57 protein-coding genes (2 of these 57 running past the window's edge) are annotated in these 55,326 nt (G+C 72.4%); 23 read left to right on the top strand and 34 right to left on the bottom strand.

Going from position 1 to position 55,326, the window contains the following annotated elements; all coding sequences use genetic code 11:
- On the bottom strand, positions 1–20 hold the beginning of the coding sequence (locus ACYVO2_RS20720; protein ID WP_461009398.1) for a hypothetical protein. 775 nt of this gene lie to the left of the window's left edge; the window shows 20 of its 795 coding nt (coding positions 1–20); its start codon is at positions 18–20; the stop codon falls past the left edge of the window.
- A 46-nt stretch (positions 21–66) separates the two neighbouring features.
- Positions 67–834, bottom strand: coding sequence for a hypothetical protein (locus tag ACYVO2_RS20725; RefSeq protein WP_461009399.1), 768 nt, complete (start codon positions 832–834; stop codon positions 67–69).
- 370 nt (positions 835–1,204) lie between these two features.
- Here ACYVO2_RS20725 and ACYVO2_RS20730 point away from each other — a divergent pair, with 370 nt between their 5' ends.
- From ACYVO2_RS20730 to ACYVO2_RS20745, 4 genes are read left to right on the top strand one after another with little or no spacing between them, the layout of a single operon-like run.
- Positions 1,205–2,008 (top strand): SDR family NAD(P)-dependent oxidoreductase, encoded by an 804-nt coding sequence (locus ACYVO2_RS20730; RefSeq protein WP_461009463.1) that lies wholly within the window; start codon positions 1,205–1,207, stop codon positions 2,006–2,008.
- 53 nt (positions 2,009–2,061) lie between these two features.
- Entirely contained in the window at positions 2,062–3,207 is a 1,146-nt protein-coding gene (gene dgoD / locus ACYVO2_RS20735; protein WP_461009400.1) for a galactonate dehydratase, read from the top strand.
- A 57-nt stretch (positions 3,208–3,264) separates the two neighbouring features.
- On the top strand, positions 3,265–3,909 hold the full coding sequence (locus ACYVO2_RS20740) for a bifunctional 4-hydroxy-2-oxoglutarate aldolase/2-dehydro-3-deoxy-phosphogluconate aldolase (protein ID WP_461009401.1): 645 nt from the start codon (positions 3,265–3,267) through the stop codon (positions 3,907–3,909).
- A complete protein-coding gene (locus ACYVO2_RS20745) occupies positions 3,906–4,901 on the top strand; it encodes a sugar kinase (RefSeq protein WP_461009402.1) in 996 nt (331 codons plus the stop codon). Before ACYVO2_RS20740 ends, ACYVO2_RS20745 begins: the two co-directional genes overlap by 4 nt.
- Before the next feature lie 64 nt (positions 4,902–4,965).
- On the opposite strand, the gene ACYVO2_RS20750 is transcribed toward ACYVO2_RS20745, so the two are convergent.
- The 5 genes from ACYVO2_RS20750 to ACYVO2_RS20770 all read right to left on the bottom strand — a co-directional run bounded on the left by ACYVO2_RS20750 (position 4,966) and on the right by ACYVO2_RS20770 (position 11,875).
- Positions 4,966–6,228, bottom strand: a complete 1,263-nt coding sequence (locus tag ACYVO2_RS20750; RefSeq protein WP_461009403.1) for a cellulase-like family protein — start codon at positions 6,226–6,228, stop codon at positions 4,966–4,968.
- Between the two features lie 65 nt (positions 6,229–6,293).
- Positions 6,294–7,175, bottom strand: coding sequence for a carbohydrate ABC transporter permease (locus tag ACYVO2_RS20755; RefSeq protein ID WP_461009404.1), 882 nt, complete (start codon positions 7,173–7,175; stop codon positions 6,294–6,296).
- Positions 7,172–8,140, bottom strand: a complete 969-nt coding sequence (locus ACYVO2_RS20760; protein WP_461009405.1) for a carbohydrate ABC transporter permease — start codon at positions 8,138–8,140, stop codon at positions 7,172–7,174. The genes ACYVO2_RS20755 and ACYVO2_RS20760 overlap by 4 nt, the downstream gene beginning before the upstream one ends.
- The gene (locus ACYVO2_RS20765; protein ID WP_461009406.1) at positions 8,137–9,465 is read right to left on the bottom strand and encodes an ABC transporter substrate-binding protein; all 1,329 of its coding nucleotides are present in this window, start codon (positions 9,463–9,465) and stop codon (positions 8,137–8,139) included. Before ACYVO2_RS20765 ends, ACYVO2_RS20760 begins: the two co-directional genes overlap by 4 nt.
- Entirely contained in the window at positions 9,458–11,875 is a 2,418-nt protein-coding gene (locus ACYVO2_RS20770) for a beta-galactosidase (protein ID WP_461009407.1), read from the bottom strand. The genes ACYVO2_RS20765 and ACYVO2_RS20770 overlap by 8 nt, the downstream gene beginning before the upstream one ends.
- A 189-nt stretch (positions 11,876–12,064) precedes the next feature.
- Here ACYVO2_RS20770 and ACYVO2_RS20775 point away from each other — a divergent pair, with 189 nt between their 5' ends.
- Positions 12,065–12,784 (top strand): FadR/GntR family transcriptional regulator, encoded by a 720-nt coding sequence (locus ACYVO2_RS20775; protein WP_461009408.1) that lies wholly within the window; start codon positions 12,065–12,067, stop codon positions 12,782–12,784.
- A 511-nt stretch (positions 12,785–13,295) separates the two neighbouring features.
- On the opposite strand, the gene ACYVO2_RS20780 is transcribed toward ACYVO2_RS20775, so the two are convergent.
- A complete protein-coding gene (locus ACYVO2_RS20780) occupies positions 13,296–14,246 on the bottom strand; it encodes an Lrp/AsnC family transcriptional regulator (RefSeq protein ID WP_461009409.1) in 951 nt (316 codons plus the stop codon).
- Between the two features lie 85 nt (positions 14,247–14,331).
- Here ACYVO2_RS20780 and ACYVO2_RS20785 point away from each other — a divergent pair, with 85 nt between their 5' ends.
- A complete protein-coding gene (locus ACYVO2_RS20785) occupies positions 14,332–15,207 on the top strand; it encodes a VOC family protein (protein WP_461009410.1) in 876 nt (291 codons plus the stop codon).
- A 26-nt stretch (positions 15,208–15,233) separates the two neighbouring features.
- A complete protein-coding gene (locus ACYVO2_RS20790) occupies positions 15,234–15,809 on the top strand; it encodes a DoxX family protein (protein ID WP_461009411.1) in 576 nt (191 codons plus the stop codon).
- 327 nt (positions 15,810–16,136) lie between these two features.
- On the opposite strand, the gene ACYVO2_RS20795 is transcribed toward ACYVO2_RS20790, so the two are convergent.
- From ACYVO2_RS20795 to ACYVO2_RS20820, 6 genes are all read right to left on the bottom strand, one after another.
- Positions 16,137–16,934, bottom strand: coding sequence for a nucleotidyltransferase domain-containing protein (locus ACYVO2_RS20795; protein ID WP_461009412.1), 798 nt, complete (start codon positions 16,932–16,934; stop codon positions 16,137–16,139).
- Positions 16,935–17,520: 586 nt separating this feature from the next.
- Positions 17,521–17,892: a RidA family protein gene (locus tag ACYVO2_RS20800; RefSeq protein WP_461009413.1), complete on the bottom strand. Its 372-nt coding sequence runs from the start codon at positions 17,890–17,892 to the stop codon at positions 17,521–17,523.
- A gap of 96 nt (positions 17,893–17,988) precedes the next feature.
- A complete protein-coding gene (locus ACYVO2_RS20805; protein ID WP_461009414.1) occupies positions 17,989–18,165 on the bottom strand; it encodes a hypothetical protein in 177 nt (58 codons plus the stop codon).
- Positions 18,166–18,468: 303 nt separating this feature from the next.
- Complete coding sequence (locus tag ACYVO2_RS20810; protein ID WP_461009415.1) at positions 18,469–19,284, bottom strand: PIN domain-containing protein; 816 nt, start codon at positions 19,282–19,284, stop codon at positions 18,469–18,471.
- A gap of 390 nt (positions 19,285–19,674) precedes the next feature.
- Complete coding sequence (locus tag ACYVO2_RS20815; protein ID WP_461009416.1) at positions 19,675–20,949, bottom strand: endonuclease/exonuclease/phosphatase family protein; 1,275 nt, start codon at positions 20,947–20,949, stop codon at positions 19,675–19,677.
- A gap of 834 nt (positions 20,950–21,783) precedes the next feature.
- Positions 21,784–22,530 carry an SDR family NAD(P)-dependent oxidoreductase gene (locus ACYVO2_RS20820; protein ID WP_461009417.1) on the bottom strand — a complete coding sequence of 249 codons (747 nt, stop codon included), beginning with the start codon at positions 22,528–22,530 and terminating at the stop codon, positions 21,784–21,786.
- Positions 22,531–22,634: 104 nt separating this feature from the next.
- Between ACYVO2_RS20820 and ACYVO2_RS20825 the strand changes: the two genes are divergently transcribed.
- From ACYVO2_RS20825 to ACYVO2_RS20835, 3 genes are all read left to right on the top strand, one after another.
- Positions 22,635–23,234, top strand: a complete 600-nt coding sequence (locus ACYVO2_RS20825; RefSeq protein WP_461009418.1) for a TetR/AcrR family transcriptional regulator — start codon at positions 22,635–22,637, stop codon at positions 23,232–23,234.
- Between the two features lie 519 nt (positions 23,235–23,753).
- Entirely contained in the window at positions 23,754–23,912 is a 159-nt protein-coding gene (locus ACYVO2_RS20830; protein ID WP_461009419.1) for a hypothetical protein, read from the top strand.
- A 45-nt stretch (positions 23,913–23,957) separates the two neighbouring features.
- Positions 23,958–24,206 (top strand): hypothetical protein, encoded by a 249-nt coding sequence (locus ACYVO2_RS20835; protein WP_461009420.1) that lies wholly within the window; start codon positions 23,958–23,960, stop codon positions 24,204–24,206.
- Between the two features lie 471 nt (positions 24,207–24,677).
- On the opposite strand, the gene ACYVO2_RS20840 is transcribed toward ACYVO2_RS20835, so the two are convergent.
- Entirely contained in the window at positions 24,678–25,304 is a 627-nt protein-coding gene (locus ACYVO2_RS20840; RefSeq protein ID WP_461009421.1) for a TetR/AcrR family transcriptional regulator, read from the bottom strand.
- A gap of 126 nt (positions 25,305–25,430) precedes the next feature.
- On the opposite strand from ACYVO2_RS20840, the gene ACYVO2_RS20845 reads away from it, so the two are divergent.
- Together ACYVO2_RS20845 and ACYVO2_RS20850 are read left to right on the top strand one after the other, a co-directional pair.
- Entirely contained in the window at positions 25,431–26,882 is a 1,452-nt protein-coding gene (locus ACYVO2_RS20845; protein WP_461009422.1) for an amidase, read from the top strand.
- A gap of 249 nt (positions 26,883–27,131) precedes the next feature.
- Positions 27,132–27,932 (top strand): GNAT family N-acetyltransferase, encoded by an 801-nt coding sequence (locus tag ACYVO2_RS20850; RefSeq protein WP_461009423.1) that lies wholly within the window; start codon positions 27,132–27,134, stop codon positions 27,930–27,932.
- Positions 27,933–28,221: 289 nt separating this feature from the next.
- On the opposite strand, the gene ACYVO2_RS20855 is transcribed toward ACYVO2_RS20850, so the two are convergent.
- From ACYVO2_RS20855 to ACYVO2_RS20880, 6 genes are all read right to left on the bottom strand, one after another.
- Positions 28,222–28,386 (bottom strand): ATP-binding cassette domain-containing protein, encoded by a 165-nt coding sequence (locus tag ACYVO2_RS20855; protein ID WP_461009424.1) that lies wholly within the window; start codon positions 28,384–28,386, stop codon positions 28,222–28,224.
- Between the two features lie 601 nt (positions 28,387–28,987).
- Positions 28,988–29,659: a phosphotransferase family protein gene (locus ACYVO2_RS20860; RefSeq protein ID WP_461009425.1), complete on the bottom strand. Its 672-nt coding sequence runs from the start codon at positions 29,657–29,659 to the stop codon at positions 28,988–28,990.
- A 220-nt stretch (positions 29,660–29,879) separates the two neighbouring features.
- Positions 29,880–30,260: a PIN domain-containing protein gene (locus tag ACYVO2_RS20865; RefSeq protein WP_461009426.1), complete on the bottom strand. Its 381-nt coding sequence runs from the start codon at positions 30,258–30,260 to the stop codon at positions 29,880–29,882.
- Positions 30,257–30,514: a hypothetical protein gene (locus ACYVO2_RS20870; protein WP_461009427.1), complete on the bottom strand. Its 258-nt coding sequence runs from the start codon at positions 30,512–30,514 to the stop codon at positions 30,257–30,259. The genes ACYVO2_RS20865 and ACYVO2_RS20870 overlap by 4 nt, the downstream gene beginning before the upstream one ends.
- A 1,076-nt stretch (positions 30,515–31,590) precedes the next feature.
- A complete protein-coding gene (locus ACYVO2_RS20875) occupies positions 31,591–32,238 on the bottom strand; it encodes a response regulator (RefSeq protein WP_461009428.1) in 648 nt (215 codons plus the stop codon).
- Positions 32,229–33,449, bottom strand: coding sequence for a sensor histidine kinase (locus tag ACYVO2_RS20880; RefSeq protein ID WP_461009429.1), 1,221 nt, complete (start codon positions 33,447–33,449; stop codon positions 32,229–32,231). The genes ACYVO2_RS20875 and ACYVO2_RS20880 overlap by 10 nt, the downstream gene beginning before the upstream one ends.
- A gap of 278 nt (positions 33,450–33,727) precedes the next feature.
- On the opposite strand from ACYVO2_RS20880, the gene ACYVO2_RS20885 reads away from it, so the two are divergent.
- Positions 33,728–35,230, top strand: a complete 1,503-nt coding sequence (locus tag ACYVO2_RS20885) for a serine hydrolase domain-containing protein (protein ID WP_461009430.1) — start codon at positions 33,728–33,730, stop codon at positions 35,228–35,230.
- A gap of 223 nt (positions 35,231–35,453) precedes the next feature.
- Entirely contained in the window at positions 35,454–36,092 is a 639-nt protein-coding gene (locus ACYVO2_RS20890) for a flavin reductase family protein (RefSeq protein ID WP_461009431.1), read from the top strand.
- 240 nt (positions 36,093–36,332) lie between these two features.
- On the opposite strand, the gene ACYVO2_RS20895 is transcribed toward ACYVO2_RS20890, so the two are convergent.
- Genes ACYVO2_RS20895 through ACYVO2_RS20925 form a run of 7 tightly spaced genes read right to left on the bottom strand, consistent with a single transcriptional unit; the run spans position 36,333 to position 43,156 of the window.
- Complete coding sequence (locus tag ACYVO2_RS20895; protein ID WP_461009432.1) at positions 36,333–37,358, bottom strand: 2-hydroxyacid dehydrogenase; 1,026 nt, start codon at positions 37,356–37,358, stop codon at positions 36,333–36,335.
- Positions 37,355–37,978 carry a histidine phosphatase family protein gene (locus ACYVO2_RS20900; protein ID WP_461009433.1) on the bottom strand — a complete coding sequence of 208 codons (624 nt, stop codon included), beginning with the start codon at positions 37,976–37,978 and terminating at the stop codon, positions 37,355–37,357. The genes ACYVO2_RS20895 and ACYVO2_RS20900 overlap by 4 nt, the downstream gene beginning before the upstream one ends.
- Positions 37,975–39,462: an FGGY-family carbohydrate kinase gene (locus tag ACYVO2_RS20905; RefSeq protein ID WP_461009434.1), complete on the bottom strand. Its 1,488-nt coding sequence runs from the start codon at positions 39,460–39,462 to the stop codon at positions 37,975–37,977. Before ACYVO2_RS20905 ends, ACYVO2_RS20900 begins: the two co-directional genes overlap by 4 nt.
- On the bottom strand, positions 39,459–39,986 hold the full coding sequence (locus tag ACYVO2_RS20910; RefSeq protein WP_461009435.1) for an FGGY family carbohydrate kinase: 528 nt from the start codon (positions 39,984–39,986) through the stop codon (positions 39,459–39,461). Before ACYVO2_RS20910 ends, ACYVO2_RS20905 begins: the two co-directional genes overlap by 4 nt.
- A 5-nt stretch (positions 39,987–39,991) precedes the next feature.
- Positions 39,992–41,242: a sugar ABC transporter permease gene (locus ACYVO2_RS20915; protein WP_461009436.1), complete on the bottom strand. Its 1,251-nt coding sequence runs from the start codon at positions 41,240–41,242 to the stop codon at positions 39,992–39,994.
- Complete coding sequence (locus ACYVO2_RS20920; RefSeq protein ID WP_461009437.1) at positions 41,239–42,060, bottom strand: ATP-binding cassette domain-containing protein; 822 nt, start codon at positions 42,058–42,060, stop codon at positions 41,239–41,241. The genes ACYVO2_RS20915 and ACYVO2_RS20920 overlap by 4 nt, the downstream gene beginning before the upstream one ends.
- A gap of 28 nt (positions 42,061–42,088) precedes the next feature.
- Positions 42,089–43,156: an ABC transporter substrate-binding protein gene (locus ACYVO2_RS20925; protein WP_461009438.1), complete on the bottom strand. Its 1,068-nt coding sequence runs from the start codon at positions 43,154–43,156 to the stop codon at positions 42,089–42,091.
- 374 nt (positions 43,157–43,530) lie between these two features.
- Between ACYVO2_RS20925 and ACYVO2_RS20930 the strand changes: the two genes are divergently transcribed.
- Positions 43,531–44,271 (top strand): DeoR/GlpR family DNA-binding transcription regulator, encoded by a 741-nt coding sequence (locus tag ACYVO2_RS20930; RefSeq protein ID WP_461009464.1) that lies wholly within the window; start codon positions 43,531–43,533, stop codon positions 44,269–44,271.
- A 288-nt stretch (positions 44,272–44,559) separates the two neighbouring features.
- Positions 44,560–45,144 (top strand): TIGR03086 family metal-binding protein, encoded by a 585-nt coding sequence (locus tag ACYVO2_RS20935; RefSeq protein ID WP_461009439.1) that lies wholly within the window; start codon positions 44,560–44,562, stop codon positions 45,142–45,144.
- Positions 45,145–45,343: 199 nt separating this feature from the next.
- On the opposite strand, the gene ACYVO2_RS20940 is transcribed toward ACYVO2_RS20935, so the two are convergent.
- From ACYVO2_RS20940 to ACYVO2_RS20955, 4 genes are all read right to left on the bottom strand, one after another.
- Positions 45,344–45,778: a cupin domain-containing protein gene (locus ACYVO2_RS20940; protein ID WP_461009440.1), complete on the bottom strand. Its 435-nt coding sequence runs from the start codon at positions 45,776–45,778 to the stop codon at positions 45,344–45,346.
- Positions 45,779–45,791: 13 nt separating this feature from the next.
- On the bottom strand, positions 45,792–46,094 hold the full coding sequence (locus tag ACYVO2_RS20945) for a putative quinol monooxygenase (protein ID WP_461009441.1): 303 nt from the start codon (positions 46,092–46,094) through the stop codon (positions 45,792–45,794).
- Positions 46,091–47,158 carry an Ldh family oxidoreductase gene (locus ACYVO2_RS20950; RefSeq protein WP_461009442.1) on the bottom strand — a complete coding sequence of 356 codons (1,068 nt, stop codon included), beginning with the start codon at positions 47,156–47,158 and terminating at the stop codon, positions 46,091–46,093. The genes ACYVO2_RS20945 and ACYVO2_RS20950 overlap by 4 nt, the downstream gene beginning before the upstream one ends.
- Positions 47,159–47,297: 139 nt before the next feature.
- Positions 47,298–48,023 (bottom strand): GntR family transcriptional regulator, encoded by a 726-nt coding sequence (locus ACYVO2_RS20955; RefSeq protein ID WP_461009443.1) that lies wholly within the window; start codon positions 48,021–48,023, stop codon positions 47,298–47,300.
- 271 nt (positions 48,024–48,294) lie between these two features.
- Between ACYVO2_RS20955 and ACYVO2_RS20960 the strand changes: the two genes are divergently transcribed.
- The 5 genes from ACYVO2_RS20960 (at position 48,295) to ACYVO2_RS20980 (ending at position 50,071) form a co-directional block, all read left to right on the top strand.
- Positions 48,295–48,621 (top strand): PadR family transcriptional regulator, encoded by a 327-nt coding sequence (locus ACYVO2_RS20960; protein WP_461009444.1) that lies wholly within the window; start codon positions 48,295–48,297, stop codon positions 48,619–48,621.
- Positions 48,618–48,974: a DUF1048 domain-containing protein gene (locus tag ACYVO2_RS20965; protein WP_461009445.1), complete on the top strand. Its 357-nt coding sequence runs from the start codon at positions 48,618–48,620 to the stop codon at positions 48,972–48,974. The genes ACYVO2_RS20960 and ACYVO2_RS20965 overlap by 4 nt, the downstream gene beginning before the upstream one ends.
- 1 nt (position 48,975) lies before the next feature.
- Positions 48,976–49,359, top strand: coding sequence for a DUF1048 domain-containing protein (locus ACYVO2_RS20970; protein WP_461009446.1), 384 nt, complete (start codon positions 48,976–48,978; stop codon positions 49,357–49,359).
- A gap of 299 nt (positions 49,360–49,658) precedes the next feature.
- Positions 49,659–49,892, top strand: a complete 234-nt coding sequence (locus ACYVO2_RS20975; protein ID WP_461009447.1) for a hypothetical protein — start codon at positions 49,659–49,661, stop codon at positions 49,890–49,892.
- Between the two features lie 14 nt (positions 49,893–49,906).
- Positions 49,907–50,071: a hypothetical protein gene (locus ACYVO2_RS20980; protein WP_461009448.1), complete on the top strand. Its 165-nt coding sequence runs from the start codon at positions 49,907–49,909 to the stop codon at positions 50,069–50,071.
- 53 nt (positions 50,072–50,124) lie between these two features.
- Here ACYVO2_RS20980 and ACYVO2_RS20985 read toward each other — a convergent pair whose 3' ends face one another.
- Both ACYVO2_RS20985 and ACYVO2_RS20990 read right to left on the bottom strand, forming a co-directional pair.
- Positions 50,125–50,715 carry an isochorismatase family protein gene (locus ACYVO2_RS20985; RefSeq protein WP_461009449.1) on the bottom strand — a complete coding sequence of 197 codons (591 nt, stop codon included), beginning with the start codon at positions 50,713–50,715 and terminating at the stop codon, positions 50,125–50,127.
- Positions 50,716–51,226: 511 nt separating this feature from the next.
- Positions 51,227–52,624 carry a pyridoxal phosphate-dependent decarboxylase family protein gene (locus ACYVO2_RS20990; RefSeq protein WP_461009450.1) on the bottom strand — a complete coding sequence of 466 codons (1,398 nt, stop codon included), beginning with the start codon at positions 52,622–52,624 and terminating at the stop codon, positions 51,227–51,229.
- Between the two features lie 61 nt (positions 52,625–52,685).
- On the opposite strand from ACYVO2_RS20990, the gene ACYVO2_RS20995 reads away from it, so the two are divergent.
- Together ACYVO2_RS20995 and ACYVO2_RS21000 are read left to right on the top strand one after the other, a co-directional pair.
- Complete coding sequence (locus tag ACYVO2_RS20995; protein ID WP_461009451.1) at positions 52,686–54,086, top strand: aminotransferase-like domain-containing protein; 1,401 nt, start codon at positions 52,686–52,688, stop codon at positions 54,084–54,086.
- Positions 54,087–54,531: 445 nt separating this feature from the next.
- A protein-coding gene (locus tag ACYVO2_RS21000; protein WP_461009452.1) for an SDR family oxidoreductase crosses the window boundary here: on the top strand, positions 54,532–55,326 show its 5' portion. 36 nt of this gene lie beyond the right edge of the window; the window shows 795 of its 831 coding nt (coding positions 1–795); the start codon lies at positions 54,532–54,534; the stop codon falls past the right edge of the window.

Consider the following 55,326-nt stretch of genomic DNA (forward strand, 5'->3'; position numbering starts at 1 on the left):
GCCGGTACCTCCGTCGCCATGACTCATCAGCTCCATTCACTGTCGATGGATACGCGGGGACCCTGGTCAGGAGCCCGGCATGCCCGTCGACACCCCCCGGTGCGCGGCACGCCCGTAGCGGTTCGATCCGCAGGGCAGCTCATCGTGCGATGTGGTGCGATGTGGTGCGATGTAGCGCGGATCACCAACCGTACGGACGCGTGTCGGCTTGGAGGAGACATCCGGCCGGGAATGGCCGAAGGTGGCCCTTTGGCGGAAACGGCCCGGCGCACACTGACCGCCACACGCCGGAGGCGGAGCGCGGGCGCGACCCGGGGCGCTTCTGGTGCCGGTTCGTCGGGCGGGGCGGATGCCCCGCGCCCCTGATCCGATCGGTCCTCTCCGGTATGGCAATCGGTGAACGCCTCTGGCACCGACGCCTGCGGCGTAGGCGCGGGGGTGTCGGCGGGTGAAGCACCCGCGCATCACGTAGACGGTCGCGGCCACGTCCAACGCCGCCAAGACCACGTCCACGGCCGGGCGGACGCCGGCCCAGACGGCGGCGGCCGCGGCCGGGGCGCGGCCCGGCAGCCCGTCCACGAGCGCAACGCCGACGGTGAGGTCCTGCTCGGCGGTGACGAGAGTGGCGATCGCGTCCATGCCCGCGGCGATCCGCGCGGCTCCGGCTCCCACGCCCGTGCCCAGCTCCGGCAGCCTGCCGCCGGGCTTGGACGCGGTGAGGGTGGCCAGCAGGGACCCGGTGCGCTTCTCGCACGAGAGCGTGAAGTGGAGTCGGCGGGCGTTGGTGAGGATTGCTTCCGGGGCGGCCGGGCGGAACAGCGGCGTGTCATCCATGGGGCGGCCACCGGGTGGGCGGCGGGTGCCCGGCCGCGAAGGTGAGGAGGTGGTTGGCGCCGGCCCGTTTCGGCATGCCCAGGTACTCCACGATCCCCTCACCGCCCAGGGCCCGGAGGACCACCCACTCGCCGGAGGTCGGGCAGGCGACCAGCGGAACCTCCTGATCACCGCGCAGCCGGGCCAGGACACCGGACAGCGGTCATCACCGGCTGAAGGGTGACATGGTCGGCCCTTGGGGCAGGATCACCCTCACCGGCTGCCGCTCGGCTGCCCCTGGGCGGATCGCACCGGCTTCACCCTCTTGGCAGCCCTTATTAATTCATATTTAATTGTGCGGGCCTCTTCGCGGGCCTCCGTATCGATCCTCCTGTTGAACGATGCCGCTCGGGAGCCGCAGGTGAACCCGTACCGCCCAGTCAACGATCGTTTCTCCGGCCGCTGTGTCGTCGTCACCGGGGCGGCTTCGGGTATCGGCGCCGCCACCGCGCACCGGCTGGCCGCCGAGGGAGCCGGCGTCGTGCTGGTCGACGTCGCGGACCGCTCGGGCGAGGAGACGGCCCAAGCCATTCGGGCCGCCGGCGGCAGGGCCGTCTACCAGCACGGAGACGTCTCCACCGACGCCGCCTGGGGTGGTGTCGTCGGGGCTGCCCACGAGCACTTCGGCCCCGTCGCGGGGCTCATCAGCAACGCGTACACGGTGCGCATGGGCGCCGCCCACACGATCGACCGGGCGGAGTGGGACCGTCAACTCTCCGTGAACCTCACGGGCGCCTTCCTGGGATTCCGGGCCTGCCTGGAGGACCTCCGCGCAACCGGGGGCAGTGCCGTCCTCGTCTCCTCCGTGCACGCCCTCGTGGGCATGCCGGGCCGTCCCGCCTACGCGGCGGCCAAGGCGGCCCTGACCGGACTGGCGCGGCAGTTGGCGGTCGAGTACGGAGCCGATGTGCGCGTGAACGCGGTGCTTCCGGGACCGGTCCTCACCCGCGCGTGGGACGGCATCCCCGAGGCGGACCGGCAGGCCAGCGCGGAGCAGACGGCGATGGGCAGGCTCGGGCGCCCCGAGGAGGTGGCCGGCGCCATCGCCTTTCTGCTGAGCGAGGACGCGTCCTTCGTCACCGGCGCCTCCCTCGTCGTCGACGGGGGGTGGAGCGTGCTGAAGACCTCCTCATAGGCCGTCGTGCGCAGGCCGGGCCCTTCCCCCCACTCACCGCAGGAGCATCCCCCTTGAAGATCACCCGCATCGAGACCTTCGCCGTTCCGCCCCGATGGCTGCTGTGCCGCGTCGAGACCGACGAGGGCATCGTCGGCTGGGGGGAACCGGTCGTCGAAGGCCGGGCCGCGACCGTGCGCACCGCCGTCCACGAACTGGCCGAGCTTCTCGTCGGGCGGGACCCGCTGCGCATCGAGGACCACTGGCAGGTGATGACCAAGGGGTCCTTCTACCGGGGCGGCCCTGTGCTGTCCAGCGCGGTCGCGGGACTCGACCAAGCCCTGTGGGACATCGCGGGCAAGACGTTCAACGCCCCCGTCCACGTGCTGCTCGGCGGCCCGGTTCGCGACCGTGTGCGCGCCTACACCTGGGTGGGCGGAGACGAGCCCACCGAGGTCGCCGACGCGATCGCGGCCCAGGTGGAGGCCGGCTTCACGGCTGTCAAGATGAACGCCTGCGGTCGGATGAACCGCCTGGCCACGGCGCGCGACATCGACGACGTCGTCGGCCGGTCCGCCGCGGCGCGCGAGGTACTCGGCCCGGACCGGGACTTCGCCGTCGACTTCCACGGGCGCTTCACGGTGGCCAACGCACGCAGGGTGCTGCCTCACCTGGCCCCCTTCAACCCCCTGTTCGCCGAGGAGGTCGTGCTGCCGGAGTACACCCACCTGCTGAAGGAACTGGTGGCCGGCACGCCGGTGCCCCTCGCCACCGGCGAGCGCCTGTACTCGCGCACCGACGTCCTGCCGGCCCTGCAAGCCGGTGTGGCCGTCCTCCAGCCGGACCTCTCCCATGCGGGGGGCATCTCCGAGGTCCGCCGCATCGCGGCGCTCGCCGAGACCTTCGACGTGCCCGTCGCACCCCACTGCCCGCTCGGCCCGGTCTCTCTCGCCGCGAGCCTCCAGATCGCCTTCAGCACCCCCAATTTCCTCATCCAGGAGCAGAGCATCGGCATCCACTACAACCAGGGGGCCGAAGTCCTCGACTACGTCGTCGACCACGAGGTGTTCCGCTTCCACGACGGGTGCTTCCTGCGCCCCACCGCACCCGGATTGGGCATAGACGTCGACGAGAAGGCCGTGCGCGCGGCCGCCGACCGCAGCCCCGACTGGCGGGGGCCGATCTGGCGGCACCCCGACGGCTCGTTCGCCGAGTGGTGACACCGGCGCCGCCGCCCCCGCCGAACGCCCCCGCCGCGACATCACCGGAGCCGACCCGTGGAACCCACCGACTTCACCAGCCGCCTGCGCCGTGACGGGCTCGCCGCGATCGTGCGCGGACGCTCGGCGGACGCCGCCCTGCGCACCGTGGTCGCGCTCGTCGAGGAAGGAGTCGGCCTCATCGAGATCTCCCTCAACACCGTCGACGCCTGCGACGTGATCGCCAAGGCCGTCCGCGAAGTGGGCGAGGACGCCTTCATCGGCGCCGGCACCGTCGTCACCCGAGGCGACCTGCTGCGCGCCCGGGACGCCGGCGCCGCGTGGATCGTCACCCCCACCACGGGGGACGCCGTCACCGCAGCGGTACAGCAGCGGCTGCCCGTGCTGGCCGGAGCACTGACCCCCACCGAGGCCGCGGCCGCCATGGCGGCGGGCGCCACCGCCGTGAAACTCTTCCCCGCGTCCCTGGGCGGCCACGCCTACCTCCGCGCCTTGAAAGACCCCTTCCCCACCATGCCCGTGGTGCCCGTCGGCGGCGTGGACGCCGACCTCGTACCCGGCTACTTCGCGGCCGGCGCCCTCGCCGTCGGAGTCGGCTCGCCGCTGGTCGGCGACGCCGCCCACGGCGGCGACCTGGAGTCGCTGCGCCACCGGGCCCGCCTCTTCCGATCGGTGTGCCGGCGGCCGGAGGCGGACGCGTGACCTCCCGAGCCGGCAGCGCCGCGCCTTCCCGGCGCCCGTCGGGCGCGGACGTCCTGACCTTCGGCGAGACGATGCTGTCCCTCCAGACCGACGGGCCGCTCGCCACCGGCGCTCCGGCCCGCACCGCGGTGGCCGGCGCGGAGTCGAACGTCGCCGTCGGGCTGGCCCGGCTGGGTCACCGCGTCTCCTGGGCCGGCCGCCTGGGCGCGGACGAACCGGCCCGGCTGATCCTGCGGACCCTGCGCGGCGAGGGCGTCGACGTGCGGCACGCCACCACCGACCCGGAGGCACCCACCGGGGCCCTGCTGCGCGAGCGCCTCGTGGCCGACGTCACCCGGGTGCATTACTGGCGCACGGGCTCCGCCGCCTCCCGCCAGCGACCCGAGCACCTCACCGCGGCGCTGACCGCGGGCGCCCGCGTCCTGCACGTCACCGGCATCACCTGCGCTCTCGGCCCCGGTCCGCTGGCCGCCGTGACCGCGGCGATCGAGCACGCGCGCGCACACGGCTGGACGGTGGTCCTGGACGTCAATCACCGGACGCGCCTGTGGAGCAAGGAGGACGCGGCACCCGTCCTGCGCCGGCTCCGCGGCGGCATCGACGTCCTGGTCGCCTCGGACGACGAACTTCCCCTGATCGCCGGGGACGACCGCACCGGCGAGGACGCCCGGGTGGCGCATCTGCTGGCCGCGGGGGTGGGTGAGGTGGTGGTCAAACGCGGAGCCGGGGGAGCCGATCTGTACCGCGCCGACGGCCATCACCTGCACCAGCCCGCCCACAGCGTCCCGGTCGTGGACACGGTCGGCGCCGGGGACGCGTTCTGCGCCGGATACCTCTCGGGGACGCTGGACGGTCTGGCGCCGGCCGACCGGCTGCGGCGGGCGAGCGCCACCGCCGCGTTCGCGGTCGCCTCCCGCGGCGACTGGGAGGGCCTGCCGCACCGCGACGAACTCGCCCTGCTGGACGGCCCGCCAGGCAGCGCCCTCCGTTGAGCCCGCCCACTCGGCGGATCCGGGGAGCCGGGGTGGGGCGCGCGGCTCCCGCCGGGGCGGACGGTCACGGGGTGAGCAGGGCGTTGCACTCCTGCTGGAGGGCGATGTCGTTCCACATCGGGTGGTGCGGGGCGGCGTTGGAGCACACCACCGCGCCCCAGGCTCCGGCTCGCGCGGACTCGGTCGCGGCGAGGCGGCAGAAGGCCGCGCCCACGGGGCCTTCCTCGAACGTGCCGTGCAGCGGGGTGTAGCCGATCCATCCCTCGCCGAAGACCAGGGGGACGCCCGCCCCGGCGGCCCAGTCCGCCGCGGCGGCGATCCAGGTGGTCAGTTTCTGCCGCATCGCCGAGCGGTGGACGGCGTGGCGGTCGTAGAGCCAGGCGTCCCAGCGTCCGGGGTGGCACCAGTCGTGGACGTAGACCTCGCGGCGGCCCACCACGGTGGCGTCCAGGCGCCAGTGGTTCTCGGCCGGCGGAGCCCAGTCCTCCAGGCGGGGCGCGCCCGGCCGCAGCAGCTCCCGCTCGGCTCGCTGCTGGGGAAAGGGCCGGGCAGGCGCGCGCAGGGCGAAGGCGTCCATCAGCTCGTCCAGCACGCCGTGGACGTAGGGGTGGAAGACGGCCACGTCGATGCCGCGGGGCACGCCGCGCAGGGACCCGACGGGGACCTGGGCGTAGTTGACGGTGACCATGTGCTCGGGGTGCCGCTCCCGGAACCGGGCGAGGCCCCGCTCCAGCCGGGGGCGCAGCGCGACGACGGTGTCTCCCCCGAGGCCCTCGGTGAGGAAGCCCGCCTGGACCTCGTTGTGCAGTTCGGTGAAGGCGACGCGGTCGTCCAGGCCGCCGTGGGCGGCGAGGAAGTCGATGAGGTCGGCCAGGGCGTCGGCCAGGGCCCACGGTCGCCACTCGGGGTCCACGGCCATCAGGGCGTCGAACCAGGCGCGGTCCTGGGCGAACGAGGAGGACTGCTGGTACTCCCAACTGGAGAGGATGACGAAGCAGTCGTGGCGGCGGGCGGCCTCGAACAGCTCCAGCAGGCGGGCGCGCGCGTCGATCTCGGTGGCGGCGCGCACGTCGTACCAGCGCACACGCTGCCCGTAGCCGCCGCCGAGCGGGCCCAGGCGCAGGCGGCTGGTGTCCAGGCCGGAGCCGAAGAGCAGGTAGGGCATCGCGCATACGCGGACGGTGTTGTACCCGCGTTCCACGGCCTCGGCGAAGGCCCGGTCCAGATCGGCGAAGGGTTCACCGGGGCCGGTACGGGTGTACCAGGAGAAGTCCCACAAGGTGATCTTCAGGGTGTCGGGGAGGTGGGCGGGCCGTGCGACGGGCATGGCGGGGAACCTCTCGTGACGGGGAGCGGCGCATACGGGTGGGGCGGTGGAGGGAGGTACGCGGCTCAGCTCTTGACGGCGCCGGCGGTGAGTCCCTCGAGGAGCTGCTTGCGCAGCAGGAAGAAGACCAGCAGGCTCGGGATCACGGCGAGGACGGCGCCGGCCAGGACCAGGTCGTACTGGCGGCCGGTGGCACCGAACAGCGCCTGGAGACCCAGCGGGAGGGTGTAGTCCCCCGGCTCGCTGACCACGATCAGCGGCCAGATCAGGCTGTTGTAGCTGGTCAGGAAGGACCAGACGCCCAGCGCGCCGAGTGCGGGGCGCAGCAGGGGCAGCACCACGCGCCGGAACAGGCCGAACTCGGTGCAGCCGTCGACCCGTGCGGCGTCGAGGAGGGCGTCGGGAACGGACTGCTCGACGAACTGGCGCATCATGAAGATGCCGAACGCGGGGGCCACCCAGGGCACGACCAGGGCGAAGTACGGCGTGGTCAGGTGGGCCTTGGCAACCATGATGAACAGCGGGACGACGATGACGGCGAACGGCACGGCCATCGAGCTGAACATGATGTTGAACAGGACGGTCTGCCCGCGGAAGCGGTACTTGGCGAAGGCGAAGCCTGCCAGCGAGCACAGCCCCACCGACGCGGCGGTCGAGATCAGCGCGACGGCGGTGCTGATCAGCATCCAGCTCCAGAACGGGTGGCCGTCGAGCAGTCCCCGGTAGTTCTCCAGCGTCGCGGGCACCGGCAGGGGCTGCGGCGGGTAGGAGAAGATCTCGCTGCGGGGCTTGAACGACGCCGACACAGCCCACAGCAGCGGCAGGGAGAAGACCGCCAGCAGGGCGATGAGGAACGCGTACAGCAGGGCGCGGCCCGCCAGTCGGCGGCGCGCCGGCCGCGGCGGCCGGGGCGGTGCCGCGGCGGTCGTGGCGGTGGCCGAGGTCATCGGCTGCTCCTCCCCACACCCAGGGCCCGTATGGCGAGCTGTCCCAGGACGAACACGGCGACGAAGAGCAGCACGCCGGCGGCCGCCGCGTAGCCCAGTTGCTGGCGCTGGAAGCCGGCGCGGAAGATGAACATGGTGACCGACAGGGTCGACTCGCCGGGTCCGCCCTGGGTCAGCAGGAAGGGCTCGTCGAAGATCTGCGCGGTGTTGACCAGGACGGTGACCGCGACGAAGGCGGTGACCGGCCGCAGGGCGGGGAGGGTGACGTCCAGGAAGCGGCGGACGGGCCCGGCGCCGTCGATGGCGGCCGCCTCGTACAGTTCCCTCGGTACGTTCTGTAGTCCCGCGAGGAAGAAGATCGTGAGGTAGCCGGTCCAGCGCCACAGCACCAGGATGACCACCGTCACCCGCGCCCAGGCCGGCTCGCCGAGCCAGTCGATGCCGCCGAAGCCGAACACTGCGCGCAGGGTGGCGTTGATCAGCCCGAATTCCCGATCGAAGATCAACCCGAAGACGAGGGTGATGACGATCGGGGAGATCACCACCGGCATGAAGTACGCCATGCGGAACAGGTCCCGGCCGCGCAGTCCGCGGGCGTTGAGGGCCTGCGCGATCAGCAGGGCGGCGGGGACGACGACGCACAGGGTGAACACCACGTACACGGCGGTGTTGCCGACGGAGGTCCAGAAGCTGTGGTCGGTGAGCAGGTCGCGGTAGTTGCGCAGCCCGACCCACCGGGGAGTGCCGAGCCCCGCCCACTCCGTGCAGCTCAGGTACAGGCCGATCAGGATCGGCACGAGCAGGAACAGTCCGTACAGCACGTAGAAGGGGGAGATGAACACGTACGGGGCGAGCTTCCGCTGATGGCGGCTCCACCAGGAGGGCTCGGCGGGACGGGTGCTCCTGCCGGTGCTCCGGCGGGGGCGGGCGGTGGTCCGCACGCGGGTGGACGCCGAATCGGTCATCGCTTCACCTGCTGTCGGTAGGCCCGGATGCCGGCCTTGATCGCCTCGGCGGCGGAGGTCTTCCCCTGGAGGGCCCGCAGTACCGGGCCGCCCAGGACGTCGGTCAGCACCTGCATGCCCGGCGCCTGGTAGAAGAGCGGCAGGTCGTCGGCGGCTGCGCCGTACACGTCGAAGACGCGTTGGCCGCCGAGGTAGTCGTCGGTGGTGCCGAGCAGTTCGGCATCCTCGTAGAGTTCCTTGAGGGTGGGCAGGAAGCCGCCCGAGCGGTAGCGCAGCATCTGGCCCTCACGGGTGAGGTAGACGCGGCGCAGCAGTTCGAGTGAGGCTTGTGTGTGCGGCTTGTCCTTGAGGACGCAGAACGCGGTGCCTCCGAGGGTGGAGGCCAGGTGGCCGCCACCGGGGAACCGCGGCAGCGTCCTGATACGCCATCTGCCCTTCTGGTCGGGCACGTTGGCCTGTAGACCGTAGACGTTGTACCAGTTGGGCATGACGGTGGCGGCCAGCCGCCCCGTCTTCAGCGCCGCGGCGCAGGCGCTGCCGTAGGGGTCGGGCAGCGACATCAGGAAGCCCGTGCGGACGCCGCGCACCATGAACTCCAGCACCTCGACGGCCTCGGGCGAGTCCAGGGTGAGGTTGCCGGCGCCGTCGAAGGCACCGCCGCCGCGCTGGAGGAGGAACTGTAGGAAGCCGTTCACGATGGAGCCGTTGTCGCCGGTGGCGACCATGCCCAGGCTGACGCGGTGCTTGTCGTGCAGGCGCTCACCGATGCGCGCCAGCTCCTGCCACGTCTCGACGTCCTCCGGGATCCCGTGCTCGGCGAAGACGTCCTGGCGGTAGTACAGGACGCTGATGGAGTTGTCCGAGTCCAGCCCGTAGGGGATCTTGTCGACCGAGTACGGGGCGAGTTTGAGCATCTGGTCGCCGAAGGGCTCGACGGTCTCGCTCAGGTCGACGAACAGGTTCTCGGCGATCCGGGAACCCATGACGCGGGGGAACTGGTCGATGATGATGCCCACGAGGTCGGGTGTGTTCCCGTCGGCGACCGCCTGCGCCATCATGCGGGTGACGAGGTCGCCTCCGGCCGCGTTGGTGAACCGCATGCGGTAGTCGAACCGGGAGCCGCGCATCAGCGTCCTGTCGCCGACGGCGCTCCGGAAGGTCTTGATGTAGCCGGGGTCGTGGGTCCACATCGAGATCCGCACGGGCCCTTCGGTGACCGGCCGGGAGGAGCCGGAGCCGCATGCGGCCAGTGCCGGCGCGGCGAGCAGGCCCAGCCCCGCGCCCGCCGCGCTCCGCAGGGCCGACCGGCGGCTCGGATCACTCATCGCCTGCTCCCGCGGTGACCGTCAGGCGGATCCGTCGCACCGGGACGAGTTCCGCGCCGTCCAGCGAGGCACGCTCGCGGGCGGCCGTGTGTCCCGCGCGCACCGACGGGTCGACGTACACCTTGCTGTCCGGGGGGAGCGGCAGGACCCGGATCTCGACGCCGTGCTCGGCCACCGCGTCGGCGAACCGGCGCAGCCCGATCTCCCAGTCGGGCCCGTACCAGAAGTGGTCCGCCACCAGCTCACCGTTGATGTAGGCCCGCGCCACGTCACCCGTGTAGGACAGTCGCAGCAGCACTTCCCCGTCGGCGTGGAACGCCTCCGGCGGAATGGTGATCCGGTAGATCGCCGCTCCGTCGAAGTCTGCGTCCCGTGGCGCGGAGGCCCGGTCGTGGGAGCCGCCGGTACGCGCCGGCGGCACGACGGCCTCGGCCCGGACGCACTCGACCGCGCAGCCCGGCGGGCCGGCGGCCGGGGCGGCGACGGGGCCGGGGGTGAGCGTCCACCGGGTGAAGCGCCCTTCGGCGCGCGGAGGGGACAGGCCCGGCCCGGCGAGCAGGCCGGCGCCGCCCGCGTCGCCGGGAGGCAGCAGCACCGACAGGTCCACCTGGTCCCGGGCGGTGTGGATCCGCAGCTCACCGCCGTCGACCAGCACTGGTTCCTCGCACAGCACGAGCCGGTCGGTGCCGCCGATGCTCACCCGCTGGGCCCGCAACGCCTGCTCCTCGGACAGCACCAGCACGTGCACCGGCCCCTGTGGGCCGGTCACCGCCACCATGGCGTGGGAGCCGGGCTCGGGCACGCTCACCACGACCGGGCCCGCGTCCTGCTCCGCCGCCGTGTGCACCGATCCGGGCACCTCGCAGCCGACCGGCAGAGCGAACTGCGGGGCGATGCCGGCGGTCGCCGCGAACACCGCGACCGGCGTCCCGTCGAGGTCCAGCCGGGTCACCGGCTGCGCGCTCGCCCACTCGAGCCGCACCCCGCGGCCGACGTCGTAGCCGAGCGGCCAGGCGAAGTGCGCTCCGGCGGGGACGGTCACCTCCCGGGTCGGCAAGGTGACCGTCCGCCCGTCCAGGTGCACCCGGAAGCGCACACCGTCGTGGTCGGGCAGCCTCTCGTGCGGCTGGTGGTTGTTGACGAACAGGAACCCCTGGCCGCGGTTCGCGCGTATCGACCAGCGCAGCGACGTGCGGTCGTCGAGTCCCGCCGGACCGTTGTCGGGCAGGTGCGGCGGCATGTCCGCCAGCTCCGCACCGCTGTCCCGGATCAGCAGGTGCTGTAGTCGCAGGGCGTGGAAGGAGGGCCTTACCTGCCCGTACTCGCCCAACGGCGCCTGGAAGTCGTAGGTGACGACCGGGAGGTCGTTGGGGTAGCCGGTGTCGTGCGACTCCTGGTTGGCCACGCCGTCACCGAGGCGCTGGGAGCAGCCGTGGTACAGGTAGTAGCCCTGCCACACCGAGCCGCTGCCGAGCTTGGTCAGGGCGAGCGACGAGACATCGGCGGCGGGCACGAGGGGGCGCCGGTGGTAGGCGATCGCCATGCCGCCGCCCAGCTCGCAGGTCGCGTACGGGTAGCGGCGGTCGTCCGGTCCTGTGCCGGCCGGGGCAGAGGGCCGCAGGTCCGCGCCGATCGCGTGATCGTCGCGGATCGGGGTGAAGAAGTAGTGGCGCCGCATCTCGCGGGCCCAGCCCTCGTGGGCGTCCTCCCAGAACGCCTCCGGGTAGCCGCCGTACAGCGGCAGCAGCACGTCGGCGGGGAGGTCGGCCGCGCCCCAGCCCGTCGCCGTCCACAGCGGTGCCCGGATCCCGACCCGCTCGGCCACGGCACGCAGGGTGCGCAGGTGGTCCGGCTGGTCGTAGAGCTCGTTCTCCACCTGGACGGCCACGATCGGCCCGCCGTCGTCGTGGCCCAGCCCGCGCAGTTCGCGGGAGATGCGCGTGTAGTACGGCTCGACGAGCGCCAGATAGGCCGGGTCGTCGGTGCGCGGGGTGCAGTCGGTCCGCATCAGCCAGTCCGGGAAGCCGCCGTTGCGGCATTCGCCGTGCGACCACGGGCCGATCCTGACCGCCACGCACAGCCCGAGCTCACCGCACAGCTCGACGAAGCGCCTGATGTCCAGATCGCCGTCGAAACGCAGTGTGCCGCGTTCCGCCTCGTGCTGGTTCCAGAACAGGTAGGTGGCCAGGAGGTCGATCCCGCCGGCGCGGATCTTCAGCAGCTCCTCGCGCCATTCAGCCGCCGGGTAGCGGCTGAAGTGGAACTCCCCCATGACCGGCAGCCAGGGCTCGGTGCCCCGCTGGAGCCTGCGGCTGTCGACCTCCAAGGCGTCGGGGGTACCCGCACGGCTGCCCATCGGCAGGTGCCCCTTGAGGGGAGCGGGGAGGTCTTGGGTGTGCAGCGTCAGCATGACAGGCGGCTCCTGCGTGACCGGCTCGCAAAGTGGGTTCATCGTCCGGGCGCCCCCACCCCCTGTCAAGATGAATTCATAAATAATGATGAGCGCTGGACTGTCCGGTCGTGGCACGAGAAGCTGGGTGACGCTCGGCCCTCGGCCAGGTCAGCGCCCCCGCCAGCCCTTCACATCGAGGAGAACCACATGGCGCCCTACTCCGACCGCGGTGTGCACGGACAGGTCGTGCACAAACTGGGTGCGCGCATCGTGGGAAGAGGGATCGCCGAGGGGGAAATCCTGGACATCGGCGCCCTCGGGGCCGAACTGGACGTGAGTCTGACCGTCATGCGCGAGGCGCTCAAGGTACTGGCCGGCAAGGGGCTGATCGACGCCCGCCAGAAGCGGGGCACCTTCGTCCGGGAACGCGCCCACTGGAATCTGCTCGACGCCGACGTGATCCGCTGGCGCATGGAGACGGGCGACGCCCCCCAGGTGCTGCGCGACCTCGCCGACGTACGCTCCATCGTCGAACCCGCCGCGGCGCGCCGGGCCGCGTTGCACCGTACCGACGCCGATCTGTCCGCGCTCGAGGCCGCGCTCGAGGACATGGGGCAGGCGAAGGCGGACTCCGCGGCCGCCGCCGAGGCCGACGCGGCGTTCCACCGCGCGCTCCTCGCCGCCACCGGCAACGAGATGCTCCAGAGGATGGACCTGCTGCTGGAGCCCAGCCTGCGGGAACGCGACCGCATGGTCCACGCCCACGGCGACGCCGACGACCCCGTCCCCAGCCACCGCGCGGTACTCGACGCCGTCCGCGACCAAGACCCCGTCCGCGCCGAGCAGGCCATGGTGAACCTGCTGGCGAAGGCTGCCGCAGACCTCGACCACCTCGCACGCGCATCGGATGCCGCACCGCGCCCTTGAGACACGGGCGTCGGCGCCGACAGGGCGTACCGCACGCGGATCGCGGTGGCCGAGCAGTGGTTTGGCGCTGCGCTGGTCGTGGTGGGGCGGGTCGAGGCCGGGGGTGGGCGGCCGAGCCGGAGTCGCCGTCCGGCCCGCGTCGGGGTCGCACGCGGCCCCGGCCCGGGGGTCGTGCGGTCCGCCGGGGCCCGGCGCCACGGCCCTCGGGCCCCGTTCGCTGTGCCGGCCGAGCCGGGCACGCATCCCGGTCGCCACATCCTCGTCATGGAGATGGCCACCCGCGGCCGTGGGGGCGCCAGGGCCGCACCGCCGGGGGCGGGCGGTGGTGAGGCCGCGGCCGTGGCCCGGCCGCCACGACGAGCAGCGGGACGGCCGGCCCCTGCCTACCCGGCCGGGTCCGAAGGTGGTCAGCAGGTGGTCCCGGCGGTCTTCCACGTCGCGGTGGGTCCGCGCAGGCGGGGGGGCGGCGGCCTCAGGGCGCCCGCCCGCGGCTGCCGTCCCGGGGGGCTCCTCACCCCACAGGTGCCGCGCGTTTGGCGTAGCCGGCGACCGGGGCCGTCTCCAGCCGTTCCACCCCTTCCAGTGCGCCCAGGCGTTCGGTGAGGAACTCGTAGAAGGTGTCCGTGTTCCGGCAGATCGCGATGGCCAGCAGGTTGCGTTCGCCGGTCGTCGCCCCGACGTACGCCGTCTCCGGCTGCGCGGCCAGGTCCCGTGCCGTGGACGCGAGCCGCGCCGGGCTGACGTACAGCCACAGCAGGCACTGCACGTGGTAGCCGAGCAGCCCCGGATCCACCTCGACGTCGAACCGCAGCAGCCCGTGGTGGCGCAGTTCCGCCAGGCGGCGGCGCACGGCCGACTCCGACCAGCCGACCTCCCTGGCGATGACCGGGTACGCGGTGCGCCCGTCGGCGGCGAGCACGGGCAGCAGGCGGCCGTCGAGGTCGCTCATCCGCAGCGGGTCCGGCCGCGGGTCCCGCGGGGGGCGCAGCGCCGCGGCCTCGTCCGGGGCGAGCGCGGAGGTCCTGCCGACCCATCGGCGGCCCATCAGGTGGCGCAGTACCCGTTGCGCGTCCACTTCGATGACCCCCGGGTGGCGGCCCAGCCCGTCCAGCGGCACCGGCCCGCCGTCCGCGACACGGAACAGGCACACGACCGCGGCGCCGCTCGACAGCACCGTCACCCACGCGGTGTCGGAGCGCCTGGCCAGCGCCCCGGCGACTGCGGCGGCCGCGCCCGGCCGGACGCGCACTCGCACCAGCCACTCGGCGTGTCCCGTGCGGCGAACGTCGGTGACGGCGGTGACCCGGACCGCGCCCGCGGCGCGCAGCCGCCCGAAGCGGCGGGCCACGGTGCGGTCGGAGACGCCGAGAACCTCGGCGATCGTGCTGAACGGGGCGCGCCCGTCGAGGTGCAGGGCGTGCAGCAGTCGCAGGTCGAGTGTGTCCAGGCTGACCGATTCCACCAGGGCAGCGTAGAGGGATGTCGGATAGCGGCGTTCGCGGGCCGGTTGTGGGACCGCGGCTGGGCGGTCGGCGCACACTCCCGCCATGACAGGCGACATTCACGGCTTCCACCACACCGGACTGCTGACCCGTGACCTCGACACCCTCGAACGGGTCTACACCGCGCTCGGTTTCACCCTGAGTCCTCGCTCACGGCATCTGCTCGGCGAGCGGCCCGGCCGGGCGCCGGTGGCCGGCTGCACCGCCAACCGGTGCGCGGTTTTCGGCGGGTCCTACATCGAACTGCTCGGCATCGTGGACGAGGCGGCGCCCGACCCGTGGCACACCAGGGCGATGGCCGACGAGTACGGGGGGTTCCGGCTGCTCAACCTCGACACCGACGACGCGGGCGCCGCCGACCTGCGGCTGACCCGGGCGGGGCTGCGCACCTCCGGCGTCCTCGACCTGGCGCGCGACGTCGCCACCGACGAGGGGACCCGCACGGTGCGGGCCCGTGCCGTGCACCTGGATCCGCGCTCCACCCCCGAGGGGTACGTGGGGATCGCCCAGCACCTCACCCGCGGCCACGTCCACCAACCGCGCTACCTGCACCACCCGAACGGTGCCCGCGGTCTCGGGGGTGTGCTGATCGTGGCGGAGGACTCCCGATTCGCCGCGGTCACCGACCGTTACGCCCTGCTGCTCCGCACAGCGCCGCGAGAGCGCGGCCCGCTCACCGTGCTGGAGTTCGCGGCAGGGCAGGTCGAGGTCGTCCGCGCCTCGGACGCCGACGAGGTGCTGCCCGGCGAACCCGCACCCGCCGCCTCGTACCTGGCCGCCATGACGATCCTGGTCGGCGACGTCGGCGCCGCTCGCAGGGTCGTCGACAGCGGCGGCACCGCCACCCGGACAGTGGGGGGTGGCTTCTTCGTCTCCGCCCGTGACGCCCACGGCGCCGGCCTGTTCTTCACCACCCCCTGACCGCCCCGCCCCTCCACAGGACAGCCATGTTCGGAACACTTCTGCTGCTGATCTGCCCCTCGCTGGGCTTCCGCCTGCTGGGCGCGCTGGGCGTGCGGCGGTTCGCCGACCGGCGCGCCGCCGCGGCCCACGGCCTGGCGTTCATGCTGGTGGCCACCGCCACCGCGCACTTCGTCCCCGACACTGTCACGGTGATGCCCAGTCACGACGACCTGGTGGCCATGGTCCCGCCGTTCGTACCGTTCCCCAGGCTGATGGTCTACGCGACCGGTGTGCTGGAGCTGGCCGGAGCCGCCGGACTCGTCGCGTCGGCGACGCGCCCGGCGGCCGGGGTCGGCCTCGCGGTGCTGTTCGTGCTGCTGCTCCCCGCCAACGTCCATGCCGCCGTCGAGGACGTACCGCTGAACGGCGACCCGGCGACGCCACTGTGGTTCAGAGTCCCGGAACAGGCCCTCTTCGTCGCGCTCGCGCTGTGGACGGCCCGAGGTGCAGGTGCCACCGCCTGCGGCGGTGACGGTGCCGGCCTCGCAGGGCCGGCGGAACGGCGTGATGCCGAGGTCGCCGGAGGCTCCGGCGAGCAGAGGCGTCGAAGGTCCCGGTGAAGAGCGCGGTCCCACTGGTGAAGCCGGACATGACGGTTCCTTGTGCAGTGGCCGGTGCGGTCCGTGTGCCCGGTCGCTTCGGGTGGCTGCGGCTTGCTGTCCCGGCCCGTCGGCTGCTCGCCGTCCGGTTCCCCCGCTGAGCGGGGATCGTCTCCCACGCGGCCTGGCCGGCCTGCTGCACCTGGTCGGTGTACTCCACCCGAGCTCCCCGGCCGCCCCGATCGCTCGCTGCCGCCGCTCGGCTTCGGTCAGCTCCCGGGCGGCGGTGTTCACCGCCTGGGGGAGGTGGGCCGAGCCGACTCGGGTGGCGAGGTACTTCAGCCCGCTTCAGTCAACAGCTTGATCGATGACGTCGTGGAGGTACTGCATGGCGAGCTTCTCGGCGTGGTGGCGTCGTTCAACGATCCCTTCGCCGGCGTCGGTCCATCGGCGGTAGAGATCGACGGTGGCGAGGAGCGCCCGTCCGGCTGCGTGGCGGTCGTAGCCGCACAGCGTTGCCTGGAGGTCGCGCGCCTCTTCGGGCGCGATGGTCTCCAGGTGGCGTACACCGCGGGGGATCGCGCCCACCCGGCGGGCGGCCAGGGGGCCGAGCACGGTCTCGCGCAGGTAGGTGAGGAAGCTGATGGTTTCGAACAGTTCCCCTCGGCCGAGCTTCGTGGCGCCGTAGTGCACCCAGATCCAGAACCGGTCCTCGATCCACTGGAGGTCGAGCGCCGCATCGACCGGCGGCCGCTGGGCGAGGGCCCCGGCCAGGAGACCGTCGCGGTCCCACAGGATCTGCGGGTCCTCGGTCCGCTCGGCGAAGTCGCGGGTCCGGACGAACTTGAAGTCGACGTGCAGGAGAGGCGGCCCGACGAGCGTGATGATCAGGCGCGGCTCGCCGACATGCTCTCCGGTGAATCCGGCCACCAGGGACGTCCAGGAGCCGATCAGCCCCAGCCGCTCCCGCATGACTTCGTCGTACGCCTGGTCGTCGATGACCAGGATCAGGTCGACGTCGGAGTAGACATCGGGGCGGCCATCCGCGATCGAGCCGGTGATCGCCACGCCGGCCACGCGCGCATCCTGCCGGATCCGAGGAAGCGCCTCGCTGAGGAACCGGCTGTGCAAGGAGGGGGCGTCCATCTGCTTTCCTTCCGGTCGGAGCAAAGCAGATCAACGTAGCACCCGGCCGGGCGGGAATCGCAACCCGAATTCCTCACACACGATCATTCGCGCGAGCAGATCGACGACCGGCCGCCGAACCCCGCCTGGCCCCCGATGGTCGTGCAATGAGGAGGCGCCGTCGCGGTTGGTGTAGTGCCGGAACACGCGGCGACCGTCAGATCGCCGAGGACGGCGGCGCGGTGGCGGCCGTTGCGGCCCCAGGGGGGAAGGCGGGCGGAAGACGAGGTCCAGGGCGAGCAGGGGGCGGTGTATCTCGCCGGGCGGCCGCCCCAGCACCGTCGCCCACCACCGCACCCGCAGACAGCCCGAGCGCGGGCAGACCGAGGCCCACCCACACCCCCGGCGGCACGCCCGCCTCCGCCTGCGCCACCCCCAGCGGGGCGCCCACCAGGCGGTGGCCGCCGCCGACCATCACCCCCTGGAAGCAGTCTGGAACAGTCCCGGGCCGCGGCTACCCGGTGTGACAAACGCGGCTACGTCTTCCTCGGCACCGTCACCGTCGCGGCCGTCGTCGTCCGGCTCCGCTCGTGACCAGCCAGGGCCTCTACCGTGCGGCGACAGCCTCGATCTCCAGCAGCCACGCCTCGTCGTAGATGCCTGTGATGATGACTGTCAGAGCCGGAGCGTGATCTCCGAGCACCTCACGCCGGATGGCGGAGTTTTCCTCCCGGTACGCCCTGTCCGACAGGAAGGTAGTCACCTTGACCAGGTCGGACAGCCCCATCCCGTGATGGGCCAGGGCTGCGGCCAGGTTGGCCCACGCCTGACGGCACTGGGCGGCGAATCCCTCTGGGAGGGTGCCGTCCGAAGCCACCGGAATCTGCCCGGAGACGTGGACCAGGCGTGCAGGAGGGGCGATCTCGTACGAGTGACGGTAACCGCCGCCATCGGGGACTATCGGGCCAGGAGTGGTCATCCACGGATCGTTACAGCGCCGCCGATCCACAGCAACCGAGATACCACCTGGCATCCGCGCCACATCAGCCGACCCTCTTGATCGCCCGGACAGGCTCTAACCGTTGAAGATGATGTTCTGGTTGATGTTGATATTGAAGATGATGGGGCGGCCCTCCGGGACGAGTGTCACCCCGGCGTCCGCCGAGACGAGGTCCGGGCCCGGCGCTGCCAGGGCTGCTGATGTGGGCAGAAGCGTCGCAGCCGCGGCAGCAAGGCTCACGGTCAGCAGCACAAAGGCACGTCGCATACGGGAAGCCCTTCTCGTCGTGTCAAGTTCAGGCCGAGGCTCCGGCTTCCCTGAATGGTGATGTCGCTATCGCTGCGCGGACAGGGAGTGAAAAGCAGCGCGTGAAGTGCGCCGTCCGCTCATCAGGCGGCGTTCACGACCGCCAGGTGACCTGGAGACCATCCGCCAGGTCACGTGCCGGTCATGGCTTCAGGGCATCGTGCTCATCAGCCGCGCCCGCTGGACGTCCCGGCCCCGGCCGCGGCACCGGAGCCGACCACCGGGTCGGCGGCCGCACCACCACTCCGGTCACCTACCCGTCAGCCTCCCGGCCCGACCCCACCGGCACCACCGAAACAGTGAACGCCACCGCCCGCCGCGCCTCTTCGCGCCCCCACCAGGCCGCGCCCGGCTTCTTCCCGGCCGGGCCGCCCCGGCCCCGCGCGGGGCCACCCAGTCGGCCAGCGCAGCGATCAGCCGTGCGTGGCAGCGTCGGCGGGCGGGCAGACACGACAACCGCCGACACCTGACCTGCGGCACCCCCGGGGGGTGCCGGGCGGGCCGCCGTGCGAGGGGCCGCAGGGGCGGCCGGTCACCCGGTGGCAGGGGTTCCAGAACGTCCTGCGTTGGCGTGTCGGCGATGGCCGTTCCCTTCTTGCGGTGCTTCTCGGGCAGACGCAGCGTCTTCAGGTGCATCTGCCGGGCACGCAGGCACGTGCCGATGTCGTCGGGGAGCACTCGGGCGCCGGTGTCGGGGTGGAGATTGTCCAGGTCGGCGGCGCAGCGCAGGATGGCGAGGTCGGTGTCGTCGCTGCGGTCGTCGGTGTCGATCCACGCTTCCGGGGTAACGCCTTGGCGCATCTGGACCTGCTGGGCGGGGGTGATGTCCTTCAGGGTTCGATCGAGGTAGCGGATGGCGGTGGTGGCTCGCTTGGCGAGTTCGCCTTGGCCGTGCTTTTGGCGGTCCAGTTCGTCCAGCACGCGCAGACTGCTGGCCACGGGCGAGGCCGTGGAGCTGTGCCGCTCCCACGTCGCCGCGAAGCCGTCGGTGCTTCCCCGGCTGCGCGCCGTGCTGACCGTGCGGGCGAACATCCCGACGATCCGGGCCGTGAGCAGCAGGCGCAAGAGATCCGCCGCTGGCTCATGACGAATGCCGCTCAGTCGGAGGCGTAATTCGGGCTCGCCCGGGCCGCGACCGGTCCCCCTGCCCCCGCGAGCCGGTCTCGCCGAGTGCCACGACGTTCCTCCGTCCACCGCGCTCTCCTGGTGGACACCCCGCGGCGGGTGCCGGTCCCGGAGCGGGCACGGCCGGCGAGAAGGAGCTGGCAGGCCCATTCGCGGACTGGGTCTGCCAGCTTCGCCGACGCCCCCCCGTTCGACGACTTCATGCGGGAGCTCAGGCGACTCCACGATGAGACGACCGGCAGCCACGTGTGCTGTTCGGGGGACGAGGCCCCCGGCCACAGCGGTCCCGGCCCGTCCGGGCCCACTCGCCCGGACGGGCGGGCCGGGTGTTCAGCGGGAGACCTCGATCCAGACCAAGCGGTGGTCGGAGCTGGGGAAGGGGTAGGCGCCGGTGAGGCGGGAGAGCGGGTCGGTGGAGACCGGCCAGAAGACACCGCCGCCGCGTGCGCGCAGGGTACGGGACGGCAGGACGTAGTCCACCCGCAGGTTCCCCGGCGCCGGAGTGTCCGCGAAGTCCGCCGTGTCCTGCGCCGGGTCGCCCCGGTGCGCGGCGTTGGCGCCGCCCTGCGCGGCCGCCGCCTCCGCGGCCCCGGGGCTCGTCGGGACGGTCCGCGCGTTGATCCACCGGTGGTCGAGGAGCTGCTTGGCCGCGCCCGCCACGCTGTCCCCGTCGTTCGGGTCGGCGTTGAGGTCGCCTGCGATGACGAACGAGGAGCCGGGGCGCAGCCCGCCGCGCCGGCCGGCGTCGTCGTGGATGTACCAGCCGCTCCCCGGGCGCACGTAGTCCGCCCAGAACCGGATCTCGTCGTGGTTGCGCCGCCCGTTGCGGTCCTCGGCGCCGTCGAAGGTGGGCGGGGTGGGGTGGCTGACCAGGAAGTGGACAGTGCGCCGCCCAATCCGGACGGGCAGGTCCCAGTGGCTCTTGGAGGACAGGCGGAACGCGGCCAGCTCCTCCTTCGAGTACCAGTCGGCGGGCGCGGGCGTGGCCGGGTCGTCGGGGAGCAGCGCGCCCGGCATGTCCTTCCACAGGAACCGCTGGAAGGTGCGGACGCCGTCGGTGTCGATGGGGAAGCGGGAGTAGACGACCATGCCGTACTGCCCGGGGAAGGCGCCGAAGCCGAGCGCGTCCTCCCCGTAGCCGGCCTCGCCCGGGGTGGTGACGACCCGTCCGTTGTTGTCCAGGTCCAGGCCGGAGGCGACCCCGGTGTTGCTGGGCGCGATGTACCGGTACGGGTACCGCACCGGCCTCGCGCCGTTCTGGCCGACGGACAGGTAGTTCTCCTGGAACAGCCGCGCCGCCTCCGGGTCGTGGTCGAACTCGTTGACGAGCAGCACATCGGGACTGGCCCGCTGGATGATCTCGGCGACGGTCCGCGCCTGCGCGTTGTCGCGCGTGGACAGGTCGGCGCGCAGCGCCCCGGCCGTGCCGCGGTTGAGCGAGGCGTTGAACGTGGCGAACCGCACGGTCCCGTGGTCGGCCGTGGTCGCGGAGGGCGGCGCTGGGGCGGCCGAGACGGGCGCCGCGGCGAGCGAGGCGAGCGCCGCCACGGTGAGGGCCGCCGCGCCGGTGGCAGCCGCGCGTCTGCGAAGACGTTGCCGGTTCATCGTCGTCTCCTTAACCCGCCCGGCCCTGCCGGACAAGTGATCGATCCTGGCGGAGCAGCATAGGGGCGAGGGGGGTCGCGGCGGGCAACCGGCAGGTGAACTTCAGCGGGATCCGGTGCCGCGTCCCGGTGGGGGTCGCGCGGCTCGGGGACCGGGGTGAACGACGGTGAGCCGGCTCGGGCGCCAGGTGCCGTTCCTGCCCGGGGTGACGAAACCGGTGAGGCGGACGGTGCGGCCCTCCAGGGGCCGGTCAGTGTCCCACACCGCGGCGCCTGGTCCGCGGGCCGCCCCGCGGTGTACGAGCCCAGGGGGGCGGCGTGGGCGGCTCGGTTGGTGTGCACCGGTGCGGTAGTGGGGCGGGAGAGCTCACCGCGGTTTGTCGCGGCCCGGGGTGGGGATGGGCGTGGGTTGGCGGCTGCGGACGATGACGACGACGATGCATGGCAGCCGCCAGCACGGCGCCCTGGTATCGGGTGCCGGACCAGGGCAGCAGGCGGGCCACGGCGGCGTCGACGTCCTGGCCGGGGCGGGTGCAGGGTGGTGAGGTCCGCAGTACACCGGCCGGTCCCGCGTTCGGTGGACGCAGTGCTTGGTGACCGCCTGGTCGACGATGCGTGCGTCCAGGCCCGGCTCGGTGGGTCGGCCCCGGCGGCCGGGCGAGGTGGCGGCTGGCCTCGGCGAGCAGGTGGCTGCGGGTGAAGCCCTCGCGCACCGCAAAGGCGGTCGCGGCCATGTGACCTGTGGGCGAGCGGGCCTGCTTTCTTGCGTCTCGAAAGGCCCGTACTCCGGCGCTACCGCCGTCCTCGGCCGGCCGCCGTCGGCTGCGCGGTCGCGCTATGCGCCGTATCCGCCGTCGATCCTCAACACTGCGCCGGTGACGTAGGAGGCCTGCGGGCTGGCGAGGAAGACAACGCCTGCGGCGATCTCCTCCGGCCTGCCGTACCGCCCGATCGCCGTTGTCGGAAGGAACATGGCTGCGGCCGGGCCGTCGGCGGGGTTTCCTTCGGTGTCGACGAACCCGGGTTGGATGACGTTGACCGTGATGCCCCGGTGTGCCAGATCGCGGGCTGCGCCCCGGCTGAAGCCCTCGAGGGCCGACTTCGTTCCCGTGTAATACGCCATCCCGGGGAAACCCGCCCGCGTTCCCACACCCGAGCTGATATTGATGATCCGCCCGCCCTCAGGCAGCAGCGGGAACGCCGCCCGGATCCCGGCCACCACACTGGTGTAGTTCACGGCGAGCTGCCGCTCGAGGGCGGCCTCGTCGACGAGCTCGCTGTCGACGAGGCCGCCACCACCCGCGGCCGCGTTGTTGACCAGAATGTCCAGCTTCCCGAACTGCTCGACCACGCGGTGGATCAGGCCCACCGCCTGCGTCGCATCCGCCTGGTCGGCCCGGAAGGCCGCCGCGCGCACCCCCTTTGCCTCCAGCTCGGCGACCACGGCCTTGGCCCGATCCGCCGAGGACGAGTAGCTGATCGCGACGTCGGCTCCCTCGTCGGCCAGCGCCAGCGCCGACGCCGCCCCTATCCCCCGCGATCCGCCGGTCACGATCGCCACCTTGTTGTCCAGCTTTCCCATGTGCTTCCCACTTCCCTCAGTGCGACGTGCGACGGAGTTCTTGACCGCACGGTCCACCATAAAGATGGTGGACCGTGCGGTCAAGAATCCGTATCCTGGTTCGCATGGCACGTCCGCGAGCGTTCGACGAGAAGCAGGTGCTGGACGCCGTCCGGGAGCAGTTCTGGGACGCCGGTTACGCCGCGACCTCACTGGAAGACCTGATGCGGGTCAGCAGGCTGGGCAAAGGCAGCCTCTATGCAGCGTTCGGCGACAAGCGTCAGCTCTTCCTCCGGGCACTGCACAGCTACACCGACGACATGCAGGGCTATCTTCGGAAAGCCCTCGCCGAGGCTCCACGGGCTGTGGACGCACTGCGCATGCTCCTCGAGGCACCGATCGACGACCCGACCGGCGCCGGCACGCGGCGCGGCTGCCTGCTGGCCAACAGCACCTGCGAACTCGGTAACGCCGATCCAGAAGTCCTCGCCCACGCCCACCGCACCTACGAAACGTCCACCGCGCTGATCGGTGACTGCGTCGCCCGCGCCCAACGCGAGGGCGACCTGCCGGCCGAAGCGGATCCGATCGCCCTGGCGCGGGCCCTCCTGGCCGCGCAACAAGGGATCGTGTACATGAGCCGGACCGGGCTGGACACGGCCACACTCACTGCCACGGCACGATCACTCGCGGCTCAACTCCTACCGGACCCCTCCGGCGACTGAACCGAAAGGCGCGAACCGACCGTTCGCACCAAGGCTTGCCAATCTGAGTGAACCTGCTGGTCAGGACCGTGCGGCGTGTCGTGCCCTCGAATGGGACCTGCTCGCGGCGAAGGCGCCCACCCTGAACAGGCGATCGAGGTCGCTCGCCGCAAGGCGTTCGTGATCCTCGACAGGACCCTGCTGCGCATCGACCGGGTCGGGTGGTCATCCTGGGTGGGCCGGGCCACGCTGGTCGTGGGCGGTGGTGTACGCCGGCTTCGGCCTGGCATGAGCACTCAGTGGGACGCCGCTGTTCCACCTGGGCGGCGACCACCCGGGGCCCTCGGCGCTGGGCTGAGGGGTCGTGGTGGTGGGGTCGCTCGCGGCGGTGGCATGTGGTGCGGTGGCGCGGTTGGGGCTGCGGCCGACTCCGCGGGGGCTGCTGTGGGTGGCCTGCGTGCTGGCCGGGATCGCCGCGTTCGGCCTGCTGATGGACATCGTCACGCTGGTATTCGGTCAGGGGGTGTCACCGGCGAGGAGATGCTCGCGATCTCCAAGCGCAACGGTGCGTCGGAAATCTGGCTCACCCCTGAGTCCTGGGGCCTGGACGCCACCGTGCTGCTGGCCGCGCTCGGCGTCTTCCTGCTGTGGGGCCTGGTCCGCCCGTGGGGCCAGACCTTCCCGCGCTGGACGCTGTAGCTGCGCGGTCGGCGCGTCCCTCGCTGGCTCCTCCTGGCCCCGGCCTTGATCGGCGCCGCCACCCTGGCTCCGTACGGGGTCTTCGGGGTCGGCCACGCAGCTCTGGCCACGGCCGACGTGGTCACGATGCGGCGCGGCGACTTCCACTCCCCGAGCGATGCGCTGCTGGTCGGCTGGATCGGCATGGCCGCGTTCGCCGTCCACGGGGTCGCGCTGATTGTCGCTACCCGCTCGTACTGGCTCCTGACCCGTTCCGGCCCGGGTCGGGTCGGGTCGAGGCCCGCAGCGCCCTGAAGCACGCCACCGACACGACGACCGCCGACACCTGACCTCCGGCATACCCCCGGGGCTGCGGGGGCGGCCGGTCATCCGGTGGCGGGGTGTAGCCGGCCCGGCCAGCGGCACGGCCGCCGGGCCGGCGGCGACTGCGGGGCCGGAGGAGGGCCGGACGGATTTCTGCGGCCTGCACGTCGATTATCCGCAAGGTGGGATCTCCGAGGCAGTGTGATGGCTGCCGCGCTCAGCGCGCAGACCGCTGCGGTAGCCAGTCAGGGCTACCGCAGGTGGAGTGGCGGCGTGCGGGCCGCCGCCCTCCAACTCGCCTCTTCACCTCTCTGTCGACCTGGTGGCTGCCTGCGCCGAATCCGCTACTGACGCGCCTCTGTAGGGCTTCGGTCTGAGAGGCGTGTTCTTGAGCGAGCGGGGGGTCGGGCTTGCGGCGCTTGCGGACAGGCGTTCCGGTGGTGGGGACGCGGGTGCGGGCGGTCAGCCGGTGGTCGTGCGGGATGCGCCGAGGGAGGAGCGGTGCCGATCCAGGATCCCCTCGACGGTCCTCATCAGCCGTTTCTCCGCCTGTTCAATGCTTCCGTTCTGCGTGCTGACCTGCGCGCCTTCGAGTACGAAGGTGATCTCGGCCGCGGCCTGCTCGGGATCGGACAGGCCCGCCTCGGCGCACATGCCGACCAGTCTGCGGGTCTGGTGGGCCTTGTGCTTCTCGATCACTTGCCGTGCGGGATGGGCGCGGTCGGGCAGCTCGGCGATGGAGTTGATGAACGGGCAGCCCCGGTGTGAGATCGCCGGCAATCCCTCGGCGATGAAGCGGGCCAGGCCAAGGATCTGCTCCCTGGGCCGGCCGGGGTGTTCGGCCTCGGCCCGGTCGAAGGCCGCCTGGTAGTCGGCGGCGACGATCCGCAGCCACTCCGCGACCAGCGCCTCCTTGGATTCGAAGTGCCGGTAGATCGCCATTTTCGTGGTCTCGGCCCTCTCGGCGATCGCCTGGACGCTGACCCGCCGGATCCCCTCGCTCTGGAAGAGCTCTTCCGCTGCGTCGAGGATGCGCTCACGGGGCGGCAGTTTCGCCACCCTGCTCGGTCTTCTGGCGATCGATGCCATGAGTTCTCCGTGACGTCCGGTCCAGTGCGGGCCTCCACCCAGCGCCACGGTACCAGCCCGTTCCATACGATACCGTGTGGTCTCATTAGAGACCCGTCGGTATCATTTTGTCTGCTGGGAGTGACTGTGAGGGTTTCCGAGTACGTGAGCTTCGACGCGGTCGGGCTCGCGGAGCTGATGGCCAAAGGCGAGGTGACCCCCGCCGAAGTGGAAGCAGCCGCACGCGAGGCCGCGCAGGCGGTCAATCCGCAGATCAACGCGATCGTGGAGACCTGGCCGGCCGACGACGCGCCGACCTCCGGCAGCACACCGCTGGCCGGGGTCCCTTTCCTGATCAAGGACATCGCAGTCTCCATGGCCGGGAGGCGAATGGAGCTGGGCAGCCGTCTCGCCCTCGGCAACGTCGCCGGCGCCGACTCCTCCCTGATGCTGCGCTTCCGCCGCGCCGGTCTGGTGACGTTCGGGCGGACCACGACACCGGAGATGGCCTACAGCATCACGACGGAACCGCTGCTGTACGGCGCGACCCGCAACCCGTGGGACCTGAAGCGGAGCGCGGGCGGATCCAGCGGGGGCGCGGGCGCGGCTGTCGCCGCCGGGGTGGTCCCGATCGCACACGCCACCGACGCCGCCGGCTCGCTGCGCATCCCCGCCGCCGCCAACGGCCTCTTCGGGCTGAAGCCCACCCGTGGCCGGGTCTCCATGGGCCCCGGGGTCGACGAGGTCTTCAACGGCTTGGCCGTGCACGGCAGCGTCAGCCGCACGGTACGCGACAGTGCGGCACTGCTCGACCAGATCCGCGGCCCGGAACCGGGCGACCCCTACTTCGCCCAGCAGCCGTCCCGGCCGTACGCGCAGGAAGTGACCCGCCCCCCGGGCCCGCTGCGGATCGGTGTCCTCACCCGGGCGTGGGGCGGACGCCGCACCACCCCACCCGTGGCCGACGCTCTGTCTCGTACCGTGCGGCTGCTCGAATCCCTCGGCCACCAGGTGGAGGAGGCCAAGGTCGGCCTCGGGGCCGACTGGGAGGAGTTCATCCTGGCCAACGCCCGCCTGATGACGGCGAATCTGGCGGCCCAGATCGACGAACTGGCTGCGGCCTTCGACCGGCCCGTCGACTTCTCGACCCTCGAGCCGCCCACCCTCGCCGGCTACCACTACGGACAGCGCGTCAGCGGCGCCCAGCTCGTCACCGCTCTCACGGTCCGGAACCGGGTCGCTCGAAGCCTGGCACGGTACTTCGACGCCCACGACGTGCTGCTCACCCCGACCCTGCCGGAACTGCCCGTCCCCCTGGGCACCTTTGCCGAGGGCGCGGAGGCGCTGGACGGCCTCGGCTGGATCGACCGCCTCAACGACCACTCACCGTTCACCATGGCATTCAACGTGGCGGGCACGCCCGCCATGTCCGTACCCGTGACGGCCGACCCCGAGACGGGGCTCCCCATCGGTATGCAGTTCGCCGCCGGGTACGGACTCGAAGGCCGCCTCTTCCGCCTCGCCGGACAACTCGAACAGGCAAGCCCCTGGTCGGGCCGAACCCCCACAGTGTGGGCAGGCAGTCCCACCGGCGCCTGAGGAGCGCTCCTGAAGAGCCGGGAGCCCCACGGGCGAGGACCACGCGCCGAGCGACTGGGAGAACCACGTCGTGCATGTCGTCCGGGCTTACATCGCACTGTGGCGCGTGGTGCGTCGCCTGCGAGGATGGGGTGCGCGCGCCGAGGAAGCTGTGCACGGAGCCACCCGGCCCCCGTCCGGGCGGCTGCGGCAGCCGTCCGACGCCGTCGCCAGAACCCTGATCATCCCCCGGTGATTCACGGAGACGACATGAAGGATCTCGCGGACTCGGTCGAGTCGATGGAACAGCTCGCCTCGGTGTGGCGTGCCATGGTGCTCGACCGCGACCCGGCGGCGGACGTCCGCGACCTCCCCGGCATCGCCGTTCGGTGGGCCGACTGCCGGTTCCCCTTCTGGAACGCCCTCACCCTGACCGACGTGGGCGCGGACGCCGGACTCCTGCGGCGGCGTCTGGTCGAGGCGGCGGACATCATGCGCGCGAAGAAGCAGCCGGGCTTCCTGTGGCTCTTCGAGGACCTCCTCGACGACGAGGCGCGCTCCACGCTGGAGACGGCGGTCGAGCGGGCCGGCCTGCGGCACGCCTTCCCCGGCACCGGCATGGCCGGCGACCTGCTTCCCGTGCCCGACCCCGTCCACCCGGACCTGACGTTCGTACGCGTGACCACCAACGAGCAGCTCCGGGCCTACGCCGACATCAACTCACGGGCCTACGGCTTCCCCTTGGAGGACGGGCGCGACGGCCTCGCCGGCTCCGCGCTCTGGAAAAGCAAGGTGCACGCCTACCTGGCCATGCGAGGCGACCTCCCCGTGGCGTGCGCCGGCACGGTCGCCGCGGAGGGCCGCCTGTTCGTCGTGCTCGTCGCCACGGACCCCGAATGGCAACGCAGGGGCTACGGCGAGGCGGTCACCCGCAAGGCGCTGCACGAGGGCGCCCGCGCCACCGGGCTGACCCGCGCCACACTGCACGCGACGGTCGCCGGAGCGCCCGTGTACCCGCGCATCGGCTTCAAGCCGAACTCGCCGATCCACTTCTACAGCCTGGCAGGTTGACCCGACGACGCGAGCCCTCTCGCGCAGCCGCTCGGCGGGAGAACACGTGCCGGTCGCAGCCGGAGGGCCGCACAGACCGCCGAGGGTGTCGGGACGGCTGCGCAACGCAGGTGGGCCGGGCCTCTGGGGCGAGCCGGGCCGACTCCAGCCGACCGCCCCAGGCCCGCGGTGCGGGAGCGGCTGGCGCGGTACGCACGTCGGCGCCGGCCGCTTGGGCGGCGGCGTATACGGCGGTGTCGCCGTCGGGGCGGGATTGGCCGAGGGTGATGTTCTCCCGGGCGGCCAGCGGTCAGCGGGTGTAGTCCTGCGGTACGAGCGCCACCTTCGACAGCACCCCGGCCGGGTCGACGTCCGGAAGGTTCACGCCGTCCCAGCGCACCGAGCCCGCGGTCGGCAGGAACAGGCCGGTGAGGACCCTGGCGAGGGTGCTCTTGCCGGCGCCGTTCTCGCCCACCAGAGGTGAACACCACCGCCCGCCGCGCGTCTTCGTGCCCCCACATGCCGCACCCGGCCTCTACTCCACCACCCTTCCAGGGGCAGCGAGAGGCGTACAGCGGATGTCAGCGCCCCGGGGGCGCTCACCACAGGGCCTGACCAGCAACAACGACGACCGTCACGCTGAGTGCCGCAAGTAATGATGCAAGCGATGGTGCCACGGAGCCGCGGCCAGGCCGGGAGCTGCCGTCACCGTCCGTGACCCAGCCACCCGGAGACCACCAGGGTAGACGCCCCTCCCGGCCCCGGGGCACGCGCCGCGCCGGGCGTGCCCCGGGGCCGGGGCGGGTCGTTGGGCACGATGTGACCCGCTGCACCGTCTACGCCCGAGCGCTGCGCCGTGACGCCGCCGCGCTGCTGGAGGAGACTGTGTGGCCGCGCCCCGCGCCCGCGCGGCGGTGCGCCGCCCGCACCGAGTGCGGTGCAGGCGGTTGCCGGGAAGGTGGGTGGCTTTGCTCGCGTGTTCCGACAGCAGACGTTCATGACTTCGGGAGGCGCTCAAAGCACGGTGTTCGATGTTCATGAGGACTGGCAGCGCTTCGGCTCCGTCGGATACCGGGCTACTCCTGCCAGTCGGCTGTGGCTGCGGCGCGCGCCTGCCACAACCTCACGCCCGGACCGTTCGGCTCCCACCGGTCGCAGAACTGTCGCAGCTCCTCGCACCGGGTCAGCATGGCCGCCCTGCGGACGGGCCAGGGTGGCGCTTTCCCGCCGTAGGCCCGGAAGAAGTGGCTGAGTGCGATGCGGTGCTCGGGGTGGTGCGTGCGCACGATCCACTCGCACCAGGCCAGATCCGCGACCGGGTCCCCGAGGTGGGCGAACTCCCAGTCGACCACTGCGGTGACCTCGAAGGTGTCGGGATCGAGCAGCACGTTGTTGGGCCCGAAGTCACCGTGCACAAGCACCTTCTCCGCGCTGAGCGTCTCTCCCGGCAGCACGCTCGGCGTGATTTCGTGGATGCGGCGCAGCACCTCACCGCAGCTCGCCAGGACAGCTTCTGGTTGACCGGCGGCCAGCAGTTCCTGGCCGGGGGCACCGGCCACGAAGCCAAGGGTGAGCGTGGCCGCCGTCGTAGCCTGCACCGGGGGCACGGGCAGTCGGCCCCGTAGTCGGGTCAGCAGTGCGTGCTCACGGCGGAGCCTGAGTTCGGCTTCGGGGCCCTCATAGGTTTTCTCCACGACAGTGCCATCGCCGACGGTGCGGTTGGTGTAGCCGTGCTTCAGAGGACGCATCCGCTGATCATCAGGCACAGGGGCTCTCCGGTCACCCCACTCGCGCTTCGCCCGCGCGGTCCGGTGGCCGCCCTTCAGCACGGCGGCCGCCAGCAGGGCGCGCAGCTCGTGCAGCGGCTCGGGGTGGCCTTGACGGGGGCGGGTGCTCGGCGTCGCGTTACGCGCGGCGGTCAGTGGCTCTCCGTGCCGGGTCCGGCGGTCTGCACCTCGTTCTCTGCTGTCAGGGGGTGAGGTCCAGTACGCGGACCGGTTCTCCTGCCCAGCGGTCCGGTGCCGTGGTGGCGATGATCGCTCCGTCCGGGCGGTCGGCGGTCGGTTGCGCCGCGTACTGGCTGTGCGCCGCTGCCCAGGTCCGGTACCGCGCAACGGCCAGGGCGGCAGCAAGGTCCAGGTCCAAGACGGTGATGCCGGGCAGCGCGGCGAGGTGTTCGGCCGTGCCGGGCCGAGCCCGATCGGCTTCCACCAGCGCGCACGCCGGGGCGTACAGGAACCAGCCCGCCTCGGCGTGGGCGCGGTGGACCAAGCGCGAGGCGAGGATGTTGCCCCGGCCGACCGCGGCCATCGCGGTGTCATCCAGGACGATGTGCACAGCGTCGCTCACCGGGCCGTCGCCCGGGCCAGGCGCCGGTCCAGCTCCCTGTCGAGGTTCTGCTCCGCCGCGGCGGTCGGCGCGTAGCCGGTCCACTCCCTCAAGGCAGCTTTGGCTTTCTCGGCGCGCTCGGCGCGCTCGGCCGGCGTCAGGAGCGTCTCGGCCAGACGTGCCAGGTAGGCGCGCAGCGACAGCCCTTCAGCGGCCGCGATCGCGGCAAGGCGGTCCTTGGCCTCCTCGGGGATGCGGATATTGGCATCCGGCATCGGCGACTCCCATCGCGCGGGTACGTGTACGTACCCGTATCCTACCTGGAGGAAGTGCGCACCGCTGTCCTGCGTATCAACGCTCGGGTCCGCGGGATGGGGCCGTGCGGGCGGTACCGACGCCATGCGGCAGGGCATGGAGGCGCTGCGGTGGCGAAGACCGGGACGGGCACGTACGCGTCCCGCGCGGGCATGTAGAGGCCTGGACAGCCGACGGGGACGGTGACGGGCAGAAGGTCCGGGGGCGGCTCGGGGTCTGTGGCAGCGACGTGCGCACCCGACGCGAACACCTCACCCCCGGCAGCTCCGCCTCCTGGACCGACTCGGACTCTTCGACCGACCCGGGCGAGCGTGCGGGCGGCCGGGCCGGGGCCAGCCGCGGGGGGGCATCCCTCTTCCCCAGGAAGAGGGCTTGCCGCCACGGTGGCTGGGGCGGCTGTGCCCTTCGTCGGGTCACTTCGTCGGGTCCCGGTTGCTGCGCGTTGCACGAGGCCAGGTGGCCGGCGGTGAGGGGCCGTGTCCGGCGCGCGGCCCGGGGCGTTGTGCCGGGTGGGGGCATGGACGAGGTGCCGGGCGCCGCTCGCGGCCGAATCGAGCAGCGGGGCCGGGTCTTGGCCGAGATCGATCGGCTGTGGACGCGGCTGCTTGCCCGCGGGCGTGCGGACGCCCGAGCACGAGCCCGCCGCCGCTGTGCCGCGCCGACGCCGCGCGGCGGTGGCGGACAGGGGATCGCCGCGCAGGAGCCGTCCGCATCGGCGGGCACCGACCCGCCCCCGGCCGGAGAGGCTGCGGGCCCGGCCCGGCAGACCACACGGGCGCTACGGCCCCACAGGCGTCCCCGCGCACGCCGACGGATGAGACGGGAGATACCGGCGCCAGCACGAGGCGGGCGGATCGGCGCGGCATACCTGCATCCGCGCGGCTGACCATGACGGAGCCCAACCGGCCCGGGCGACGGGACCTCGCCCGGGCCGGCGCCGTGCGGGGATGTTGTCGAGGAGGACTCGAAGTCGTCCGCCGCTCACCGCGGCACGGGAGGCAGACGTGCCCCAGCCGTCCCTGGCTTGGGATTCCCCTCAGGCGCGCAGGTAGGCGAGGACGGCGAGGACGCGGCGGTGTCCGTGGCCGTCGACGTGGAGCTCGAGTTTTTGCAGGATGCTGCTGACGTGCTTGTTGACCGCGGCCTCGGTGACGTACAGGTCGCGGGCGATCTCGGTGTTGGAGCGTCCTTCGGCCATGAGGGAGAGGACTTCGCGCTCCCGGGGGGTGAGCCGCTGCAACGGGTCCTGCCGCCGGTGCAGGAGCTGGCGTACCACCTCGGGATCCATGACCGTTCCGCCGGCGGCCACCTGTTCGACCGCCTCCACGAACTGCGTGACGGCGCCCACGCGGTCCTTGAGCAGGTAGCCGACGCCGCCGTCGCCGCCCAGGTCGAGCACGTGCGCGGTGTAGGACGGCTCGATGTACTGGCTGAGCACCAGGACGGGCAGCCCGGCGTGCTGCCGGCGCAGCGCGACCGCGGCGCGCAGGCCGTCGTCGGCGTTGTCCGGTGGCATGCGCACGTCGGTGATGACGAGGTCAGGGGTGTGCTCCCGGACGGCGGCGGCCAGCGCGTCGGCGTCGCCGACGGCCGCCGCCACCTGGTGGCCGAAGCGGGTCAGCACCCCGACCAGGCCGTCCCGCAGCAGCGGCGAGTCCTCGGCGAGCACGACGGTCAGCGGCACGGCAGCTCCACGTGCAGCAGTGTAGGACCTCCTTCGGGGCTGGATATGCGCAGCCTGCCGTCGGCCGCGGCGACGCGGTCGGCCAGGCCGACCAGGCCGGTGCCTGTGGTCGGATCCGCCCCGCCGACGCCGTTGTCGCGGATCGCCAGGGTCAGGACGTCCTCCTGCAGCCGCGCGTGGACCTCCACCCGGGTGGCCTGGCTGTGCTTGGTGGCGTTGGCCAGGGCCTCGGCGACGATGAAGTACGCCGTGCTCTCCACGGACGCGGGCAGACGGTACGGCAGCCGGACGTCGGCGGTGACCGGCAGCGGGGAGCGGGCGGTGAGGTTGTCCACCGCCGCGGCGAGTCCGTGGTCGGTGAGGGCCCTGGGGTGGACACCCCGGCTGAGTTCGCGCAGTTCGTCGACCGCGAGGGTGATCTCGCTCTGGGCCGCGGCGAGTTGCCGGGCGACCGGCGAGGCGGGCTCGGCGTCCAGCAGGGCCATGCCGAGCATGACGTTGACGGAGACCAGCCGCTGCTGGGCACCGTCGTGCAGATCCCGCTCGATCCGGCGCCGTTCCGCGTCGAAGCCGTCCACCAGGCGCGCCCGGGAGGCCCTGACCTCGGTCAGCTCCCCGCCCAGTTCACCGTCGCGCGGCGCGAGGAGCATGCGGGTGAGCGCGGCTCGGGCCCCGGCCCAGGCGGTGACGGTGTACGGCGCGGCCGGCAGCAGGCACAGGCCGACGATCAGCCACGGCCAGGCGCCCGGGTCGTCCACCGGGGAGGTCATGAGCAGCACCGGCAGCGCCAGGGCGAAGCCGAGGACGAGCAGGTCCATCCACCACAGGGCGGTCACCGACACGGCGGTGAAGCCCAGCTCCCGCCAGGTCGCGGCCTCCCGCAGCCGGGTCTCCAGCCATCCCCGCAGCCCGGGACGCTCGGCAGGACCATGGGGGTCCGGGGCCGGATCCAGATCCACCAGCCGCAGCCGACGGCGTTCGACCCGGGCGACGACGATGCCGGACAGTGCCACGGCGAGAAGCAGCACCGCTCCCACGGCCACCACCAGGGACACCAGCCCGGCCACGGCCAGGGTCAGCACCACGACCATCGCGACCGCGCCGAAGAGCACCCCCGACAGCAGGTAGGCCAGTGCCCGCCATGGCCAGGCCGAAGCCAGGAACCTCAGCGGATGCTGCGCAAGGGCCTGCCAGGCCGTCCGGGAACGCACGCGCAGAAGCTACCCGACCGGCGGCTCCGCGCACGGTAGTGCGCGCACTACCTCTGGTCTCGCATCCACGCCAATGCCCCGCCCGGCCGGGTCCCGGTGGGATGGCGGACATGCAGATCAGTACGACGTACAGCGAGACCCCCGGCGAGCCAGTGGCCCGGGGGCCGGTCCGACGCGAGTTCCCCCCGCGTGACGGGAACAGGCGCAGCGAGGCTCCGGCGGGTGGGCGGAGCGGCGGGGTCCGGCGCGCGGGCCGGCTGGTGGCGGCAGCTCTCGCGGTGGCCTCGACGATCTTGTGGTGCCCGTCGGCGGCGGCGGCTCCCTCCGCTCCCGCGCTGGACGCCGCATCGATCGACCGCTACGTGCACGCCTACATGGGAAAGACCGACCTGCCCGGCGCCGTGGTGGCCGTCACCGAGGGCGAGAAGGTCGTCCGCGCCGCCGGATACGGGCACACTGCTTCGGGCGACGCCATGACCGGGCACACGCCGGTGCCCGTGGCCTCCCTGTCCAAGTCCATGACCGCCATGGCCGTGATGCGGCTGGTCGAGGAGGGCAAGGTCGACTTGGACCAGCCCGCACACCGCTATTTGCCCGAGTTCACCATGGCCGACCGGCGCGCGGAGCGGATCACCGTCCGGCATCTGCTGAACCAGACCTCCGGCATGGCCGACTCGGCCCACCCCGACCTGACCCGCGCCCAGGCGCACACGCTCGCCGAAGCGGTCGCGGACATGCGCGGCGCCGGGCTCGTCGCGGAGCCGGGAGCCGAGTGGAACTACCACAACCCCAACTACTTCGTCGCCGCGCGGCTGGTCGAGGTCGTCAGCGGACGGCCCTTCGCCGACTACATGACCGCCGAGGTCTTCCGGCCCCTGGGCATGGCCCGCACCACCTCGGCCGCCGGCACCGACGACATGCCCGACCACGCGCGGGGGTACGTGCGCGCCTACGGGATGCTGTTCGAGCGCTCCCATCCCCGCTGGTTCGCCGCCGGCGGCCACGGCGTGGTCACCACCGGCGACGACCTCGCCCAGTGGCTGATCGCGCAGAACAACCAGGGCGTGTCCGCGGCCGGCCGCCGCGTGGTGTCCGCGCGGAGCATCGACGTCATGCACACCCCGCCCGAGGGCCGCGAGTACGCGATGGGCTGGTCCCTGAGCCCGCCCGGGGACGAGCCCCGCCAGATCCGGCACACCGGTGACCTGCTGACCCACAACGCCATCCAGACCCTGCTGCCCGACAGCGGCGTCGGTATCGCGATCGTCACCAACACCGGCATGGTCTCCGGCGACGACGCCGCCGCCATGCTCCACGGCCTGATCGACCTGGCCGAAGGCAGGTCCCCCTCCATGGAGACCCCGTTCACCATGAAGGCCGACTACGTCCTCGCGGCACTCACCGTGCTGGCGCTCGGCCTCGGCACGCTCGGTGTCGTCCGGGCCGGCCGCTGGGCCCGCCTCGCCAGCACCCGCCGACTGTGGCGAACAGTCCTGCGCCTGGTGCCGCACGCCGCCCTTGTCGCCCTCTTCATCGCGCTGGCCGACCTCGTCGGCCTGCTCGTGAACCGGCAGGGCACACTGGCCCAGCTCCTCTACATATGGCCCGCCCTCGTCATCCTGTGCGGAGCGACCGCCCTGGCCTCCGCAACGGTGATCACCGCGAGGCTGATCGCCGCACTCCTCATCCGCTTCCGCGTCCGACGCACCGCACCGGAGGCCGCTGACGAGCAGCCGGGGCCCGGCCGGCTCAACCAGGTGCCGGCGATCGTGGACGCGTAGGTGCGGGCCCGCTGGTGAGGCGGTCGGTCCCGTGGGAGCAAACCCCGGAGCACCGGTGGAAGGACGAGCTCTGAGCGGTGCCGCCGGCAGTCGTTCGGCTCGGCCCGGAACGCGATGTCGTATTCCCGCCAGCGTCGGTGCCCTCGCCCGGGGGAGAGTCGGCGGTGGCTCGTGTGCTCCTTCGTCGCGGGCCCCAGTCGGCACTTTGTGAAAGGCGCGGCACATGCACGTCGTCCCCGGGCTCAAGGTCTTGTACTTCGGCACTCCGGTGGTGCTGATCAGCTCGCTCAATGATGACGGCACGGCGAACATCGCGCCGATGTCCTCGGCGTGGTGGGTGGGTCGGTTCTGCATGCTGGGTCTGGGCAACGACTCTCAGACCGCAGCGAATCTGCTGCGGGAGGGCGAATGCGTGCTCAATCTGCCCTCGTCGGCGATGGTGGATGTGGTTGACCGGATCGCACTCACCACGGGGAGGCAGGACGTGCCGGACTACAAGGCGAAGCAGGGGTACCGGTACGAGCCGGACAAGTTCTCGGCCGCGCGGCTGACCGCGCAGGCGTCGGAGCTGGTCCGCGCCCCCCGGATCGCGGAATGCCCGATCCAGATGGAGTGCCGGCTGGTCTCGGACCACCCCTTCGGCGACTCCGCTTTGGATGTCACCGCCTTCCAGGTCGAGGTGCTTCGCGCCCATGTCGAGGAGGAACTGGTCATCCCGGGGACGCACCATGTGGACCCGCACGGCTGGGACCCGTTGATCATGAAGTTCTGTGAGTTCTTCGGCGGTGGGCGGAACATCCACCCGTCGAGACTCGCCGAAGGCTGGAACATGCCGCACCAGCGTCAGTCGGCGGCCGTCTGAGCCGGTTCCCGACAGACAGGCAGCCCGCGGAACGGGACAGCCTGAGGCGCGGTGCGGTAGGCGTCGTAGCGGTGGGGTTTCGCGGTCAAGGCCGTCCTGGTCGCCGCCGCGCCCCGTCCCGATGCGGGGGCGGTCGGTGGCAGGGCGGCGCGGGCCGGCCACCGAGCGGGCGTCCGGGGGAGGTCCCGGAGCGGGCGCGCCGCTCTGCGGGCGGCGGACGCCGCGGTCGTTCCCGGGGTGTCAGGTCAGGACCTCGGGGTTCGCGCAGTGCTCGAGGGGACGGCCGGACAGGTACCGGGCGACCTCCGCGGCCACCAGGGAGGCGGCGTTCAGGGCGGTCTGCCTGCTGGCGCCGGCCAGGTGCGGCGTCATGACGACGTTGGGGGTCGTCAGCAGGCGTGAGCCCGCGGGGACCGGCTCCCGGGGGAAGACGTCGAAGGCGGCGCCGAAGAGCCGGCCGCGGTCCAGGGCGTCGCACACGGCGTCGTAGTCGACCAGGCTCCCGCGGGCGCAGTTGACCAGCACGCCGCCGGGGGGCATCAGTTCGATCATGCGGCGGGAGATCAGGCCCTCGGTCTGCGGGGTGGCGCGGGCGTGCACGGTGACGAACGTGGAGCGCCGCATCAGCTCCGCCAGGTCGGTGACCTCGGCCGGTGACACGTCGTCCGGGTGGACGAAGGGGTCGGCGACGAGCACGCGCGCCCCGAAGCCGCGGACGATGCGGGCCACCCGGGACCCGATGGCGCCGTATCCCACGATGCCCACCGTGCTGTCCGCGAGCTCCGGCCCGACCCTGTCGAACATGTAGTAGTCGCCCCGCCAGGTCCCGGCGGTGAGGTCGGCGTGGGTGGCGGGGACGCGCCGGGCCGCGGCGAGCATGAGCGCGACGGTGTGCTCGGCCGTGGCCGTCGCGTTGCGCCCGGGGGCGAACGTGACGGCCACGCCGTGCTTCGTGGCCGCGGCCAGGTTGGCGTTGACGGGGCCGCCGCGGCTGACGCAGAACAGGCGCAGGTCGGGGCAGGCGCGCAGGATCCGTTCGGTGAGCGGGGCCATCTGGGTGACGCAGATGTCCACACCGTCGAGTGCCTCGATGAGCTGCTCCTCGGTGCCGGACGCCTCGTGGACCTCGGCCACCTCGCCGAAGGGCTCGACGGGCCAGGGCAGGGTCAGCTCGCGGAACTTCGCGGTGGGTGCCACCGGCCGGAGGGTGTCGGTGAGCAGGGAGTTCCGGACGAAGTGGTCACCGGCGGTGAGGATGGTGGTCACGTGAGTGCTCCAGAGGTCACGGGACGGTTCAGGGTCAGCAGCGAGGGCACTCCGTCGCGGAGGACGATCTCGTTCAGGGCGCAGTTGGCCAGGAACGGGAAGATCCGGCGGTAGTCGCGCGCCGGGAGGTCGAACACGCGGCACAGGGTGAGCCGGATCGCCGTGGAGTGGCCGACGACGAGGACGCGGCCCTCGGGGTGGCCGGCCTTGAGGTCCGCGAGGAACGCCAGGTAGCGCTCGCCCGCCTCGAGGGGGTCCTCCCCCTCGGGGAAGTGGTTCGCCACCGGGTCGTCCTGGAAGGCCGCGAGGTCGGCGGGGAAGCGCTGCCGCATCTCGGCCCGGGTGAGGCCCTCGGCGACGCCGAAGTCGAGTTCGCGCAGGCGCGGGTCGACGCCGAGCGGGAGCCCGGTGCGCGCCGCGCTGTGCCGCGCGGTCTCCTTGGAACGGGTCAGCGGGGAGGCCCAGATGGCGGTCAGGTCCGCCTGTTCCGCCCAGTCCGCGAGGGCGCGGGCCTGTGCGTGGCCGCGTTCGGTGAGCGGGATGTCGCTGCCGCCGGCGTACCGGTTGCCGGCGTGCCACACGGTTTCCCCGTGCCGGGCGAAGATGACGTTGAGGCTCATTGCGCCGTCCTTTCTCGCGCGTGGGCCGCGACGACGCCGGGGAGCCAGCCGCGTTGGACAAGCAGGTCGAGCAGCCGGAGGTAGCCCTCCTGGAGGGGGGCTTGCACGAAGTCGCGCGGTTCCACGGTCCGCTCCGGGCGCACCATCGCGGCGGCGACGCCGTCGAGGGGGTGCTGGGTGGACGCGGCCAGCACCGCCATGCCGAGCGCGGGTTGCGCGTCGCGCGGCAGGGTCACCGGGCGCCGCAGCACGTCGGCGCGCAGTTGGTTCCACAGGTGGTTGCGGGTCGCCCCGCCGGTGATGACGATCGGCCCGTCGGTCGGCGCGCCGAGGTGGTCCACGTAGTCGAAGCAGAGCCGCTCGACGTAGGCGACGCCCTGGAGCAGCGCGGCGAAGGACTCGGCCGGGCTGTGCGGTTCGCGGCTGCCGAACGCGCGGGCCCGCGGAGCGGCGAAGGGGAACCGCTCGCCCGGGGAGACCAGCGGGTAACGCAGCAGGTCGGTGGGCAGCAGCGCCGCGGCCTCGCGGGTGAGCCGGTCCAGGTCGGCGTCGGCGAACTCGCGGGCGACCAGGCCGGCTCCCACGCTGGAGGCTCCGCCGGGCAGCCAGTGGCCGGTCGGCGACCGGTGGGAGTAGACGACTCCGTGCGGGTCGTGGAGGAGGTCCCTGGTCACGCCCTTGAGCACCAGGGTGGTGCCGAGGACGGAGTTCCAGCTCCCCACGGCGGTGGCGCCGGAGCCGAGTTGCGCCGCGCAGCCGTCGGTCATGCCCGCGACCACGGCGGTGCCCTCGGTGAGCCCGGTCTCGGCGGCGGCGGCCGCGCACACCTCGCCGATGAACGCGCCGGGCGGCACCAGGTCGGGCAGCAACGCGCGGGGGATGTCCAGCGCGGCGAGGACCTGCTCGGGCCAGGCCACCTCGGTGGCGTCGGCGCCGGTCTTGAGCGCGTTGCTGGTGTCGGTGGGGACCCGGTGCCCGACCAGGCGGGTGTTGACGACGTCGTTCTGGTGGGCCAGCCGCCAGCCCAGCTCGCCGGCGCGGGGGAACCGGTCGAGCAGCCACCGCAGCTTGGGCAGTCCCCAGGAGCGCTGCATCCGCCGGTAGCCGGCCTTCTCCCACTGCCGCTCCCCCGCGGCGTTGACCTGCTCCGCCTCCGCGGCGGCGCGGGCGTCGTCGTACATCAGCGCCGGGGTCGTGCTGCGGCCCTGCCGGTCGAGCAGGGTGATGGTGCCGGAGGTGGCGTCGACGGCCACGCCCCGGACCCGGCGCAGGTCGGCGCCCGCGGCGCGGGCCCGCCCGATCGCGGTGCACACCGCGGGCCACCACTGCTCGGGGTCCTGCTCGTGGCGGTCGCCGTCCCGGTGGCTGGTCAGCGGGCACGACCCCGTGCCCAGCAGCCGGCCGTCGGTGGTGGCGACGACGACGCGCACGCCCTGCGTCCCGAGGTCGACTCCCAGCCAGGCGTCCCTGGCGGAGGGCGTCATGCGCCGCCTCCGCCGTCCGGACGCGTCCGTCCACGGCCGGACGTCCAGATCGGCCGGTGCGGCTCCCCGACGCGCGGGAAGTCGGCGTACCGGCCGCCGAAGGCGGCGGCCCGCCCCGGGTCGGGGTCGAAGGCGGCGGCTGCGCGGACGTGTCGGGCCGCCGCGGTCGCGAAGCCGGGCTCGCGACCGGTGGCGACCAGCCCGGTCAGCCAGGCGCCGCGGGCACCGACCTCGTTCCACAGCACGGCGGGCCCGGTGGGCCGCCCCCGGTCGTCCACCAGCCGAGCGCCGTCGCCCTGCGCGGTGACGGCCACCATGCCGAGGGCCTCGGGAAGGGCGGCGACCACCTCCCGGGGGGTGGCGGCGACCGCGGCCCACACCTCGGACATGTCCTGTTCCGACCACCGGGGGCGGGGACGCGCCACCCGGGTCGGGCGGCGGCTCACCGCCGGTTCGGTTCCGTCGTCGCCGTAGCCGCCCGCCTCGATGGTGGTGGTGCCCGCGTCGATGGCGATCGCGGTCATGCGACTCATCCCCGTCCGTGGGCCCGCTGCGTGCGGCGGGCGACCGAGTCCAGGGCGACGGCGATGAGCAGCACCGCGCCGGTGATCATGAAGCGGTAGGAGGAGTCCAGGTTGAGCAGGGTGAGCCCGCTGGAGATCGACTGGATGACCAGGATGCCGAGCAGGGCGGCGAAGGCCGACCCGCGACCGCCGAAGAGGCTGGTCCCGCCGATCACCGCGGCGGCGATGGCGTTGAGGTTGACGTCGCCCGTCCCCGTGCTCTGGTTGGCCGCGGCCAGCCTCGACGCGGCCAGGACGCCGCCGATCGCGGCCAGGCCGGAGCAGATCACGAACACCGAGGTGTACACGCCCCGCACGTTGATCCCGGCCCTGCGGGCGGCCTCGGCGTTGCCGCCGACCGCGTAGATCGACCGCCCGAACGCGGTGCGGGTGAGCACGTAGTGCATCACCAGCACCAGCGCGACGAAGAGCACGAACATCCAGGCGACGCCGCGGGTGCGGTTGAGGTAGTGGACCACGAGCAGCAGCCCGGCCAGCAGCAGGAGCGACCGCGTGACCAGCCACTGGAGCGAGGAGGACGACAGCCCGGCGCGGCGGCGGTTCCGGACCCGTACCCACCCGGTCGCCATGAACCCGCCCGCGGCGGCCACCGCCAGCACATACGCCAGCCACTCGGGGACGAACCACAACTGCGCGAACTTCACCAGGGTGGAGTCGTACGGCAGGTTGATGGCGTTCTGCCCTCTCAGCAGCCACAACTGCACGCCGAGGAACGCCAGCAGCCCGCCGAGGGTCACCACGAAACTGGGGATGCCGAGGCGGTTGAACACCTGCCCGTAGAGCCACCCGATCAGGCAGCCGGAGGCCACGGCCGCGAGGACCGCCAGCCACATCGGCTGCTCGTGGCGGACCATGACCACGGCGGTGACGGCGGCCGACACGCCGCTGACCGATCCCACGGAGAGATCGATCTGGCCGGTCAGCAGCACGCACACGATGCCCAGCGCGATGACGCCGATCGGGACCATGTCGAACGACAGGTTCACCAGGTTGGTGCTGGACAGGAACGTCGGGTTGAGGAGCTGGAAGACCGTCCAGATCACCACGATGCCGCCGACGACGGGCAGCATGCCCAGGTCTCCGTCCCGGACGCGGCGGACCGCGTCCCGGATGCCGTCGTTGATGCCCTGCGGGGCCCTCAGGCGCTCGTCCTGCCGGTCGGCGGCCGTCGCCGGCGGAGTTTCCACGGATGTCACAGCACTTCCTTCTCTTCCCGCGGGGCGGTCGCGCGGCGGGCGGCGCGCCGCGACACCGCGTTGTCGTCCGCGCCGGTGATCGCGGCGACGATCTCTTCCGAGGAGACGTCCCCGGCGTCGAACACGCCGTTGTTGCGGCCCAGCCGCAGCACCGCGACGCGGTCGGCCACCGCCCGGACGTCCTCCATGTTGTGGCTGATCATGACCACGCCGAGCCCTTTGTGCCTGAGCCGCTCGACGAGGTTGAGGACCTCGGCGGTCTGCGCGACGCCCAGGGCGGCGGTCGGCTCGTCGAGCAGGATGACCTTCGGGTCGCTCAGCAGGGACCGGGCGATCGCGACCGTCTGCCGCTGGCCGCCGGAGAGGGCGGCCACCGGGACGTTCAGGGTGGGGATCCTGGCGGACAGCTCCCGCAGCAGATGCCAGGAGCGCTTCTCCATCGCGACGTCGTCCAGCATCCAGGGCCGCAGCTCCTGGCCCAGGAAGAGATTCGCCTTGACGTCGAGGTTCTCGCACAGCGCCAGGTCCTGGAAGACCGTGGCGATGCCCAGCGCCCGGGCCGCGGCCGGTGAGCCGAGGGAGACCTCCTCGCCGTTGAAGAAGACCTGTCCCGCGTCCGGCGTGTACACCCCGGACAGGATCTTCACCAGCGTGGACTTGCCGGCGCCGTTGTCGCCGACGATGGCCACCACCTCACCGGCCGCGACGTCGAGGTCGATGTCGGTGAGCGCGGCGACGGCGCCGAAGTGCTTGCAGATCCCCCGCAGCGACAGCACGGTGTCCGTGCCGGCGCCGGGGACCGCGGCGGGTGTTGTCATGACTGCCTTCCTCCGAGACTCCGGACCGCTAGCCGATTCCCAGCTCGCGGCAGTCGCCGGCGTACTGCCGGGTGCACACGTCCTTGGCCTTGAGCACCCCGTCGGGTCCGAAGACGACCTCCTTGAGGTTCTCCCGGGTGACGACGGTCGGCTGGAACAGCCGCGAGGGCGTGTCGAACAGCGTGGTCTCGGCCTTGGGTTCCTTGCCCTGCATCAGCTCGTGGGCGACCTCGGCGGACGCCTCGGCGACGATCTTGATGGGCTTGGAGATGGTGTTGTACTGGTCTCCGGCGATGATCCGCTGCACCGCCGCCAGCTCGGCGTCGTTGCCGGTGATCGGGGGGACCTTCACGTCGGCGGCCTTGAACGCCGCGATCGCCCCGCCGCCGGTTCCGTCGTTCGCCGCCACCACGCCGGCGATCCGGCCGCGGTACTGGGCGATCTGCCCGCTCACCCACTGCTGGGCCTTCTCGGGCGACCAGTCCGGCGTGTCGTACTCGGCGAGCAGCTTGAACCCGCTGTCGTCGACGGCCTTGTGGATGCCCTTCTTGATCAGCCCGGCGGCGGCGTCGGTCGGCGACCCGTTGACCTGGAGCACGCCGCCCTTCGCGCCGGTCTGCTTCAGGTGGTCGGTCAGCGACCGGCCGATGGCCTCGCCGATCGCCTCGTTGTCGAACGACACGTAGAAGTCCGCCGGCTTGGCCGGGATCGGTCGGTCATAGGCGATCACCTTGACGCCCTGGGACTGCGCCGTCTGGACGATCGTGGCCGCCGCGGCGGAGTCCACCGGGTCGAGCACGATGACCTTGGCGCCCTGGGCCATCGCGGAGTTCGCCTGCTGCTGCTGCTTGGAGGCGTCGCTGTCGGCGTTCTGGTAGAGCACCTTGCACTCCGGGCACAGCTCGGCCATGCGCTTCTTGAACAGCGGCGCGTCGTACTGCTCGTAGCGGGTCGAGGCGAGGTCCGGCATCAGGAAGGCGACCTTGCCCTGCCCGCCCTTGGCGTCGGAGCCCCCGGCGCTCGGTTCTTCGGCGCATCCGGCGAGGGCACCCAGGGCGAGGATGCCGGCGAGAGCACCGCTGGCCAGGTTTCTCATGTTCCACCCCTTGATCCGGGACCGTGCCGTTGGCGGCCGGCACGCTGTGACGTAACGCACAAGAAACGCGGCGGGCCGCGCGTATGTCAACGGATCCCGAGAAGTGAACAGCAAAAGCTGCGCGTTCGCTCACCCTCGTTGTTCGGTCACCTGGTATCGACCAACATCTGCGTGTCATGCTCTGCGCGGGAGCGCGCCACAAGTCCGGCCGCGACATGCGCGCCAAGCACCCGGGGTCCTCCGGGGGCAGGGCGCGGACCGGAACGCTCGAAGGTGTTCTGTTCACACGAAACGAACAGGGGATTCCAGTGGAGCTGGGCAGAGGTCCGGATACCGGCGAGGGCGGACGGGGGCCGCGTGAGCGGCGGGAGCTGATCAAGAGCCGGGTCGTCGACGAGGGGTTCGTCCGGATCGAGCAACTCGCCGACGAGATGGGCGTGACACCCATGACCATCCGCCGGGACCTCGACCACCTCCAGGCCAGAGGATGGCTGCGCAAGGTCCGCGGCGGTGCGACCGCGCAGCCGTCGACGGCGTTCCACGGTGACGTCCGGCACCGCACCCGGACCATGGCGGCGGAGAAGAGCGCGCTCGCCCGGGCCGCGCTGCCCCTGATCAAGCCCGGGCAGTCGCTGATCATCGACGACAGCACCACCGCCCTCGCGCTCGCCGGGCTGCTCGCCCAGCGTGCGCCGCTGACTGTCATCACCAACTTCGTGCCGGTGATCCAGGTGCTCGCCGGCAGCGCGGGCATCGAGCTCATCTCGCTGGGCGGCGCGTACTACCCGGCCTACGACGCCTTCCTCGGCATCCGGACCGTCGACGCCGTCAACACCCTGCGCGCCGACACGCTGTTCGCCTCGACCACCGCCATCACCCGAGGGCACTGCTACCACCAGTCCCAGGAGACCGTGGCGGTGAAACGGGCCCTGATGGAGGCCTGCGAACGCAAGATCCTGCTCGTCGACCACACCAAGTTCCAGCGACGCGGCCTGTACCAGCTCGCCCCGGTCACCGCGTTCGACCTCCTCGTCGTGGACGCCGGCATTCCCGCGCCGGACCTGGAGGCGTTGCAGGCCAAGGGCGTGGACGTGCTCGTCGCGCCCCCGGAGTGACCACGGGGCCGGCCCCCGCCGGGCACCGCCCTGCGCACCGGGCCGGGCGGGCCAGGCGGCGGCCGCGTGCCCGCGCCCCATCAGCACGGCGCCCTGGCGCTCGAGGAGGTCGAAGACGGCCAACCGGTGCCTTCGCGTGGAGGACGCCGGGCCTTCGGCGGCGGTCGTGCCGGCGGTTGCCTCTGGGGTGGTCAGCGGTGGGGCGGGGCGGCGCGCATACGGACCACCGGTAGTGATCACTCACTACCGTTGTCCGGCCTGTCAGTGTGTCCTTGTAGCCTCCCAACCATGACAACTGAACCGGCCCATGACCCGCGTGCGCTCTTCGCCAGGGCACTCGATCAAGCCGAGAAGCAGGTCGCGGCGGTAAGTCCCGATGAGCTCAGTGGCCCCACTCCCTGCGCCGATTACGACGTTCGCGCGCTGCTCGGGCATGTGGTCTCCGTGCTGCACAAGCTCGCCCGTGTCGGCATCGGACGCGATGCGCGCGACGTCCCCGATGTCATCGAGGGCATGGCCGACGACGGCTGGGCGAGCGCATTCGCCCAGGCCCGCAGCGAGGTCGAGCGGGTGTGGGCCGATGACGAGAAGCTCGACCGAATGGTCGAGCTACCGTGGGCCACGCTGCCCGGCCGGACTGCCCTCGATGCCTACACCCACGAGTTCACCGTCCATTCCTGGGACCTCGCACATGCCACCGGGCGGCTCGCCGAACTCGACCCGGACCTTGCCGCGCAGGCACTCGAGGCATTCTCGAAGTTCGCGCCGCCGGAGGCCCGCAGCGAGCAGGGTCCGTTCAGCCCGGTCGTACCGGTGCCCGACGACGCCGACGTCTACACCCGGCTGGCCGCCTACCTGGGGCGCCGACCATAGTCGGCAGCACGGATCGCGGCCTTGGGACGATAGAACCATCGGCTGTCGGACGTGCCTGTTTGCCGGCCGGCGTGTCAGAAGAGAGCGTCTCGGACCCGCAGCCGCCGTGGGCGGTGGGGCCGAGTTGGGCGAGCTCGCCCTCGATGTCGATGTCGGGAGCGTCGTGTTGCACCGGGGCGCTGCGACGCTTGTCCCGTGCTCACGAGACCGGTGATCCTCCCCTGTCGTGTGCGGACAGGTGCTCGAAGGTCTCGCCGGTGGCGGTGAGGGTGCGGGTGACGTGCCGGCCACCGTAGACCCAGTAGATCCGCATGACGCCCTCGCCGCGGTTGAGGAACCGGTGCGGGACGCCTGCCGGCACCCAGGTCGCCTCGCCGGGCTTCAGATCGAACAGCTCGCCGTCGATCTCCGCGGTCGCCCGGCCCTCGAGGATCAGGACCGACTCCTCGACGTTGTGGCTGTGCAGGGGGAGGCCGGTGCCGGGCTGGAAGATGGTCTGACCGGTGGTGATGACGGCCTGCTCGGAGTTCCACTTGCCGACGTAGGGGATGGTGGCCACACCGCCGCCGCGATCGAAGCGTTCGACCTGGCCGGGGCGGATGAGCAGGTTCGGTTCCACGGGCTCGGGGCGCATGGCCAGGGCTCCTTCAGGGGTGGTGGAACAGGCGGCGGGAGAGCGTGTTGACCTGGCTGCCCGGAACGACGTACTTCGCCGCCGCCTCGCGCCAGGCCTTGAAGTGGGGCGCTGAGCGGTGGGCCGCGACGGCGGCTTCGTCGTCGTAGATCTCGTGGAGGACGAAGTGGTGGTCGTCGGCCAGGTCGCACATGACGTCGAAGGAGCGGCAGCCGGGCTCGTCGGTGAAGGAGCGCTCGGCGTTCCGCTCGATGGCGGCGAGGAAGGCGTCCCGGCAGCCTGGGACGACCTGGAGGGACACGGTCAGCGCGATCACGTGGTCGGCTCCTGGGGGATGGGGGCGGGCAGGGGTACGGCGGTGGTGTCGGCGACGCGGGCGAGGGCGGCCCAGGTGTCGTCGGCGACCGTGACGCCCTCGGTGCGCAGGCGCTGGGCGGTGCGGAGCTCGGGCTCGCCGGGGAGGAGGATCTCGGCGGTGCCGGGAGCGGCGGGGGTGGACTTGGTCTCCTCGATCAGGGCCTCCATCCGTTGCGTGAACTGGGCCGGGTCGGTCATCGACCGGATGTCGATGCAGATCAGCAGATGTCCGACGCCGCTTCGGCCGGTGGGGCGGTAGGGGCCGACGACCGCCGAGCCGAAGGCGCTGCCGGTGAGCACGCCCGCCAGGACGTCGAACATGAAGGCGATGGCGTAGCCCTTGTGGCCGGCCATGGGCAGGATCAGGCCTTCGAGGGCGCGTTGCGGATCGGTGGTCGGCACGCCGTCCGTGTCGGTCGCCCAGCCGTCGGGGATCGGTTCGCCGCGCTCCTTGGCGTGGTAGATCTTGCCGCGCGCCACGGCGGTGTTGGCGATGTCCAGCACGACCGTGCCGTACCGGCCGCCCGGCGCGGCCATCGACCACGGATTGGTGCCGATCCGCTTCTCCCTGCCGCCCCAGGGGGCCATCGCCGGGCTGGCGTTCGTGGCCAGCAGCGCCACACAGCCCTGTTCGGCGGCCCTGCGGGTGAAGTACGCGGCAGTCCCGAAGTGACCGGAGTTGCGCACCGCGACCGCGCTGATCCCATGCCGTCCGGCGCGCTCCACACCCCATCCCACCGCACGGTCGGCGAGTACCTGGCCGAGACCGTCGCGGCCGTCCACCACCAAGACGGCGCCGTTGTCGCCGACGACCCGCGGGGCGGCGACGGCGGCTGTCGCCCCGTTCTCGATCCGGGCCAGGTACCACGGCAGACGCAGCATCCCGTGGGACGGATGCCCCCACAGTTCCGCGGTCACCAGGGTGTCCGCGAGCAGACGGGCGTCCGCGGCCGGAACGCCGTGGGCTTCGGCGGTGGCGGCGGCGAACCTCAGCAGGTTGGCGGCGCCGACGGTGTACGGCACAGAACGGCCCTCGCATCGAGCTGCGTGTTGTATTCATCGCTGTATACAGCTTCTCCCTGTATACAGCACCGGGGCGCACGGAGGCCACACGGCCGCACTTGGGGGGGGTACTGTTCGGGGGTACGGTCGAGGGGGCGGCTCAGCGGGCCGCGTCCAGATGGACGTCCGCGCCCCGCGTGGAGTCCTGGCCGGTCAGGCTGTCGATGAGCGCCTGAAGCGTCTGCGCCAGATGGTGCCGGCAGGCCGCCTCCGCCGCTTGGGCCTCCCCCTGGAGGACCGCTTTCAGCATCGCGCGGTGCTCCTCCAACGACGTGAGCATGCGGCGCGGCCCGCTGTGCGACAGATGCCGCAGCCGCACGGTCTGGCTGCGCAGATCACGGATCGTGCGGGCGAGGTACGGGTTGCGGCACGCGGCGATGACCGCTTGGTCGAAACCCTCGGTGACCTCGTAGAACTCCTGGTACGACCGCGCCTGGGCGGCGGCGTCCCGCCCACGGAACGACTCGTCGAACTCCTCCAGCCGATCCAGCAGCCCGCGGAACGGCACCAGCACGCGCTCCTCGACCGCCCCCGCCGTCGCGACCGACGCGGCCGCCGGCGGCTCCAGCAGCATCCGGAAGTCGAACAGGGCCCGCACCCCACCGAGCGAGATCGGCGCCACGCGGGCCACCTCCCCCGGCACGAAGACGACCAGCCCCTCCGCGGCCAGCCGTCGGATCGCCTCCCGCACCGGCGTCCGCGAGGCCCCCAGTTCCTGCCCCAGCCGGACCTCGCTCAGCCTGGCCCCCGGCCGCAGCCGCAGCGACTCGATGTCGCCCTTCAGCCGCTCGTACACGGCCTCGCTCTTACCGGTTGCCCGAGCCATGGAACTCCTCGCCGCCCAGCCGCACACCCTGCTGTATACAGGCTAGCGCGCCCCTCCCGCTCCCGGGTCGCCGGGGACTGCGGCGGTGGCGAGCCGCGACCTCATGAGCCGACCGATGAGGCAGGCGTGGCTGCGAGGCCTGGTTCGTCGCAGGTCGCCTCCGGGTCCGCGCCCTCCGGGGGTGCCGCCATCCCCGCTAGTCGGTGTTACCGTATAGTGGTACTCGGTGACACGAAGTACCAGCGGAACCGAGCGCCGGGGAGGGATTGCGATGGACGACCTGACGGAGATGCTGAAGGGCACCCTCGAAGGGTGCGTGCTGGAAATCATCGGCAGCGAGGAGACCTACGGGTACGCCATCACCCGCCGGCTGAACGACCTCGGCTTCACCGACGTCATCGAGGGGACGGTGTACACCATCCTGCTGCGGCTGGAGAGGAACGGTCTCGTCCAAGTGACGAAACGACCATCCGAGGTCGGCCCGCCGCGCAAGTTCTACGCGCTCAACGAAGCCGGACGCGAGGAGCTCGCACGGTTCTGGGCGAAATGGCAGTACCTCTCCTCACGCATCGACAAGCTCAAGGAAGGCGGGAGATGAACTTCTGGCAGACCGTCACAGGCAGCGATCTCACCAGGCAGTGGAAGGCGTTCGAAGCCCGGGCCCAGGCCCTGCCGGACGACCACCGGGCCGCGTGGGAACAGATCAAGACCCACCTCCTCCCCCACGGGGACTTCACCGGCCGCAACCTGACACCGATGGCCGACGCCGCCCTGGCACTGCTCGAAGAAGCAGCCGCCGACGGGCACAGCGTCCACGAGGTGCTCGGAGACGACATCCGGGGCTTTGCCACGGCACTGGCCGGCGGACACGGGGCTCGGACCTACCGCGACCGGTGGCGCGAGCAGTTGAACAGGAACGTCGCGAGGAAACTGAACCGGCTGGGAGGCTGACGTGGGCATCCACGACATCATCGAGGGCAAGAAGCAGTGGCGGGCACACACGGCCCGAGTCAAGGCACTCCCGCCGGACTACCGGATCGTCTACAAGGAGATGGAAAGGTACCTGTTCAAGGTCGGACCGATCGACCTGCCCGACGGGCCCCTGCTCCCCGGGATCGTCGACTTCTTCGAACAGGGCGCCGCCGCGGGCAAGGGAGTACTGGAACTCACCGGCACCGACGTCGCCGCGTTCTGCGACGACCTGATCAAGGACCACCCCACTCACGCGGACCTGCACCAGCAATCCCTCGGCACCCAGCCCGCCCCCAGGAGCGGGCAGCAGCCCGACCCCGAACCGAGCCGCGAGCAGCACCAAGGACCGCGGAAGCAGCGCTGACACCTGCCGCACGCACGCCCCGCACAAGGCACAGCGCTCCGCGCACGCCGCTCGCGCACCCGGACGGCACCCGAGACCCCGCGACGCCCCGCCCCCTGCGCTCAGGGCGTGCCCGGTCTCGGGCGGGGCGTCGCGGTCCCACGCGCCGGCCGTCTCAGCTCCGGCGAGTTCTCCACAGACGCCGACGGCGTCGATCCAAGCGGCCATCCTGTCACCGCGGGGCGAGGCCACATTGCTCAGCGCACGGATGGAACGCCCGGCGACGGTGACCTTCGACGACGACGGCCGTTGATCAGATCATGATGAAGCACAGCATCTTCGCCACTGCCGTTCTCGCCATCGGCACGGCTGTCATGGCCACCGCCCCGGCGCACGCGGGAATCGCCGACGGCACTCTCAACAACGCCCAGATCCTCGACCATGTCTCGCTGCTGAACACGAACATCGACAGCGACCCGCAGATCAGCGGGAACAACAACAGCAACACCCGCGCAGACGGCGCACTGAACAACGCCATCGGCCAGCACCGGTAGGCCGCTCGCCGCAGGTGCCCACCAAGCCCGCAAGCGTGCTGGTGGGCAGCCGGCGCCCCTGGCACCAGCGAGCCAGGACGGCCACGGCCCAGATCACCGACGCGGTCTGCCGCACCTACCACCAGGCGGGTGCGCGCTCGGTCCCCGTCGTCGCCATCCACCGCCTCGCCCCCCGTTGACCGCCCCACCCACGGTCAACGGGCCCCGGCGAGGGCCGCGCCGCCGCGGGTGTTCAGGAGACGACGACAGGTGCGCCGCTCAGCGCGACACCGGCCCGGCGCAGCTCGTCGAGTGCGGTGCGCGTGGTGTCGGCGGCGACGCCGGCGGTGTAGTCGAGCAGGACCCGCACGGTGAAGCCCGCGCGCACTCCGTCCAGCGCGGTGGCCTTCACGCAGTGATCGGTCGCGATGCCGACGACGTCGAGCTCGGTGATGTCGCGGGCTCTCAGCCAGGCGGACAGTGTCGTGCCGTCCTGAGCCGAGCCTTCGAAGCCGCTCTTCGAGGCGGAGTGCCTGCCTTTGAAGAAGACCTCGTCGACGTGTCCGGAGTCGACTGCGGGCACGAAGTCCGGATGGAACTCACCTCCCTCACTGCCGACGACGCAATGCACGGGAAACGAGTCGTGGAAGTCGGGGTTCTCGGAGAAGTGGGCGCCCGGGTCGATGTGGTGGTCGCGGGTGGCGACGACGGCGGCGTACTGCCCCTCGGCGCGCCGGACCAGGTCGGCGATGGCCGCGGTCCGGTCAGCGCCGCCCTTCACCGGAACGGTGCCGCCCTCGCAGAAGTCCTTCTGCACATCGACGATGATCAGTGCACGACGCATGGAAAGCCCTTCCAGTGATCCTCTCCCCGATGGCCATCGTTCCTCCGGAGGGCGCGAGGCGCCACTCGCCCGTCGTCCACCCGGCCGAGGCGGCCCGCACGGCGGCGAGGTGCAGCGCTTCCCGGAACGCCACGTCGCCACGGACCCCCACGAGCACTCTGGGACATCACCACGGCGACGTGGCACCGGGCGGGCCGCTGAATGACGCCGGGCTGGGCGGTCGGCGCCCATGAAGGCGTGGCCGCTGGTGAGTTCTCCCCCACGCGGCACGTCCTCGCTCTGAAGGCGGCGCGCGTCGCGCTCCCGGCGCGCGATCCGGTGCCCGAGCTCGGCCTCGGCGTCCACCACGTTGGCCCGCCCCGGGATCTCGCCCCCGGGGCAGGACGGTGGGCGAGCCGGCGGTCCGCCCGTCACGTGATATCGATCCGAGGCGCCCCCGGTGTGCCGCGGCGGGTCCGGGGAGGTCCGCTTCGCCGTCGCACGGTGGGCCGTCCGGGGTGGTGCGGTCGTGTCATGCCGTCGCGTCCAGGGCGGAGGCGAGGGCGTCGGCCACGCGTTCCACGTCCGCCTCCGACGTGCGCCAGTTGCTGAACGCCGCGCGCAGCGCCGGGGTCCCGTCGTGCACGGTCGGCGTCAGGAACGTCTCGCCGGTGGCGGCGACCGCGCGGGCCAGGGCGCCGACGCGCTCCTGGGTGGGGTTGCCGGCCAGGGTGAGGCAGACGACGTTCAGGCGGACCGGCGCCGTCAGCCGCAGCCCCGGTGTGCGGGTGACGTACTCGCCGAGGCGGTGCGCGAGCGCCGCGTTCCGCTCGACGATCTCCCGGTGCCCGGCGCGCCCGTAGGCGACGAGGGAGAACCAGGCGGGCAGGGCGCGCAGCCGCCGGGAGTTCTCCGGGGTGAGGTGCAGTTGGTCGGGGTCGCCCGTGGGGAGGCCGAGGTACGGAGAGGCGTTGTGGAACACCGCGACCTGAAGGTCCCTGCGGCGGGTGAACTGGACGGCCGCGTCGTAGGGCACGTTGAGCCACTTGTGCAGGTCGACGCAGACCGAGTCGGCCGCGTCGAGGCCGTCGACGAGGTGCGCGTACCGCGGGGACAGGGCGGCGAAGGCACCGAACGCCGCGTCCACGTGCAGCCAGAAGTCGTGCCGTTGCCTCAGGGCCGCGATCGCCCGCAGGTCGTCGAAGTCGACGGTGTTCACGGTGCCGGCGTTGGCCACCACGATCGCGGGCCGGCCGCCCAGCTCCGTCAGGGCGGCGTCGAGCGCGGCGACGTCGACGGCCTCGCGTCCGCCCGCCGCCACGGGCACGTGCCGCAGCCGGTCCCGGCCGATGCCCAGCACCGACAGCGCCTTGGAGACGCTGGAGTGCGGGCTGCCGGACAGCACGTCGACCGGCCCCAGGGCGGCCGCGCCGTCCCGCGACACCGACACCCCGAGACGCTCGCCCAGCCACTCGCGGGCGATGGCGAGACCCACGGTGTTGGACGCGGTCGCGCCGGTCACGAACGCCCCGCTGTGCGCCTCCCCGAGACCGAACAGCTCCCGCAGCCACACCGTGGTCTGCCGCTCGAGCGCCGTGGCCCAGGAGCCGGCGCTGTTGGAGACGTTCTGGTCGTAGGCGCCGGTCAGCCAGTCGCCGGCGAGGGACGCGGGCGTCGCGCCGCCGGTGACGAAGCCGAGGTAGCGCGGGCCCGCCGAGGCGGAGAAGCCCGGCGCCCACCGCTCGGTGAACCGGGTGAGCGCCGCCTCGCCCCCGACGCCGCGGTCTGGTAGGGCCTCGGGGCCCGGCGCCGCGTCGAGGCGGGTCACGGGTCGCTCGGCCAGACCGGCCACCTCCCGGGCGGCGAGGTCGCGGGCGGATTGCAGGAGTTCGGGAAGCCGGGTGAGGTCGTCGGCGAGGGTGCGGTGCATGGGGCGGAGCCTAGGCGGTACCCGCCGTCCGCGACTGGTCCACTTGGGGGAAACTGGATCGGTGACGTCAGGATTCCCCGCCGCCCTCGGCGACTGGCGGGAGCGCCGGGGGCCGCTGGCCGGCGCGCTCGCGGCCGCCGTCCGCGAGGCCGTCGCCGACGGCCGTCTGACCGCCGGCACCCGGCTGCCGTCCGAACGGGAGCTCGCGCGCGTCCTCGGCGTCAGCCGCGGCACGGTGGTCGCGGCTCTGGCCCTGCTGCGGGACGGGGGCTGGCTGCGGACCCGGCACGGCAGCGGCAGCGTCGTCCGCCTGCCCGCCCGGCTCACCGAGCGCACCGCGCCCTGGTCCCTGGACGGGGGCGGGGCCGGCGACGCGCCGCTCGACCTCACCCTCGCCGTCACGGCCGCGCCCCACGGCGCCTTCCTCGCCGCGCTCGACCGGGCCGCCGGGCGCAGCGCCGCCCTGCTGCTCGACTCCGGTGTCGCCACCGGGGGGCTGCCGCACCTGCGGGACCTCCTGGCCCACCGTTACACCCGGGCGGGCCTGCCGACCCGCCCCGAGCAGATCCTGGTCACCTCCGGCGCCCGGGCCGCCCTCACCCTGCTCCTCGACCATCTGCACACCGGCCGCCGGGGGCCCGTCGCGGTGGAGAGCCCCACCTATCCGGGAACGCTGGCCGTGCTGCGCCACCGCCGGGCCCGGCTGCTGCCCGTGTCCGTGTCCGCGTCCGGTGGCTGGGACACCGGCCGGCTCACGGCCGCCGCGCGGCGCGGGGGCGCCCGCCTCGCCTGCCTCGTCCCCGACTTCCACAACCCCACGGGCGCCCACATGGACGAGGCGGCCCGCGCCGAGGTCGCCGGCGTCGCGGAACGGTACGGGCTGACCCTCCTCGCCGACGAGACGATGCGCGAACTCGACCTGAGGACACCGGCCGGGACCGAGCCCCACCTGGCCGGCCCCCGGGTGGTCCAGATCGGTTCGGTGAGCAAGACGCTGTGGAGCGGCCTGCGCGTCGGCTGGATCCGCGCCGGCGCCCGGCTCGTGCGGGAGCTGCTGCTCAACCCGCTCCAGGCACAGCTCTCCCCGCCTCCGCTGGAGCAGGTCCTCGCGGCCGAGCTGCTGGGCGAGGGACTGGCCGGCGTGCTGGCCGACCGGCGCGAGCGGCTGCGCGCCCAGCGCGACCACCTGGCCGGGCTGCTCGCCGGGACGGGATGGAGGTACTCGGTCCCGGACGGGGGGCTGTCGCTGTGGCTGCGCCTCGGCGACGGCACGACGGCCGCCGGGCTGGCGGCGAGCGCCGGCCGGCACGGTCTGGCCGTGACCCCGGGCCCGCTGTTCGCGGCCGACGGGGTGACGCTCGCGCACCATCTGCGGCTGCCGTTCACGGCGACGCCGGACGTGCTCACCCGCGCGGTGGACGTGCTGCGGCAGTGCGCCTCCCGCCAGGCACCGGCCGGCTGAGCGCGCGCCTCGGACGCGGGGCCGGAAGCGTGCCCGCCCGGCGGCAGGCGGGCCGCCGGGGGCCGGGTCGGTCGTCCGTGCGGCGGCCCAGCTCACGGCCGTGGCCAGGCGCAGCCGGGCCGGCGCGGCCCGGACCCCGCCGCGGATCTCCGACCCGGCCTTGGCCGGCCGCCGGGGGTGGGCTCGTTCCTCCGGAACGTACCGCCTCGGGCGTGGCGAAGAGGACAGCGTCCGGTTCGCAGGCGCCTGCGCGGCGTTCGACGGGCATCGCGCTGTGAGTGGTGCGGGGAGGCGACGGTGGCGTTGGCCCGGTGCACGGTGTCGGCCTCGCCGTCGCCGCCCGCCATGCGTATCCGTCATGTCTGGCATCGACAAGTATCGCTTGTGCACATGGCTTCCTGGAGGGAGGTTGGAGGTGTTCCCCGGAAATGGCAGGAGAGAGATCATGACCACCTGGCTCATCACCGGAGCCTCCCGTGGCATCGGCCGTGAACTGACCGAGCAGGTGCTGGCCCGGGGCGACCGGGTCGCCGCCACCCTGCGCAAGCCCGAGCAACTCGACGACCTCGCCGAGCAGTACGGTGACCGCCTGTGGCGCAGCCGTCTCGACGTGACCGACACCGCCGGGATCGAGCAGGTGCTGAGCCGGGCCTTCGCCGAGCACGAGCGCATCGATGTCGTCGTGTCCAACGCCGGCCTCGGTGTCTTCGGCGCGGCCGAGGATCTCAGCGACGAGCAGGTCCAGAGGGTGATCGCCACCAATCTCACGGGTTCCGTCCAGCTCGCCCGCCGCGCGGTTCCCCACCTTCGTGAGCAGGGCGGAGGCGTGTTCGTGCAGATGTCGAGCATGGGCGGGCAGATCACGTTCCCCGGGTTCGCGATCTACCACGCCACCAAGTGGGGTGTGGAGGGCTACTTCGAGGCACTGGCGAACGAGGTGGCCCCCTTCGGGATCAGGACGATGCTCGTCGAGCCCGGGATGGTCCGGACCGGTTTCTTCGACGCGGCCGAGCGGGTTCCGCTCGGTGAGCCGTACCGTGGCGGTCCGATGGACGTCCCCGAGGTCCGGGTCGAGGACATGGTCGGCAGTCAGTCGGGTGTCGCGCACGCCACCATCGAGGCGGCGCTGTCCGAGAATCCGCCCCTGCGGCTACTGCTGAATTCCGACGCCTACGAGGCGGTCACCGCCACCGTCCGGGCGCGGCTCGCCGCCCTGGAATCACAGCGCGACAGCGCGTAC

It is taken from the genome of Streptomyces capparidis (genome assembly GCF_054782095.1).

Excerpts from the sequence above, each read along its gene's own strand:
- ACYVO2_RS20830 (WP_461009419.1), top strand. The coding sequence starts at position 23,754 with ATGCTCGCGATCTCCAAGCGCAACGGTGCGTCGGAAATCTGGCTCACC.
- ACYVO2_RS20905 (WP_461009434.1), bottom strand. The coding sequence starts at position 39,462 with ATGACGCCCTCCGCCAGGGACGCCTGGCTGGGAGTCGACCTCGGGACG.
- ACYVO2_RS20965 (WP_461009445.1), top strand. The coding sequence starts at position 48,618 with ATGAACTTCTGGCAGACCGTCACAGGCAGCGATCTCACCAGGCAGTGG.
- ACYVO2_RS20910 (WP_461009435.1), bottom strand. The coding sequence starts at position 39,986 with ATGACCGCGATCGCCATCGACGCGGGCACCACCACCATCGAGGCGGGC.
- ACYVO2_RS20795 (WP_461009412.1), bottom strand. The coding sequence starts at position 16,934 with ATGGACGCCCCCTCCTTGCACAGCCGGTTCCTCAGCGAGGCGCTTCCT.
- ACYVO2_RS20755 (WP_461009404.1), bottom strand. The coding sequence starts at position 7,175 with ATGACCTCGGCCACCGCCACGACCGCCGCGGCACCGCCCCGGCCGCCG.
- ACYVO2_RS20935 (WP_461009439.1), top strand. The coding sequence starts at position 44,560 with ATGACAACTGAACCGGCCCATGACCCGCGTGCGCTCTTCGCCAGGGCA.
- ACYVO2_RS20955 (WP_461009443.1), bottom strand. The coding sequence starts at position 48,023 with ATGGCTCGGGCAACCGGTAAGAGCGAGGCCGTGTACGAGCGGCTGAAG.
- ACYVO2_RS20960 (WP_461009444.1), top strand. The coding sequence starts at position 48,295 with ATGGACGACCTGACGGAGATGCTGAAGGGCACCCTCGAAGGGTGCGTG.
- ACYVO2_RS20985 (WP_461009449.1), bottom strand. The coding sequence starts at position 50,715 with ATGCGTCGTGCACTGATCATCGTCGATGTGCAGAAGGACTTCTGCGAG.
- ACYVO2_RS20765 (WP_461009406.1), bottom strand. The coding sequence starts at position 9,465 with ATGAGTGATCCGAGCCGCCGGTCGGCCCTGCGGAGCGCGGCGGGCGCG.
- ACYVO2_RS20725 (WP_461009399.1), bottom strand. The coding sequence starts at position 834 with ATGGATGACACGCCGCTGTTCCGCCCGGCCGCCCCGGAAGCAATCCTC.
- ACYVO2_RS20940 (WP_461009440.1), bottom strand. The coding sequence starts at position 45,778 with ATGCGCCCCGAGCCCGTGGAACCGAACCTGCTCATCCGCCCCGGCCAG.
- ACYVO2_RS20825 (WP_461009418.1), top strand. The coding sequence starts at position 22,635 with ATGGCACGTCCGCGAGCGTTCGACGAGAAGCAGGTGCTGGACGCCGTC.
- ACYVO2_RS20920 (WP_461009437.1), bottom strand. The coding sequence starts at position 42,060 with ATGACAACACCCGCCGCGGTCCCCGGCGCCGGCACGGACACCGTGCTG.
- ACYVO2_RS20760 (WP_461009405.1), bottom strand. The coding sequence starts at position 8,140 with ATGACCGATTCGGCGTCCACCCGCGTGCGGACCACCGCCCGCCCCCGC.
- ACYVO2_RS20860 (WP_461009425.1), bottom strand. The coding sequence starts at position 29,659 with ATGCGTCCTCTGAAGCACGGCTACACCAACCGCACCGTCGGCGATGGC.
- ACYVO2_RS20900 (WP_461009433.1), bottom strand. The coding sequence starts at position 37,978 with ATGAGCCTCAACGTCATCTTCGCCCGGCACGGGGAAACCGTGTGGCAC.
- ACYVO2_RS20975 (WP_461009447.1), top strand. The coding sequence starts at position 49,659 with ATGATGAAGCACAGCATCTTCGCCACTGCCGTTCTCGCCATCGGCACG.
- ACYVO2_RS20925 (WP_461009438.1), bottom strand. The coding sequence starts at position 43,156 with ATGAGAAACCTGGCCAGCGGTGCTCTCGCCGGCATCCTCGCCCTGGGT.
- ACYVO2_RS20890 (WP_461009431.1), top strand. The coding sequence starts at position 35,454 with ATGCACGTCGTCCCCGGGCTCAAGGTCTTGTACTTCGGCACTCCGGTG.
- ACYVO2_RS20850 (WP_461009423.1), top strand. The coding sequence starts at position 27,132 with ATGAAGGATCTCGCGGACTCGGTCGAGTCGATGGAACAGCTCGCCTCG.
- ACYVO2_RS20785 (WP_461009410.1), top strand. The coding sequence starts at position 14,332 with ATGACAGGCGACATTCACGGCTTCCACCACACCGGACTGCTGACCCGT.
- ACYVO2_RS20840 (WP_461009421.1), bottom strand. The coding sequence starts at position 25,304 with ATGGCATCGATCGCCAGAAGACCGAGCAGGGTGGCGAAACTGCCGCCC.
- ACYVO2_RS20800 (WP_461009413.1), bottom strand. The coding sequence starts at position 17,892 with ATGACCACTCCTGGCCCGATAGTCCCCGATGGCGGCGGTTACCGTCAC.
- ACYVO2_RS20790 (WP_461009411.1), top strand. The coding sequence starts at position 15,234 with ATGTTCGGAACACTTCTGCTGCTGATCTGCCCCTCGCTGGGCTTCCGC.
- ACYVO2_RS20815 (WP_461009416.1), bottom strand. The coding sequence starts at position 20,949 with ATGAACCGGCAACGTCTTCGCAGACGCGCGGCTGCCACCGGCGCGGCG.
- ACYVO2_RS20775 (WP_461009408.1), top strand. The coding sequence starts at position 12,065 with ATGGCGCCCTACTCCGACCGCGGTGTGCACGGACAGGTCGTGCACAAA.
- ACYVO2_RS20870 (WP_461009427.1), bottom strand. The coding sequence starts at position 30,514 with ATGCCGGATGCCAATATCCGCATCCCCGAGGAGGCCAAGGACCGCCTT.
- ACYVO2_RS20770 (WP_461009407.1), bottom strand. The coding sequence starts at position 11,875 with ATGCTGACGCTGCACACCCAAGACCTCCCCGCTCCCCTCAAGGGGCAC.
- ACYVO2_RS20820 (WP_461009417.1), bottom strand. The coding sequence starts at position 22,530 with ATGGGAAAGCTGGACAACAAGGTGGCGATCGTGACCGGCGGATCGCGG.
- ACYVO2_RS20750 (WP_461009403.1), bottom strand. The coding sequence starts at position 6,228 with ATGCCCGTCGCACGGCCCGCCCACCTCCCCGACACCCTGAAGATCACC.
- ACYVO2_RS20990 (WP_461009450.1), bottom strand. The coding sequence starts at position 52,624 with ATGCACCGCACCCTCGCCGACGACCTCACCCGGCTTCCCGAACTCCTG.